The organism is Saprospiraceae bacterium, from assembly GCA_016713025.1.
Classification (GTDB): domain Bacteria; phylum Bacteroidota; class Bacteroidia; order Chitinophagales; family Saprospiraceae; genus OLB9.
Window position 1 is genome coordinate 3,635,001 of sequence record JADJPZ010000004.1, and the last position, 57,671, is coordinate 3,692,671.

At 38.5% G+C, this 57,671-nt stretch carries 34 protein-coding genes, 1 tRNA gene, 1 rRNA gene and 3 pseudogenes (1 of these 39 only partly in view); 19 read left to right on the forward strand and 20 right to left on the reverse strand.

Annotation, left to right across the window (positions count from 1 at the left end; all coding sequences use genetic code 11):
• The 10 genes from IPK35_21850 to IPK35_21895 form a co-directional block, all read right to left on the reverse strand.
• Nucleotides 1-690: ribosomal RNA gene (locus IPK35_21850) — 16S ribosomal RNA — on the reverse strand; it reaches 825 nt to the left of the window's first position.
• A 582-nt stretch (nucleotides 691-1,272) separates the two neighbouring features.
• Nucleotides 1,273-2,109 (reverse strand): phytoene/squalene synthase family protein, encoded by an 837-nt coding sequence (locus tag IPK35_21855; protein ID MBK8055840.1) that lies wholly within the window; start codon nucleotides 2,107-2,109, stop codon nucleotides 1,273-1,275.
• A 4-nt stretch (nucleotides 2,110-2,113) separates the two neighbouring features.
• Nucleotides 2,114-3,586: a phytoene desaturase gene (gene crtI / locus IPK35_21860; protein MBK8055841.1), complete on the reverse strand. Its 1,473-nt coding sequence runs from the start codon at nucleotides 3,584-3,586 to the stop codon at nucleotides 2,114-2,116.
• Nucleotides 3,587-3,756: 170 nt separating this feature from the next.
• Nucleotides 3,757-5,625, reverse strand: coding sequence for a molecular chaperone HtpG (gene htpG / locus IPK35_21865; protein MBK8055842.1), 1,869 nt, complete (start codon nucleotides 5,623-5,625; stop codon nucleotides 3,757-3,759).
• 354 nt (nucleotides 5,626-5,979) lie between these two features.
• Nucleotides 5,980-6,927, reverse strand: coding sequence for a D-2-hydroxyacid dehydrogenase (locus IPK35_21870; GenBank protein ID MBK8055843.1), 948 nt, complete (start codon nucleotides 6,925-6,927; stop codon nucleotides 5,980-5,982).
• A 659-nt stretch (nucleotides 6,928-7,586) separates the two neighbouring features.
• A complete protein-coding gene (locus IPK35_21875) occupies nucleotides 7,587-8,072 on the reverse strand; it encodes a hypothetical protein (protein ID MBK8055844.1) in 486 nt (161 codons plus the stop codon).
• 704 nt (nucleotides 8,073-8,776) lie between these two features.
• The gene (locus IPK35_21880; protein MBK8055845.1) at nucleotides 8,777-9,373 is read right to left on the reverse strand and encodes a hypothetical protein; all 597 of its coding nucleotides are present in this window, start codon (nucleotides 9,371-9,373) and stop codon (nucleotides 8,777-8,779) included.
• 467 nt (nucleotides 9,374-9,840) lie between these two features.
• Entirely contained in the window at nucleotides 9,841-10,293 is a 453-nt protein-coding gene (locus IPK35_21885) for a GNAT family N-acetyltransferase (protein MBK8055846.1), read from the reverse strand.
• 12 nt (nucleotides 10,294-10,305) lie between these two features.
• Nucleotides 10,306-11,235, reverse strand: coding sequence for an endonuclease/exonuclease/phosphatase family protein (locus tag IPK35_21890; protein ID MBK8055847.1), 930 nt, complete (start codon nucleotides 11,233-11,235; stop codon nucleotides 10,306-10,308).
• A 15-nt stretch (nucleotides 11,236-11,250) separates the two neighbouring features.
• Nucleotides 11,251-13,077, reverse strand: coding sequence for a lamin tail domain-containing protein (locus IPK35_21895; protein MBK8055848.1), 1,827 nt, complete (start codon nucleotides 13,075-13,077; stop codon nucleotides 11,251-11,253).
• 172 nt (nucleotides 13,078-13,249) lie between these two features.
• On the opposite strand from IPK35_21895, the gene IPK35_21900 reads away from it, so the two are divergent.
• The 4 genes and pseudogenes from IPK35_21900 to IPK35_21915 all read left to right on the forward strand — a co-directional run bounded on the left by IPK35_21900 (nucleotide 13,250) and on the right by IPK35_21915 (nucleotide 18,062).
• A complete protein-coding gene (locus IPK35_21900) occupies nucleotides 13,250-14,248 on the forward strand; it encodes an aspartate-semialdehyde dehydrogenase (protein ID MBK8055849.1) in 999 nt (332 codons plus the stop codon).
• 135 nt (nucleotides 14,249-14,383) lie between these two features.
• Nucleotides 14,384-15,904, forward strand: a complete 1,521-nt coding sequence (locus tag IPK35_21905) for a hypothetical protein (GenBank protein ID MBK8055850.1) — start codon at nucleotides 14,384-14,386, stop codon at nucleotides 15,902-15,904.
• 351 nt (nucleotides 15,905-16,255) lie between these two features.
• Nucleotides 16,256-17,626 (forward strand): annotated as a pseudogene (gene radA / locus IPK35_21910) (DNA repair protein RadA).
• 16 nt (nucleotides 17,627-17,642) lie between these two features.
• Nucleotides 17,643-18,062, forward strand: a complete 420-nt coding sequence (locus IPK35_21915) for a DUF393 domain-containing protein (GenBank protein ID MBK8055851.1) — start codon at nucleotides 17,643-17,645, stop codon at nucleotides 18,060-18,062.
• Nucleotides 18,063-18,476: 414 nt separating this feature from the next.
• Here the strand turns inward: IPK35_21915 and carB are convergent.
• A pseudogene (gene carB / locus IPK35_21920) lies at nucleotides 18,477-21,295 on the reverse strand (carbamoyl-phosphate synthase large subunit).
• A 245-nt stretch (nucleotides 21,296-21,540) separates the two neighbouring features.
• Here carB and IPK35_21925 point away from each other — a divergent pair.
• On the forward strand, nucleotides 21,541-21,921 hold the full coding sequence (locus IPK35_21925) for a hypothetical protein (GenBank protein ID MBK8055852.1): 381 nt from the start codon (nucleotides 21,541-21,543) through the stop codon (nucleotides 21,919-21,921).
• A gap of 444 nt (nucleotides 21,922-22,365) precedes the next feature.
• Here IPK35_21925 and IPK35_21930 read toward each other — a convergent pair whose 3' ends face one another.
• Complete coding sequence (locus IPK35_21930; protein MBK8055853.1) at nucleotides 22,366-23,310, reverse strand: hypothetical protein; 945 nt, start codon at nucleotides 23,308-23,310, stop codon at nucleotides 22,366-22,368.
• Nucleotides 23,298-24,437 (reverse strand): metallophosphoesterase, encoded by a 1,140-nt coding sequence (locus IPK35_21935; GenBank protein MBK8055854.1) that lies wholly within the window; start codon nucleotides 24,435-24,437, stop codon nucleotides 23,298-23,300. Before IPK35_21935 ends, IPK35_21930 begins: the two co-directional genes overlap by 13 nt.
• A gap of 377 nt (nucleotides 24,438-24,814) precedes the next feature.
• On the opposite strand from IPK35_21935, the gene IPK35_21940 reads away from it, so the two are divergent.
• On the forward strand, nucleotides 24,815-25,666 hold the full coding sequence (locus tag IPK35_21940) for a neutral zinc metallopeptidase (GenBank protein MBK8055855.1): 852 nt from the start codon (nucleotides 24,815-24,817) through the stop codon (nucleotides 25,664-25,666).
• 162 nt (nucleotides 25,667-25,828) lie between these two features.
• Here the strand turns inward: IPK35_21940 and IPK35_21945 are convergent, their stop codons facing one another.
• From IPK35_21945 to IPK35_21955, 3 genes are all read right to left on the reverse strand, one after another.
• Nucleotides 25,829-27,652, reverse strand: a complete 1,824-nt coding sequence (locus IPK35_21945; GenBank protein ID MBK8055856.1) for a glycoside hydrolase family 9 protein — start codon at nucleotides 27,650-27,652, stop codon at nucleotides 25,829-25,831.
• Nucleotides 27,653-27,781: 129 nt separating this feature from the next.
• Nucleotides 27,782-28,525: a GLPGLI family protein gene (locus tag IPK35_21950; GenBank protein ID MBK8055857.1), complete on the reverse strand. Its 744-nt coding sequence runs from the start codon at nucleotides 28,523-28,525 to the stop codon at nucleotides 27,782-27,784.
• A 55-nt stretch (nucleotides 28,526-28,580) separates the two neighbouring features.
• Complete coding sequence (locus IPK35_21955; GenBank protein ID MBK8055858.1) at nucleotides 28,581-31,406, reverse strand: outer membrane beta-barrel protein; 2,826 nt, start codon at nucleotides 31,404-31,406, stop codon at nucleotides 28,581-28,583.
• 193 nt (nucleotides 31,407-31,599) lie between these two features.
• Here IPK35_21955 and IPK35_21960 point away from each other — a divergent pair.
• Nucleotides 31,600-31,673: transfer RNA gene (locus IPK35_21960), tRNA-Met, on the forward strand.
• A gap of 148 nt (nucleotides 31,674-31,821) precedes the next feature.
• Nucleotides 31,822-37,341, forward strand: a complete 5,520-nt coding sequence (locus IPK35_21965) for a hypothetical protein (protein MBK8055859.1) — start codon at nucleotides 31,822-31,824, stop codon at nucleotides 37,339-37,341.
• A 77-nt stretch (nucleotides 37,342-37,418) separates the two neighbouring features.
• On the opposite strand, the gene IPK35_21970 is transcribed toward IPK35_21965, so the two are convergent.
• Both IPK35_21970 and IPK35_21975 read right to left on the reverse strand, forming a co-directional pair.
• Nucleotides 37,419-38,279 (reverse strand): thioredoxin family protein, encoded by an 861-nt coding sequence (locus IPK35_21970; GenBank protein ID MBK8055860.1) that lies wholly within the window; start codon nucleotides 38,277-38,279, stop codon nucleotides 37,419-37,421.
• A gap of 41 nt (nucleotides 38,280-38,320) precedes the next feature.
• Nucleotides 38,321-38,713 (reverse strand): DUF1573 domain-containing protein, encoded by a 393-nt coding sequence (locus IPK35_21975; GenBank protein MBK8055861.1) that lies wholly within the window; start codon nucleotides 38,711-38,713, stop codon nucleotides 38,321-38,323.
• Between the two features lie 273 nt (nucleotides 38,714-38,986).
• Between IPK35_21975 and IPK35_21980 the strand changes: the two genes are divergently transcribed.
• The 5 genes from IPK35_21980 to IPK35_22000 all read left to right on the forward strand — a co-directional run bounded on the left by IPK35_21980 (nucleotide 38,987) and on the right by IPK35_22000 (nucleotide 44,348).
• Entirely contained in the window at nucleotides 38,987-40,252 is a 1,266-nt protein-coding gene (locus tag IPK35_21980) for a HAMP domain-containing histidine kinase (protein ID MBK8055862.1), read from the forward strand.
• 13 nt (nucleotides 40,253-40,265) lie between these two features.
• Nucleotides 40,266-40,955: a response regulator transcription factor gene (locus IPK35_21985; protein ID MBK8055863.1), complete on the forward strand. Its 690-nt coding sequence runs from the start codon at nucleotides 40,266-40,268 to the stop codon at nucleotides 40,953-40,955.
• A 573-nt stretch (nucleotides 40,956-41,528) separates the two neighbouring features.
• Nucleotides 41,529-42,659, forward strand: a complete 1,131-nt coding sequence (locus IPK35_21990) for a Re/Si-specific NAD(P)(+) transhydrogenase subunit alpha (protein ID MBK8055864.1) — start codon at nucleotides 41,529-41,531, stop codon at nucleotides 42,657-42,659.
• 10 nt (nucleotides 42,660-42,669) lie between these two features.
• On the forward strand, nucleotides 42,670-42,954 hold the full coding sequence (locus IPK35_21995; GenBank protein MBK8055865.1) for an NAD(P) transhydrogenase subunit alpha: 285 nt from the start codon (nucleotides 42,670-42,672) through the stop codon (nucleotides 42,952-42,954).
• A 2-nt stretch (nucleotides 42,955-42,956) separates the two neighbouring features.
• On the forward strand, nucleotides 42,957-44,348 hold the full coding sequence (locus tag IPK35_22000; protein MBK8055866.1) for an NAD(P)(+) transhydrogenase (Re/Si-specific) subunit beta: 1,392 nt from the start codon (nucleotides 42,957-42,959) through the stop codon (nucleotides 44,346-44,348).
• Between the two features lie 83 nt (nucleotides 44,349-44,431).
• Here IPK35_22000 and IPK35_22005 read toward each other — a convergent pair whose 3' ends face one another.
• Nucleotides 44,432-45,352, reverse strand: a complete 921-nt coding sequence (locus tag IPK35_22005) for an endonuclease/exonuclease/phosphatase family protein (protein MBK8055867.1) — start codon at nucleotides 45,350-45,352, stop codon at nucleotides 44,432-44,434.
• 138 nt (nucleotides 45,353-45,490) lie between these two features.
• Between IPK35_22005 and IPK35_22010 the strand changes: the two genes are divergently transcribed.
• The 6 genes from IPK35_22010 (at nucleotide 45,491) to IPK35_22035 (ending at nucleotide 56,657) form a co-directional block, all read left to right on the forward strand.
• Nucleotides 45,491-45,703, forward strand: coding sequence for a hypothetical protein (locus tag IPK35_22010; protein MBK8055868.1), 213 nt, complete (start codon nucleotides 45,491-45,493; stop codon nucleotides 45,701-45,703).
• 2,945 nt (nucleotides 45,704-48,648) lie between these two features.
• A complete protein-coding gene (locus IPK35_22015; GenBank protein ID MBK8055869.1) occupies nucleotides 48,649-54,228 on the forward strand; it encodes a hypothetical protein in 5,580 nt (1,859 codons plus the stop codon).
• 3 nt (nucleotides 54,229-54,231) lie between these two features.
• A complete protein-coding gene (locus tag IPK35_22020) occupies nucleotides 54,232-54,975 on the forward strand; it encodes a hypothetical protein (GenBank protein ID MBK8055870.1) in 744 nt (247 codons plus the stop codon).
• A gap of 307 nt (nucleotides 54,976-55,282) precedes the next feature.
• Nucleotides 55,283-55,825: a hypothetical protein gene (locus IPK35_22025; protein ID MBK8055871.1), complete on the forward strand. Its 543-nt coding sequence runs from the start codon at nucleotides 55,283-55,285 to the stop codon at nucleotides 55,823-55,825.
• Nucleotides 55,826-55,842: 17 nt separating this feature from the next.
• Nucleotides 55,843-56,037 (forward strand): hypothetical protein, encoded by a 195-nt coding sequence (locus IPK35_22030; GenBank protein MBK8055872.1) that lies wholly within the window; start codon nucleotides 55,843-55,845, stop codon nucleotides 56,035-56,037.
• Nucleotides 56,038-56,090: 53 nt separating this feature from the next.
• Nucleotides 56,091-56,657 carry a PhnA domain-containing protein gene (locus IPK35_22035; protein MBK8055873.1) on the forward strand — a complete coding sequence of 189 codons (567 nt, stop codon included), beginning with the start codon at nucleotides 56,091-56,093 and terminating at the stop codon, nucleotides 56,655-56,657.
• A 20-nt stretch (nucleotides 56,658-56,677) separates the two neighbouring features.
• Here IPK35_22035 and IPK35_22040 read toward each other — a convergent pair.
• A pseudogene (locus IPK35_22040) lies at nucleotides 56,678-57,637 on the reverse strand (acyl-ACP desaturase).
• Between the last annotated feature and the right edge of the window lie 34 nt (nucleotides 57,638-57,671).

Here is a 57,671-nt window from a genome sequence, read left to right on the forward strand (position 1 = left end):
ATCTATGCATTTCACCGCTACATGTCACATTCCGCTAACCTCAACCCAATTCAAGAAAATCAGTATCAATGGCAGTTCTATCGTTAAGCGACAGGATTTCACCACTGACTTAATTCTCCGCCTACGCACCCTTTAAACCCAGTGATTCCGGATAACGCTTGCACCTCCGTATTACCGCGGCTGCTGGCACGGAGTTAGCCGGTGCTTATTCCGCAGATACCGTCACTCCACCATAAATGATGGGTCTTCGTCTCTGCTAAAAGCAGTTTACAATCCATAGGACCTTCATCCTGCACGCGGGATGGCTGGTTCAGACTTCCGTCCATTGACCAATATTCCTTACTGCTGCCTCCCGTAGGAGTCGGGTCCGTGTCTCAGTACCCGTGTGGGGGGCCACGCTCTCACGCCCCCTATTGATCGTAGCCTTGGTAGGCCGTTACCCTACCAACTAGCTAATCAAACGCACACCCATCTCTAAGCGCCTCAGCTTTAATAATAAATCTCTATATCTATTATCACATCCGGTATTAATCCCAGTTTCCCAGGGCTATCCCAAACTTAAAGGTAGGTCATGTACGCGTTACTCACCCGTGCGCCGCTCTCAAGCCCCGAAGGACTCTACCGCTCGACTTGCATGTATTAGGCCTCCCGCTAGCGTTCATCCTGAGCCAGGATCAAACTCTCCATAGTATGATCTTTAGCGGCTCTATCTCTTCTTAAAGAAATCGCTACTTTTTTCTAATATTTTCTTAAAGTCCGTCTTAATATCTTCTTTTCAAGGGATTCCAAATCCTCCTTACCTATATTCTCTTATTAAGTACTACTATCCAATCGTGTCAATGAACTTTTTCTTTCTATATCTATCACCTCAATCCCTTCGGATCAGGCATCTTTATATACTTACTCTATCTCCCCAAAATCCACATCCCTATTCTCTCTCTTCATCTCTTTGGGGCCGCAAAGATATTACTTATTTCCTCTATCAGCAAAATATTATCCACTTTATTTTTAAATCTTTTTCGAAATATTCAGCAGACCCCTTCAATTCTCTCTCCTCCCACTCTCATTCATCTATCATCATACCCCTTCCTTAACTCATATAATACTCCTTCTAATACTTTCCCCGCTTTTGGGAGCGCAAAGGTAAGGGGAAAAAAGAAATTTCCAAGAAAAAAAGTAAAAAAATAAAATTTAATTTTTACTGCTTGCTAATTTTGTCTATAAAACAAAATATAATTTTGTATATTAATGAATATTAGAGTAAAATCAAAACTATAACATGCCGAAATGATTTTGAAATGCCGATGTTGTCAGTAAATACAATTTTCTTTTGTCACTGACTCTGATCCGTCGCTCTGTAACTACCGCTGCAGGTAGGCCTTTTATCTTATAAAAAAGATTGATATAATATTTGTATGCACAATACACTCCTAATCTGGATGAATTCGGTAGTTGTTTAATGCCACAGAATGCTTCAGAAAATTCTTTTTGAATATCATCTTCAATAGCTTTTTTATCATTTTCAGTAAAATGTTTAAAATTTATGCCCGGAAAATATACCCTTCCTCTTTCTTGATAGTCTGATTTCATATCACGCAGAAAGTTGATTTTCTGAAAAGCTGAACCTAGAGCACAAGCAAATGGCTTTAATTTCTCGTATTCTTCATTATTGTCACCTAAAAAAACTTTTAGACACATCAATCCCACAACTTCTGCCGACCCAAAAATATATTTTTTGTATTCTGATTCATCAAAGTAGGTGGTTTTATCCAGATCCATCTCCATGCTGTCTAAAAATGCGTGTATCAATTCCGGGTCAATTGAATAAGCATTGACAACTCGCTGAAATGAATGTAATACAGGATTCAAGCTTATTTGGTTATCTATAGCTTTGAAAGTTTCCTTTCGAAATTCGGAAAGTAAACCTGCCTTATCTTTATCATGGAAAGTATCGACTATCTCATCTGCAAACCGCACAAAACCATATATAGCATAAATGGGTTCTCTCAGCTCCTTGGAAAACATTCTGATCCCCAAAGAAAATGACGTGCTGTATCTTTGGGTAATTAATTTGCTGCATTCAAATGATACTTGTGAAAACAAATCCATAGGCTTATGATTTAATTCTTTTTAAAATTTCGCTTGCCACAACCTGACCTGATATAATCGATGGAGGCACTCCGGGACCAGGTGTTGTTAATTGACCAGTATAATAAAAATTTTCGAGCTTTTTATTTTTTAACTTTGGCTTTAGAAATGCTGTTTGACTCAATGTATTTGCCAAGCCATAAGCATTTCCCCTGAAAGCATTATAATCATTTTTGAAGTCTTCAACACAATAGGAACGCTTAAATAATAAGTGCTTTCTGATATCTGTTCCGATGATCAAATTGATTCTGTCACACATTACATTGAAATACTGTTCTCTCAACGTGTCATTATCTTCAATATCCGGTGCAAGCGGCATTAGCAAAAATATATTTTCTTTGTCCGGAGGTGCTACTGAAGGATCTGTGACTGAAGGGGTACACATATAGAAAAGGGGTTCGTCTGGCCATGCGGGTTTTTTATAAATATCATGTGCGTGTTTTTTAAAATCTTTATCAAAAAACAATGTATGATGATGCAATACCGTTATTTTAGTATCCAAACCTAAATAAAATAAAAGCGAACTAGGCGCCATCACCCTATTGTCCCAATACTTTTTAGTGTAATTTTTATCTTTCGCACCTAATAAAATCTGGTCTGTATGGTGATAATCAGCGCCTGAAACAATGTAATCAACCGAAAAAGCCTCCGTATCAGTAATCAGCATTTCAGCTTTATTTCCGCTTGAACCTATAGATGTTATTGCAGCATTTGTCCTAAAGACAACCCCGTATTTTTTACATATTGTAATAAATGCATCTATGACTTCATACATGCCTCCTGATGGATACCAAGTACCCAATTTAAGGTCAGCATAGTTCATAAGGCTGTAAAGAGCCGGAGTGTCTTCTGGTGTTGCCCCAAGAAACAATACCGGAAACTTCAGGATATTGCGCAATTTCTCGTTTTTGAACAATGCATCGATCTGTTTCGAGATAGAAGAAAGCATCTGCAATTTGAAAAGGCTTTGCACAACCCTGATATCAGCAAACTCCATTATAGAATGCCCGGGTTTCCATACAAATTCACTCATACCGACTTTATACTTATATTCGGCATCTTCCAAAAACTTGTCAAGCAGCACGGCGCTACCCGATTCTATGTTTTCGAATACCTGTCTCAATGCTTCATAAGATGCAGGTAATGTTAGTCTGTCGTTCTGTCCAAACACCACTTCATAGGATGGATCCAATCTGATAAGTTTGTAAAAATCAGATGTGGTATGACCAAAATGGTTGTAAAATTGCTCAAATACTTCCGGCATCCAATACCATGAAGGACCCATATCAAATGTAAATCCCGATGCTTCAAATTTCCTTGCTCTTCCTCCAAGTTCAGCGTTTTTTTCAAAAACAGTCACCCTGAGACCTTCTTTGGCCAAACAAGCCGCAGCTGCTAAGCTGGAAAACCCAGACCCTATGATTCCTACACTTTTCAAGCCAAATATTTTTAAGAGAGATGACCAAACACGTGATGTTGAAAAATGTTTTCTATCTATAAAAAAAACCACTTCTGCAAAAGCAGAAGTGGTTTTTTAAATTTTAACTCAAAAGATACTTAATTGATATTCTATCGATAATCAAATAGGTGGTAGCTCATTGTCTGTATCTATTTTATAAATTCCAGGCTTCTACTTATAAATGATGAAAGATGTTCGCCACTGAGCATGTTTTGATTGAGTAAAGCGAGATCATGAAGGTAATTGGCAAAGTCCGCTTTTTTATCATCGCTCTTCATTTTCAATAATTTTTCGGCCACCAGCGGATGATTTGAGTTGATCACCACATTGTGACTATCCGGAAACATATTCATATCCATACCCTGGAGTGCCTGCATTTCTTTCATCCTGCGCATAAACTCAGGTTTGGTAATAGTCACAGGATGGTCTGTTGGCGATAAGGGTTTTAACTCGATATGTCCGCCACCCAGATTTTTTATGGCATTGGTAAATATATCTTTTACCTTATCCTGTTCTGCCTGACTCAACACAGACTCTTTGGTTTCTTCCTTTTGCACCAACTGGTCAGGTGTGTCTGAATCCACTCTTACAAAGGTCACTTCATTGCCTTTGTACTCAATGTGCTGCATGAAATGATTGTCGATTATGGTGTCCATTTCCAGTATATCATATCCGTAATCTTTGGCTGCTTTGATATAACTATGCTGAGCCTTGGTATCGTTTGAATAAAGGTAAATAATCTTGTTGTGTTTATCAGTCTGATTACTTTTGACTTTTTCTTTGTACTCTTCCAGCGTAAAGTATTCATTCTCCAAATTTTTCAAAAGGGCAAATGATATGGCCTTTTCGTTGAATTTTTCATCAGAGATCATACCATACTTAACGAAAGTGCTGGTTTCTTTCCATTTCTCTTCAAATGATTTTCTGTCAGCGTTAAAGAGTGATTGAAGTTTTTCAGCCACTTTCTTTGAAATATATGTATTTATTTTTTTGACATTGGCGTCTGACTGAAGGTATGACCGCGATACATTGAGCGGAATATCAGGTGAATCGATAATGCCATGTAACAGCATAAGAAATTCAGGAACGATTTCTTTCACATCGTCGGTAATAAATACCTGATTGCTGTACAATTGGATTTTATTTTTTTGTACTTCAAAATTATTTGTAAGTTTAGGAAAGTATAAAATCCCTGTCAGATTGAATGGATAATCTATATTCAGATGAATCCAGAATAAAGGCGGCTGGCTGAAAGGATGTAGCTCTCTGTAGAAATTTTTATAATCATCATCCGTCAGATCGGCAGGTTTCTTTTTCCAGATAGGATGTGGATTGTTGACGATATCGTCTACTTCTGATTTAATCTCTTGCTTTGCGTCTCCTTCTCCTTCATAAGTTGTTTCTGTCTTTGTGCCAAACTTGATTTCTACAGGCAGGAACTTACAGTACTTATTGAGCAATTCACGTATTCTGCTATCCTCAAGATATTCCACATTTTCTTCATTGATGTGAAGAATAATTTCTGTGCCTCTTTCTGTTCGGTTATGTGGCTCAATGGTATATTCAGGATTTCCGTCACATTCCCATCTGACAGCCCCGGCATCATCCCGAAAGGACTTAGTGATGACTTCTACCTTATCAGCCACCATAAAAGAAGAATAAAAGCCGAGTCCAAAATGGCCAATAATAGAGGCATCATCCTTGTATTTTTCAAGAAATTCTTCCGCAGAAGAAAAAGCCACCTGATTAAGGTATTTGTTCACCTCATCTTCGGTCATCCCTATACCCTGGTCAAGTATATGGAGTGTTTTGGCTTCTTTATTGACTTGTATTTCGATTTTGGTATCACCCAACTCACCTTTCACTTCTCCTTTTAAGGCCAGTGTTTTGATTTTGGTGGTGGCATCCACTGCATTTGACACCAACTCCCTGAGAAAAATCTCATGATCGGAGTATAGAAATTTTTTAATGATGGGAAAAATATTTTCCGCTTGTACTGATATATTACCTTTTGACATATTTAAATTGATTTTTAATTTTTACGTTACATGTCAAAGTCTGTGCCACTACAGTAAATATGACATTTTGACAGAGTAATACCATTTCAACCTAATGAAAGTTGGCAAAAATTCAGTTTTAGAGGTGTGTATAACTCATTGCACAAATTAGTAAAAGCTCTTCAATACCCTCAATCCCTAAAGGGACGACCCACCCACTCCTTCAAATCAACGCACTGCACTACCATTTAGGCTAGCTTGCCTGTCATGTAGATACAAGCAAATCTCCTCCATATGTCTATTCAAATTAGCACTTGTAAATAAATACATTTATTATTAAGTGCAATTTGTTATGCAAACATTTAAGTGTATATTTCAGAATGGCTTTAGGGCTGCTATCAATCTTTGAGCCAGCTCTTCACCAATTTTATTTTGAGCCTCTTCAGTTGATGCTCCGATATGCGGTGTCAATGATATTCTCGGATGTGAAAGAATATCTCTGCGAGGCGTTGGCTCATTGTCAAAAACGTCCAATCCGGCTGCTGATACGTTTCCGGAATCCAAAGCCTGAAGTAAAGCGTCCTCATCAATGGTACCTCCACGGCTTGCATTGACAATAAACACCCCTTGTTTCATTTTAGTAAATTCTTTTGAGCCCAAAATAGGATCTCCTACAGACGGGATATGGAGTGATATGTAGTCTGAAGTTCCAAGCAAGGTATCCATATCAGTTGTTTTGATATCAGTAAAGAAACCCAAAGTGTCCGGCCCAACTTTAACATTTGCTTCGCTGACGTATGGATCTACCGCTACAATGTTCATACCCAGACCAAGCCCCACTCTTGCCATTTCCTGTCCTATGCGCCCAAAACCAATAATACCCAAAGTCTTGCCTTCCAGCTCTGATCCTTTAGCATATGCTTTTTTGAGATCATTGAATGCTGTGTCACCTGTTGCAGGCATATTTCTGTTGGATTGATATAAAAATCGGGAAAGGCTAAGCATGTGCGCCATGGCCAGCTCGGCAACGGATCTGGATGATGCCGCAGGAGTATTGATTACTGCTATGCCTTTGGATCTGGCATAGTCAACATCTATATTGTCAAGTCCTACCCCACCTCTTCCGATCGCTTTAAGATTAGGGCAGGCATCTATCAATTCCTTGCGGACTTTGGTTGCACTTCTTACACATATTGCGTCATATGCATTGAGTTTTTGGGGCAAATCAGCCTGTTCTATTTTATTTGTATCTACTTCAAAACCAGCTTCATTCAGTAGTTTTTTTCCAATGGGCTCGATACCATCATTTACAAGGATTCTCATGACTTATAGATTTTATTAATAATGAGACAAAGGTAGAATAATTAAAAAAGTTAAAGCATCCCCAGGAGAAGCATTAGATAATTATTAACGTAGGTAAAAATAATAAAAAAATATAATCTATTGAATGTCTGCATAATATAATGGACAAAAATAAATATGTGTAAAATCTGCCGATCTCAGGCAACGAAAAGAGTTGTTTATGAATCTTAAGTATATGAGGCTCAAGGTCTCAGATTGATATTCTTTTCAAAATTCAATTTGAAAAAATTCTTTAGCGAAGTAAAAAAGGCATTCTGAAAGCAGATAGCCTTTTTTATTTTAGGGATAAACAGGTTTATAATATTATATACCATGTCGTTTAGTTAAGGCCATATTTTGAAGTCCTTCCCTTCTAAGGGAAGGATTTAGGATTTGTAAAAACAAGTAAAAATACTTTAACTAAACGACATTGATATTTTATACAACAAAAGTCCATGATCGCTCAGAGGCTTTTATATTGTTTTGATTAGAACTTGATCATTTCACAAAAGCCACATAACTCTTGATTTGTTATGTGGCTTTTTGTTTTTGTTCATTCGTGCTTGTAATTATGGTTCATGGCACAGCAATGGCAACGCACGGACGTAGTTGCAAACTACGCCCAGCAAGGGTGAATGCTTCTAGAATATTTCAATATCTATATAATTTACTTCCATTGATTTTTGATCCAAATAAACTACGCACTTAATTTTTTCTTCATTATTTGATACCAAAAGAACGACCAATTGGTTGTTTTCTTCTAAAATAGAAATTATATCGAAAGAGCATGGATCTTTAAGATGCTCAAAAAAGTACCATTTGGATATTATGATATTGTATTGGTTGTTTAACAAATCTTGCTTTTCTCTATACTCTTTTAATGAAGGAATCTTACTATCGTTTAAATAATATATTTTGGAACAAATTTCATTTTTTAGTCGTTTTTCCTTAAATGGATTGACAATGCAAAACGGAAAATGTATTTTGTCACCTCCCGTAAAAACGATTCCTGTAATAAAGGGAATTGAAAACAAGCAATATGATATAAACGATCTTATAACAAAGATTAAAATTAATATAGCAAAAATACTATTCTTAATGTTTAGATAACTTATTAATTTAGCCATGACAAATAATATGTATAAATTTACTAATTTGTTTTTCTTCCACGATAATAACTATTCATGGGAATAGCTTTGGTCAAACTTCCTGGGTAAAACCACATTGCCTCTGCTGGCGCAAGTTTGCAACTTGTGCCTTTAACACAAATTATTTACATAAGATACATCCAAAAAAAATTTAACTACCTTTACTACAACTGCAAAAGTAAACAAAATAGATTCTAACCTTACATTTAAATTTGTACCTTGATCTTCTATTTTTATTTTAATCTCGTTTTGAACTTAAACAACTTTGCAAAGGTAGAAGGGCACGAGTTACCAACTCGCGCCAGAAGGGCTCGTATGGCTATTGATGGATACATACCAATCTGGAACTCGACAGTAAAATGATACAACGTATTCAGGAAGTGACTAAAATGGACTCTAAAGCAAAGGAGCATGTCTTCGCCATGCTCGACGCTTTTATCAGGCAGACTAAAATGGAAGGTATACTACAGTAATACAAAAGCCACACAACTTTATCTGTTGTATGGCTTCTGTTTTTGCACATTCCTGCTTATATTCATGGCAAAGCCATGGCTTCACTCAGACGTAGGTGCAATCTACGCCGAGCGGGGGAAAAAAATATCCTCCTAAAACTCATCGAGACTTTTGTCTCCAAAAAACGTTTCAAAGATTATCTTCAGAAAAATATAGCTGCGCTGTAAAATTTAATGTTCATGCGATATCATTTTTGGAATTTCTCCAATAGCTTTACTTTTGCAAGAATCTTTCAAGCCTAATGAGTTAAATACTTTGTTTAATTCATTTACACTTCCCGAATCTATCCCTTCAAATAAAAATTTCAAATGCTTTTTGAAAATATTACATTCAATCTCATTATACAACTCTGTAATTAACTCCTTGTTCTTTTTTATATATCTTTGCAAGTTGCTTTGTACATGGCTGGGTCCGTCAGCGTCATACTTAATTGTAGCACTTAATTTTATTAGCTTTATTAAGTTCTCACTTTTGTAACATTCATTTAAACATTTAAAATATAGTTGAATGTCGTCATAAGCTTGTTCTTGTCTCGTTCCATTTGGGTAACCAAACAACTTTTCAAATGAAAATGAGTCTACAGGTATTGACTTGTTTATTATATCACATTCTTTACAAGGGTCAACACCTGAAGAATTTGAACTAATATTCGTTGGCTTTGATATTTCATTTTCAGAAGTCACACTAATAGTCTGCTTTTTCTGTTCTGCACACGATTGAAAGTTTAGTGCAATTATAATCAAAATCAATCTTTTAAATGCTATCACCTGATTTTACTTTTTAATATTTGTATTTATTATAAGAATAATATTACTCTGCTGGCGCAAGTTTGCAACTTGTGCCTTTAACACAAATTATTAACCTAAGATACATCCAAAAAAAATTTAACTACCTTTACTACAACTGCAAAAGTAAACAAAATATATTCCAACCTTATAAAGAATTTTGTCTCTTGAAATCCTAATTTTACTTGTAATCTCGTTTTGAACTTAATCAACAATGTAAAGATAGTAGTGCACGAGTTACTAACTCGCACCAGCAGGGGCATGCCGGAAAGGCAGGGACGATTGGAAAATATCGCCATTCTTTAAATACTTCAAAACCACACACCTTTTAATTTGTTATGTGCCTGTTGCCATTTGCGAATTACAAATTCTTAAAGTATTGGATCGAAGTTACAAACTTCGACCATCTGGTATTGGATCGAAGTTACAAACTTCGACCATCTGGTTTATCAGACTTCCATCACCATAATAATATGCGGAATACCATCCTCCAGATATGGTTGGTTCATATCCTGAAATCCCAGATTTTCGTAAAATCTTTTTAAGTAGGTTTGAGCTCCGATTTTAATAGGTTTGCCCGGATATAGCTTTTTTATCGTTTCTATAGAATAGTTCATAAGGTTTTTACCTTCTCCTGTACCCCTTACAGAAGCACCATTGGCCACTCTGCCGATAGAAATATAGCCTTCATATGAAACACCTTCAGGCAATAACCGTGTACAACATACCACAGCATTCTTTTCGTTTTTGCCCATGACATGATATCCATACAGATCCTTATCGTCAGCGTCAAGATAAGGGCAGTTCTGTTCTACTACAAATACTTCCTGCCTGAGTTTCATAATTTTATAGAGCTCAACCAGAGAGAGGTCATCGAATTTTTTACAACTATACCGGATCATGGTGAAAGGAATTTATTGAAGTCTGGTTATTTTACTTTTTTTGATCTGGAATGAAGCAATGCAGCCGATATGGTTTCGTTCGGTATCACTCAATTCATCAAAGTGAAAACACTCCATGTCTGCCGAGTAAAAGATATGATCGTATGGCATTTTAAATTCAGAAGGATTGACATTTCTCCTGCTGTTGAGCAATCCTGTCTTGTTTCTAAATGTCAAAATATCTCCGGACCAGTACACCTGATTAAATTCTCCGAGCACGATGATTTTTTGAGGTTTGTGGCTCAATTCTTTTTCTAAAACCTCAAACTGTGCTTTTGCTTTCTGTCGGGATGCATTGTCCAATGCCGGAATCATATATGTCGAGATCAGCCTGTATTTTTTGTTATTCTTTTCTATTTCTACATCCAGATTCGGAACGTCGTCATACAATATGTTTTCATTTTTGATCATAGGGTATTTTGATACTATCATTTTGCCGTACAAATCCATCCTTACGTTTTGAAAACTGTATCTAAAAGCAGTATCAAGGATTTCAGGCATCACTTCTGCCCAATCCGGGGTATACTCCTGAAATGAAATAGCATCAACGTGTTTACCTATCAAAGATGTTTGAATTTGTTTAGGGTCAGTAATACTAAGATTGACATGCGCTACTATAAATTTATCACCGTCATTGATTTCCGGATTTTTAAGTTCAGTATTGGAAGCACTCTTTAAGAACAATGCCAGGGTAGCTGCGCAGCCAAAACTGGTATATAAAAGCAAGTTGCTATTAATGATCAAACCAATAATCCCAGAGACAAGTAATATAAAAAGTATATGAACCAAATGGTCCTGCATGGTTTCCGCTATGGTAAATGAAGGTAAAAATACAGAAATAGAAGTCATCACTATAAAAAAACCTGCTACTACTACACTTCCTATACCACCTAATTTTTTCATACTCCCTTAGTAATTTTAAAAATTGTCTGCAGCTACTACTACAGATTTAAACATTTTTACATCCCCATCCGGATGAAAAAGCTTAGACTGGATGATATACATTCCTAATCTGGCAATTTTACCTTCACCTTCTACACCATCCCATTTTATAGAACCTTCGGAACCAAGCAAAAAGTTATTGGCCAGATCAGCAACAGGAAATCCTTCAGCGTCAAATATCCTGATGGTCGCGAGATAGCCGGGTTTATCAGTTTTATAATCCAGCAATATAAAATCATCTACGCCATCGCCATTGGGAGTAAATACTTTTTTATCGGGCAAAATACCTATACTTTCAATAGATGTGTTGTTCTTGTCCAAATAATTTGAGTTTTTATAACCCGGAGTGGCAAATTTTGAAAGTGTGGACGCAGAGTGCCAATTATTGGGGTCGTTGGTGGGGGCTGAATTGCTGATCCGTTCGAGGCTGACTCCTTTGGTTGCATCTATGAGTAAAAAATGCATTTTCTGATTGTAGTCAAAAGAATCAAGAGTGATAAGTGTACCTGAAGGAAGTTGAGCTATAATGCTGATATTTCCAGACTCGATATTCAAAGATGGTATGGCTGCACTAATCAGAGATGCTGAATCAGGTGGAGTATAGGAGGACCTTAAAAACGGAATATTTGCACTGACTGCTACGTATTTTGAAGGTAATAGTACAAAATCTGTCTTTAAAGTCCGACTTTCACTTTTTTGGGCATTGCGCAGAATAATGCTATCCAGTTTTAAAAATTTTGTGGATTTATTGAAAATCTCTACAAAATCTTCTCCACCGGTATATGGGTCAGCAAGCAACTCAGTAATGACAATATCACCTGGTCCGGGTTTTACAGCATAAAAAAAAGTGGATGTCAATACCTTTGTATTATTGCTTCTGTCTTTTACTCCCTGTACATTCAATGTATAAAAAATGCCGCTTACTATCTTTTTTGAGTCAAATCTTAAAGTAACCTGATTGGGTATCGATCTGACAAAAATGATTTGATCCGGATTGTTCAGACCATTACTTGCACTATAGTTGGTGCGTTGAACTGCACTCACTTCATCCAATGGTTCAGAGAAAGTTAGTATTACACTGTTGTCATTAATCACGTCCACTTTACTTAATTCGGGTGCTGTGATATCTTTTTCGATGGTTTTTATCTGGATGTCATCATAAAAAAACTTGTCTGCCCTTGAAGCTGTATATTTGCAGAATACTCCAAAAAACATAGAATCCGGCAAAGCAAAGGCAGGATCAAAAATTTCAAGGTCTTCTTCAAAGATGTTAGCCCCTTCATAGTTTGAATCCATCATCCATCGGCCATTTCTGTATATTTTTATCCTGATTCTGGCATCAGCCGGATCTCCGCTCACAGCGCCCATTCTTCCTGCACCCAACAGACTACTATTGCCGTTGACCAATTTCCACAACTGGATGGCATCGTTATTACCATTTTCACCTATTCTGAGAAAGTACCCGTTGGCTGCTGTTTCGGTAGTTTTATCTATGAAAAGATATATTTTACCAAAATTGTCATTTGATGGTGCAAACTGCAATTTGAAATACAAATCAATCTGGATGCTATCCGGCGGAATCTTATATTTGGTAAAGATAGTTGATTCGCCAGCAGTCACAGCATTTAATTGCAACTGGCCTTCAGCGTTTATTTTGAATTGAGATACGTTTCCTTCCCACTTTACAGAGCCGGGAAATGGTGTTTCAAAATCGAGTTTCAGTTGACTAAAAAGCCCATTATTCAAAAATAATATTACAAAAACAAAAAAATATCTCACATTTAAAAATCCTTTTGTATTCATGGATAGTGTATCTTTGCAATTCTTTTTGAAAAGGGACATATTATATAATACAATGCGAATGCTCATAGTCTTACCAGATGTCATTGCGTTATGAAGTCAACTAAAAAAAGCAAAAATAAGAATAAAGAATATTATTAACGTAATTAATGGGAAATAAGAATTATTTGAAATTATGAAAGTAGCAGTAGTAGGGGTTACAGGCCTTGTTGGCAGAGTGATGAATGAAGTTCTGGAAGAATTTGATTTAAAAATAAACGAATACATCCCGGTTGCATCGGCAAGATCAGTAGGGAAAAAAGTAAAGTACAAAAACAAAGAGTATACTGTAGTGAGTATGGAAGAAGCCGTAAATATGGTACCGGATATTGCCATTTTTTCGGCAGGAGGCAGTACTTCATTGGAGTGGGCACCAAAATTTGCAGAAAAAGGTACAGTTGTGATTGACAATTCAAGTGCATGGAGGATGGATCCATCCAAAAAATTAGTTGTCCCCGAAATCAATGCATCATCTCTGACAAAAGAAGATAAAATCATTGCAAATCCTAACTGTTCGACGATACAGATGGTAGTAGCATTGGCGCCATTGCATAAAAAGTATGGTATCAAGAGGTTGGTAATTTCAACATATCAATCATTTACCGGTACTGGTGCTAAAGCTGTGGCTCAGTATGAATCAGAAAAGGCCGGTAACGCACCTGAAAAATCAGAAATGGCCTACCATTATCAGATTTTTGAGAATGCCATACCGCAGTGCGATGTTTTCCTCGATAATAAATATACCAAAGAAGAAATGAAGCTGGTGCATGAAACCAAAAAGATACTTGGTGATGACAAGATGAGGATAACAGCAACTGCTGTTCGTATACCGGTTAATGGTGGCCATTCTGAGTCCGTAAATGTAGAGCTTAAACATTCGTTTGAACTTGCCGAAGTAGTGGAATTATTAAAAAATTCTGATGGCGTAACCGTACTGGACGATATAGATAGCTTTCAATATCCGATGCCCTTGTTTGCAAAAGACAAAAATGACGTGTTTGTAGGAAGAATCCGTCGTGATGAGTCAGTTGACAACGGATTGAATCTTTGGATTGTGGCAGACAATCTGCGAAAAGGTGCAGCTACAAATGCTGTTCAGATTGCAGAATATCTGGTAGACCATAAATTAGTTTAACCTAAAAATCGATTTTGATTGTTTTACAAAGGTTCAAAATACTGTAGTACATCAAATTAGAATTTTAGGCAATGTATTAGATGAATTTATTTACACGTAGTTTTTTAGATTATTAAATTTACCAATTTTAGTTGTATGAGACGTAAAGTAGTACTTTGGGGTTCAAATGAAAAAGATGAAAAAATCCTTGTTGCATTAGAACTCCTCGAAAAAGAGAATGTAGTTGACATTTACACATTTCCGGAATCAGTAGCCACAGAAGCATTTTACAAAGCAATGTCAGAAAAATGGAAGGATGATGTTGAAATTGAATTTCCTTCAGGCTTTACAAAAGTTGAAAGGAAGTTGTCGGTTTCGGATAGCATCTTACCGGATGAAATAAGAGTGGACAGACCCGACCTCATCACCAGAGCTCAAACAGAATGGCACTTTGTAGTATTATCATCCAAGCTGTACGGCATGTATAAGTCTGAGATTGAAGAGCTGAAAGAAAAAATCGATAACCTGACAGAATACGACAACGTATTGTGGGATGATTTGAGAAGCTTTTGGAATAAAGTCCAGGGTCAGGTATCAGAAAAGAACCTTTTCAGAGAGCATGGTGCCTCACTGAGAGAAAAGGCCAATCATCTCTTTGATAAACTTAAAGAGTATAAAAAATCTGTAGAGGACGAATTTGAAACACAATCAAAAAAACATTTTGATACTTTCAGAGACGAACTTACCAATATTGAAGACAAGATAGAGAAGGGTCTGGGGATCAACCCGCTATTTGAGGATCTGAAAAAGATACAGCTCAAAATAAAGGATATAAGATTTACCAAAGATGACAGAAATGAACTTTGGAAAAAAATTGATGATGCTTTCAAAAAACTCAAAGAAAAAAGAGGGTCTCATTCTGAACAAAATAGCAGTAATAATCTGGCAAGATTGAAGGCTCGATACGAAGGTCTTCTTGGTGCTATTAAAAAAATGCAGAATTCTATAGATTTTGATCAAAGGGATCTCGATTTTCAAGTTAAGAAAGTTGCTGATAGTGATGGTCAGTTGGAATCTCAGCTCAGACAAGCTAAAATCCGGATGATCGAAGAGCGCCTAAAGTCCAAAAATGAAAAAATGGATGATATGCTAAAAACAAAAGCAGAAGTGGAATCCAAACTTGAAAAAGAGAAAAAAAGGTCTGAAAAAGCTGAAAAAATGGAGGAAGCAAAGCAGGTTGTCAAACAAAAAATAGCAGACAATATTTCAGAAAACTCCAAAGAGTTTGAAAAAATCTCTGAAAAGCTTGAGAAAGCAGCGTCAGAAATGCCTAAACAGTCAAAGAAAGAATCCAACTTCATGGACAAAATATCTGAGTCCATGGAGCAATTGGTCGAGGATGTGGTGGATACAGCAAAAGCTATTGCGGAGGTCGCCGGTGAAAAACTTGAAACATTGATGGACGAAGCTGAAAAAGTCGCTGAAAAAGTAGAAGACAAAGTAGAAGATGCCATGGACAAAGCAGAGGATGTCATGGAAGACATAACTGATAAGGTCGAAGAAAAAATCAAAGAGATCAAAGGAGATTCAAAGGAAGATAGTGTTGATGAATTAGATAATGACAAGGATGAGGACAAGGATGCCAATGAGGATAAGAAAGACGAGCCTGCAGCTTAATACTTTGCTAGAGTAAAGAAATGAAAAAGGTATATATCACTGTGGTATATGCCTTTTTTGTTTTTTGGAAAAAAAATAGCGGAGCCAGACATAACATCTTAACTCCGCATAACCCCAAAAAACCAATTGAAAACAATTTACTTTTATGTTCCACTTTTGGAACTTTATTTCAAATTTTTTATTTTCTATTTTAAGACGATTTGATTTTGACATGTCACATATTTTTATCAAAAAAATGCAACTCTTTTACAAATACGTAAATATTTTAAAAACTCTGTTTTTGTGATTTGAAAACACTTACCTTACAGTTTACAAAGGAATAGGAATTATTAATTGAAAAATTAGAATAATTTGAAAGTAAAAACGACATTTTTCTGCACCAATTGTGGCGCTGAATCTCCAAAATGGATCGGAAAATGTCCATCATGTGGGTAATGGAATACCTACACAGAAGAGGTGGTAGAAAAAAAACCTACAACACAAGAAAAAGAAAAAATCTGGAAATCTGCCAAAAGTGAAAAAATCATTCCCAAAAAACTGGACGAAGTCGGTACCCTAAACACAAGCAGGATCAATACCCGGGATAATGAACTCAACAGAGTGCTTGGCGGTGGATTAGTACACGGTTCCATCATTCTGGTAGGCGGCCAACCGGGTATAGGAAAATCTACCTTATTGCTCCAGATGGCACTACAAATTAATATCAGAGTCCTTTATGTATCCGGAGAAGAGAGTGAAGAACAGATCAAAATGCGCGCTGACAGGATAGGCCATCAAAACAAAGAGTGTTTTGTGTATACTGACATCAATGTCCACAACATTCTGAAGGAAGCTGTAAAACTGGAACCAAATGTCATCATCATAGATTCTATACAAACCCTTGTCAGCCCATATATCGACAGTGCTCCCGGCAGCATTTCACAGGTGAAAGAGTGTACAGGCGATCTGCAGAGATTTGCCAAGGAAACTAATATCCCGATATTTATCATAGGCCACATCAATAAGGAAGGCGGAATCGCAGGACCAAAGTTGCTGGAACACATAGTGGACGTAGTGCTGCAGTTTGAAGGAGATCAACACTACGCCTACAGAATACTCAGAACGCTGAAAAACAGGTTTGGAAGCACCGATGAAATAGGGATTTATGCTATGGACGTACATGGGCTCAAAGAAATCTCCAATCCGTCAGAACTGCTGATATCTCCTGATGATGATCAGCTATCAGGATCTGCTATTGCGGCATCTGTAGAGGGGCTCCGGCCTTTACTTATAGAAACCCAGGCACTTGTAAGCCCGTCGATATATGGCACACCTCAAAGGTCAGCCACGGGCTTTGATCTCAGAAGATTATCCATGTTGTTGGCCGTGCTCGAAAAAAGGTGTGGGTTGCCTTTTGGTCAAAATGACGTCTTCCTCAATATTGCCGGTGGCATCAAGGTTACAGATCCATCCATTGATCTTGCGGTCGTAGCGGCCCTTATATCATCGTTACATGACATACACATCAGCAAAAAAGTCTGTTTTGCAGGAGAAGTAGGCCTCTCGGGCGAAATCAGGCCAGTCAGCAGGGTCGAACAAAGGATACAGGAGGCAGCAAGGCTAGGGTTTGAACTGATTTTCATTTCAGGATATAAATCCGAAATCCTTTCGCAGAAAAAATTTAATATCGAAGTAAAAATGTTATCCAGAATAGACGATCTGTTAAGAGATGTCTTTGCCTGATAAACCATGATACTATATGCAAAAGGAGCACATCACCGAGCTGTCATATGAACACCCTATCATATTTTTTGATGGAGTATGTCATCTCTGTGACGGAACTGTCCAAAAGCTGCTCAAATGGGATAAAAAAGAAATTTTCAGATTTGCTTCCATACAATCTGTAACAGAAAAACAACTCTTTGAACCCAGTATGGATAGTGTCATATTATTTTATAATGGACAAATATTTCAAAAAAGCAGCGCAGTCATACAAATTCTCATACTTCTGGGTGGAAAATACCGTTTTTTTGCTCAGTTTTTAAAACTATTTCCTGTGAGTATTATGGATTATGGATATAGTATTATAGCTATGCATCGATACCGTTGGTTTGGAAAATATGATATATGCGTGATACCGGATAAGGGTCATAAAGCAAGATTTATATTTCTCAATTGATTGACCAATCTAACACCCCAATTTACAATAATGATTAACTCACTTTGCTTGTGAACTAAACGGATTAGCCAAGATTATAGGGGATATTTTATCTTTTGATTTTCGGTTTGTGTACTACAGATTTTAGAGTTATCTATACCGACGAGAATTTATTTTTCAAATAATTCTATCGCCATTATACTCAAAATGAATACAATAGTAGATGAATTTTTTGCAAAACAATTTATTTTGAGTATAAATGGTATTCAACAATATGAACCAATAGCAAATATGTTAAGCACTACCCGATTGGACAGAAACTGCATTACACGATAAGGTGGAATCCTCCGGATATAGGAGAGCAAAATGACGCAATATTGTAAGCTTTGGAAATCAAGATTGACGCCTGACTGAATGACAAGCACAACCACTCTTCTACCTGCTCAAAAACATAGACCTGTTTCTGTCCAGCTCTCTGAAGAACGGGTCATAAATATCTTTGATGTAGTATATCATTTCACCAGTGGATTTCATCTCCGGTCCCAGGTTTTTATCCACACCAGGAAACTTATTGAAAGAGAATACTGGCACTTTTATGGCATAACCTGTAAGCTGTTTATCGATGACAAAATCACTTATTTTCTTTGTGCCCAACATGACATGAGTTGCCATTTTCAAGAAGGGTACCTGATATGCTTTAGCGATGAATGGTGTTGTACGCGAAGCTCTTGGATTGGCTTCGATCACATATACTTTATCTTTCCTTATGGCAAATTGGATATTGATAAGGCCTTTGATATTTAAGGCAAAGGCCAGTCTTTTGGCGTATTCTACCATTTGGAATACCACATCAGGACTCAATGAATAAGTGGGCAACACCGCTGAGCTGTCACCTGAGTGAATACCCGCAGGTTCGATATGTTCCATGATACCCATGATATGCACATCTTCCCCATCACATATGGCGTCAATCTCAGCTTCTTTGGCCCTTTCGAGAAACTGATCTATCAATACTTTATTGTCAGGCATGTGCTTGAAGATACTCAATACGTGGTGTTCGAGTTCCTGATCGTTGATGACTATACGCATTCTTTGACCACCAAGTACGTACGAAGGTCTCACCAATACGGGATAAGAGACCCGTTTGGCCACTTCGATGGCTTCGTCCACGTCGTGAGCTACACCATACTCAGGATAAGGAATTTCCAGTTCTTTGAGCATATCAGAAAACCGACCACGATCTTCGGCTATATCCATGTTGTTGAAGTCGGTGCCGATGATGTTGTATCCTTTTTTGATGCAATTTTTCAGCCAATTTGAGTGCTGTCTGTCCTCCCAATTGTACGATCACACCTTCGGGTTGTTCGAGTTCCAGAATTTCTTCAAGATGCTCCCAAAAAACCGGTTCAAAATATAGTTTGTCGGCAATATCAAAATCTGTGGACACCGTCTCAGGATTACAATTGACCATGATGGCTTCATAACCAGCTTCTTTAATAGCAAGTAGCCCGTGCACACAGCAGTAATCAAACTCTATTCCCTGACCTATCCTGTTGGGCCCTGATCCAAGCACAACAATTTTTTTTCTTCTCTGAAGGTATACTTTCGTTTTCGGTATCAAATGTAGAGTAGAAGTAAGGTGTCTTGGCTTCAAATTCAGCGGCACAGGTATCCACCATTTTGTACACGCGTCTTATACCTAGTTTTTTTCGATGTTTGGTGACCTCCTCTTCTTTAATTCTGAGTACCCAGGCAATCTGTGCGTCGGAATACCCTACTTGTTTCAACTCTCTTAGGAAATCGGTTGGAATATCTTCAGCAACGGTATATTTCATCAACTTTTCCTCGTACTTAACAAGTCTTTTGATTTGTTTGATGTACCAGGGGTCTATTTTGGTAAGTTTATGTACTGTTTTTTCCGGAACACCGAGTCTAAGGGCGTCTTTTACCCTGAAGATCCGGTCATCACTTACTTTTTCTAATCTTGCCAGAATATCTTCCGTCTGGATCCATTCTTTCATATCGGCACCCAATCCAGCCCGATTGTTTTCCTGGCTTTGACAGGCTTTCTGCATGGCTTCGAGGAAGTTTCTGCCTATAGCCATCACCTCACCTACCGACTTCATTTGCAGACCGAGAGTAGTATCTGCGCCATAAAATTTCTCAAAATTCCATCTCGGCATTTTCACTATGACATAGTCAAGCGCAGGTTCAAAATATGCAGAAGTGGTCTTGGTAATCTGATTTTTGAGTTCATCGAGTGTATATCCGATAGCAAGCTTTGCAGCAATTTTTGCGATAGGATATCCTGTAGCCTTGCTGGCAAGTGCTGATGATCTGGATACTCTGGGGTTGATTTCTACAGCAATCAATTCTTCATTTTCCGGATTAAGGGCAAACTGTACATTGCAGCCACCAGCAAAATTACCCATTGATCTCATCATCAGGATGGCATCGTCTCTCATTTGTTGAAAAGCAGTATCAGAGAGCGTCATTGCTGGTGCCACTGTAATGCTATCTCCTGTATGGATTCCCATGGGGTCCAGGTTTTCCACTGTACAGATGATGACTACATTATCATTATTATCTCTGAGGAGCTCCAATTCATATTCTTTCCACCCCAACACAGCTTTTTCTACCAATACTTCATGTGTCGGAGATGCTTCCAGACCTCTTCTTAGTGCCTCGTCAAATTCATCTTCTTTCATCACAAATCCTCCGCCTGTACCTCCAAGAGTGTATGATGGCCTTATCACTAACGGGAATCCGATCTGTTGGGCCGCTTCTTTTCCTTCCAGAAATGAGTTAGCAATGGCAGAATCTGCCACCTTCATACCTATACTTATTACGTGTTGTTTGAAAGCTTCCCGATTTTCAGCAAGTTCTATGGCTTCCACATCTACACCTATCATTTTTACTCCAAAACGGTCCCAAACGCCCATATTTTGGGCTTCTATTGCAAGGTTGAGTGCTGTCTGACCGCCCATGGTAGGAAGTACAGCATCAATTTTGTGCAGTTCGAGTATTTTGATGATACTTTCTACAGTCAGAGGCCACATGTAGACATTGTCCGCTGTGACATTGTCAGTCATAATGGTGGCAGGATTGGAATTGATGAGTGTGACTTCTATCCCTTCCTCTCTCAGAGACCTGGAGGCTTGTGTTCCGGAATAGTCAAATTCACATGCTTGTCCGATGATGATGGGTCCGCTTCCTATGATAAGGACGGATTTGATGGAGGTGTCTTTAGGCATTTCCGATTTCTTTTATAATCGGGGCACAAAGGTATTTTAAAAATCATTTTTTTAATAATAAACCAATAAAATAAAAATCAAGTAATCTTGAAAACTTTAATATATTGCTTTTCCTTCCCGTTCTTTGCCATTTTGTAGCATGAATAAGTATGTAAAGTCTATTTTATAGTACATTTTAAGACGTTTTGCAATTGATTTATTTAGATTTTATTACATTTACCAATCGATACACTAAAATTATAAATATGGAATCTAATGAAGATTTTGAAGAGAAAGACATCAAAAATGTAGATGATACATATTCAGGTAACATAAAAGGAAATATCCTCAGCCTTATCAGGACTACTCAAAGAAACTACATAGACCTGACGACCATTGCAGACAACAAAGCGCACATTCTTATCAGCATTAATTCTCTGATGCTGACAATTTTACTCCCCATAATACTTTCTAATTTTCAAATTATTGTTGAAAAGGCACTGTACATACCTGTGGCATTACTTGCTCTTGCATGTTTGTTAACCATTATATTTTCTGCCAAGGTGCTTGTCCCTTTCAGTGATATTAAACATTTTGAGGAGACTCAAGAAAGAAAAGGTAAAAGGAGCCCGTTTTTTTTTTACTAATTATGCTGATCTTTCCCTTGAAGAATACAGATCTCTTTTTCAGGAAACTATTTCAGACAAAGAAACAATCAATCAGGTAATTGTAAGTGATTTGTATTATTTTGGGATCAATCTATCTACAAAGTATAAATTGGTTCACATGGCTTATAAAATATTTAATATCGGTATTATAGTAAGCTTTTTAGTATTTGGTCTCATCTTCTTACTTTAGAGTATGTTTAAAATTTTTCTTAGTTGTAAATCAAGAGATTATGGTTCTGGCGATAAAATAATCAACGCATTTAGTGAACTAAATAGGGCGATTATTTTGAAGCCAGGTTCATAATACATTGATTTTAAAGCAATAAAAATTTAAACATACTCTTAATTTAAGGCAACTATTTAAGAGTATTTTAAACTTTTATCATTTGGATCCAAGTGACAAATTTAAACATACTCTAAAAACTATTCTTTGGTTTTTATATTTTTTATCAGTCTGTCAGGCCTGTCCAATTCTTCATAAAACTTAAGAATATGCTGTTTATTAGCTTCAATTGTAGATGGTTTTAAGTATGAAGCATTATCACATTTTGCCAAAACAGTTTGTTTTAAGCTTTGGTAATATTTGACAGCGAAATCAAATTCTTCCGAAGAGATGACATAAGGCATAAAATGTTTCTCATGAACACTTGTAATCGGTAAGTTTGGAGCTGGAACAGCATAACTTTGGCCAACAAATCCCGAATAATCAAAATCATAAGGCAATGCTATCACTCTTTGGTATTGAGGTAACTTTGCAATAAGGACATTGTGTTTATTGCCGACAGACCAATCTGTGTTGGAAATCATATACTGGAAAAAATACATCAACAAAAAAGGTTCTCTTTCCAAAGATGTCGAATTTAAAACTGACTTGCTTTCCACAACTCTTGCATTTGTCCTTAATGCATAAGCATCTTCGTCTTCCACTACTATTGCTGTAAACTGCTCATCGACTTCTTTTTTATCATTGATGATCTGAACATCCACTAACTTTGCTCGTATCGAATTGGAGTCAATAATTTGATATATTGTGTAGAGAAAGTATTCCTTGAGTAATTTTTCCTGAGCAGATTCTCCGCTTCTGCATGGGAAAACCATTTTCAATTTATCAGCTGATTTTAAGGAATATTTTGAAAGATCTTTTTTTGCAAAATTAAATTTTACAGGTGGAAAATAACAAACTTGCTTGCGCATATTGCCCCGTGCCCTTACTGTAGATACCAAAGAAAATAGTGAAGAGTCTTTGGAGTTGATAAGCTCGAATGTAGATTCCTGTTCTAACTCTTTCAGTTTGATTTTTATCAGGTTTTTAAGATTGGTGGTTATTTTTAGCTTTGGATTTTTATTACCATCAGTCATGGTATACATAAAATCAAATAAGCTTCTTTTTCTTTTTTAGAAGGTTTGTTCAACGCAGACTTTTTACCATTTGCTTTGCCTCTATAAAAGCGGTCATCATTCCATATCAGTACTTCACCTGATTTTCCCGTAATCAAACCACAATCTATTAAAAATATTTTTCCATCAAATCTTGATGTTATTTCAGGCATTATGGTGTGACCTACAATCACGGAATTTACATTATAAAAATGGAGAATTTTCTGAATGGAGTCCTCGTGAAAGGCCAAAGTATCTGCGTACGCCCGATACCAGAGTGGGCCATCATCACCTATTAACAATTCGATCTTTTCGTTTTCCACCAACGGTATAACATCATTTTTCATGATGGAATCTCTGAACAGACTGTTGATCTTCTGTGCAGAAAGATTTGCGTCAACCACTTTTTGAGATAATCCGGCATGAACAATTAACTGATCATTGATAGTTATGATCACATTCTTTTTTCTTAACCAACTACCAAGAACACTCTTGCTGGTAAAAAAATTATGATAAGGTGTTTGTAATACACCAGACGTGTATACATATTTGACATTTAGATACCTAAGATCATTATTTAAAGTCATCCAGTCGTGATTGCCCAACATGATATGTACTTTTCCTCCTGCAGCCAGGGCTTGTTTTTCCAACTTAAATAGAAACCATAAAATCTCCATCACTTTATCTCCACGACTGAAATGATCTCCAGCTACAACAAGATGATGATCTTTGAAAATCCAGTTGCCGACAGAGTCAATAATTTTATGCACCTTTAGTAATGACATCGCTGTATCAAATTGCCCGTGCAAATCACTGATAACTATAAATTTATTGATATTGTCATACTCCCATGTTTCATCATCAATGATATCAAGACTTGTCAAATCTACCTCAGGTAAATTGTCGACTTTGAACGGGAATGCGTTTATTTTATGGACAGATGTATCCCGAGGCAAGCCTTTATCAACCCACTTGATTTTTATGGAATCGCCAGCAATATCTATATAGGGGCCATCATTGTACTTTTTCGGTTGACCGAATATACTAAGTGATATCAATATCCATGTTAACGAAAAAATAATTTTTAAGTAAAAATGTTGATAATTAGCTTGTGCCATTGTAATTGTTGAACTGATTATGTAAGTAAAGATAATGGTATTATTTGAAATGTATATATTTTGAGTCCAAAGGTGTGAATAACTAATTGCACTTTTCCAGTATTCTTCTTAAGAGACGGTAAAAACCAGGATGAATTAATTCAGAACTTACATATTATATAATATTGTGCAATTTTGTGATACACCCAATTGGATTTATGCATTATCTGATCGATAATTGCAAAAATCTTCCTAAGTTTGTTACTTTTATTATAAATTTATGTCAGAAATTGCAATATCAGCATTTAAGTTTAGAGTATGTTTAAATTTTTATTGTCTTAAACTAAAAAAATTTTTAAACATACTCTTATTTTCACACAATAAAATTCTGTATATATATGAAATGGGAAGGACGCAGACAAAGTGAAAATGTCGAAGATCGACGGGGTATGAGCACGACTGGAAAAGTGGTGGCTGGTGGTGGTGCTTTAGGTATCATCTTTTTGATTGTACAACTTTTTCTTGGTGGTGACAATCAACAGATACTGAGCCAATTGGAAAACCAAATGAATCAGGGAAGTACTACTCAATCAACAGAACTCACTCAGGAAGAGAAAGTTGTTGGTCAGTTTGTTTCGACTGTTTTTGCAGATACCGAAGATGTTTGGACTAAGTTATTCAGAGAAAGGGGCATGACATATCGTATGCCCAAGATGGTACTATTTAAAGAGGTGACTCGTTCCGCCTGTGGTGGAGCCAGTGGCAGCACAGGACCTTTCTATTGTCCCGGAGATGAAACGGTGTATATGGATATGTCTTTTTTTAATACTCTCAGACAAAGATTTGGCGCAAAAGGCGGCGATTTTGCCATCGCATATGTTATAGCTCATGAGGTGGGTCACCACGTACAACATCAATTGGGCATCCTTAATGAAACTCAAAACCTACGGCGTAGAATGCGTGAAGCACAAGGCAATCAGGTTCAGGTAGCTACAGAACTTCAGGCAGATTTTTTTGCAGGTGTGTGGGCCAATCAAATTAAAAAATACCTTGAGCCCGGAGATGCTGAAGAAGCGATCAATGCGGCTGCAGCTGTCGGCGATGATAATATCCAGAAAAATACCATGGGATATACGCAGCCCGAAACATATACCCACGGCACATCAAAACAGCGTATGACCTGGTTTGCAAAAGGATACGACACAGGGGACCTAGATCAAGGAGATACTTTTAAGGAAATACTAAATTAGTTAGAGTATGTTTATACTTATAATATTTGGCTACCGGTGGCAAATCTTTTAAACCTGCGAGCATTGCCAACAGGCAGATCAGCGTTATACTTTTTTCATTTGTCAAAGTCATATCTGTCTTTGACTGAACCATTCAGGCATCTTGTCCAAAATTAAATTTTCTCACTTTCGCTCCAACATAAATTTGTGATCAGCCAGTACCGATAAATAATAGGTAAGACTCGCCGTGCCATCCATCGTTGGTTCATTGGTGGAGTAGTCACCGTAGTCATCGTGATACACACATAGATCTGATTGAAAAGGTGCATATTCATCTTCATCAATAAGCGTCAGGCCTATGAGGCTTTTGAATATGTGTGTGTATACAGGACCATCTACCAGTCCTCCGTCAATAGGAAATCGGTTTTTTACAGTAAATGATGAGTGTGGATCTACCGGAGTATCGGTGCCTATGGGAAAACCCACTATCATAGACGTACCCCATGGATTACAACCGAACAACCAATCCCTGAGCGATGCTTCCATTTCGCAATATTTTGTATCACCAGTGAGCTGGTGGTAAAGCCGCATTTGCGTCATGGCAGCTACATTGAGATTGTTGGAGCACCATATAAACGGAACTCCCATTTTAAAACCATTTTTTTCACCCCGCTCATAAATGGCGTCCAGTCCTTTTTTCATATGACTGATAAATCTTGTTTTGATGATAGAATCCCGGGAAGCTGCAGCAATATGATAGTGTCCCAGATTCAAAAATGGATACCACTGATAGTGTCTGGCATGGTTAAAGATCATCCATGGTGTTGCCGGCTCAAGGTCGCCCCAATAAATGGCATCCTTTAAATAGGCATCTTCATTCGTAAGTTCGTAAAGTTGGACAGCGGCGAGTTCCAGATCGTCCACATAGTTATCCTCTTCATAAAAGTAAGGTGCCTTGATAGAGACAGTCTGACTGACACCTAAGTCTGATTTTGCGAATTGATAGGCATCTCCCGCTTTTTTGGATAGTTTTTGGCAAAAATCAGGATAGTAAGTTTTCAAAGTCGAGGCACCCAGTGCAAATGTGGAAGCAAATTTTGCAGCTGAAGAAGAAACTCCGGTGCTTCTGTTTTTATGCTTGCTAAAACTTTGCTGTTTGCCTGTGATAAAGTACACAGGCCTTTGTTTTCCACGACCGTAATCCACTTTGTCATCTGTAGGAAGCCTGAAGCCGGCGTGGTCCCTGTCGTCAGCGATCTGATTGAACATCACTCCATAAGAAGGATTCATTCTATCTAGCCAGTCAAGGCCCCATTTAGCTTCATCGAGTATGTCGGGAATTCCATTTTGCCCTTCCATTCCATTTGCGTCATGTTTATCTGAAAAAGCTTTTGGGTTTTGCTGATACGCAAAAAGCATCTGATATGTGGCATTAGCTGAAGTGGTCACATACTGCAGATAATCAGATGCATCATGCCATCCACCTGTTACATTGATATATGTCGAATCCAGCGAAGGATGCCCTACTATAAACCCATCATGTGTATGGCACGAATCTTTGAGGAAAGGGTTATAACCACATCGCTGCTGCCGCATATATTTAATAACAAAATCTGCCGCCCCATTATAGACATCATCAGAGATCCTGAATTTGGGTGACTTTATGTTTTCTGATTGGAGATAGTATTCGCCGGGCACATTAAACTCTGAAAAATTCAACCTGTAAACTGCTTTAAATGCGGAATATGACCCGCTGGTTGTTATAAGTTTACTTTTATGGACTACTTTTTTTGAAAGTACTTCCACTATTTCAAAGCTTTTTGGTCTTTCCTTGCTCATGGATACAATGACTGCTACTTTGATACTTTTTTCAGTATAACCCAATTGGTTTACTCTGATCCAGGAAGAAGCATCTGAAGTTAAAACTGGTGTTTGTGTTTGTAGGCTTGCCCAGGTCTTATCAAGACTTAAGATTATAAAAATTGAAAAAAATATATATCTTTCCATGGCCGGTTAACTCATACTAAAATTTCCAAATGATAATCTATTACAAAGATATCATTAATTGATGATGTTTAGTATGGAAGCCTTGAGACATAAGAAAATTATACTTTCTTTCAAATCGATCATTTGCGGTTAATACCTCACATCCCAGTAAGGATTTCTACGACCCTGAACACTCAGATTGATGTGCTTCTTTTTGCGTGAGTAAAACTCTGCATATAATATTGATTTGCCTTTTATTTTTTGCGGTATGGGTAGTACCACTGGCTTTTGTGGGGCCATATCGACTTTTGTAGCTACAATATTGACATCATCATCATTAAAGTCCAGGGCAAGTATCATGCCTGGCAACCCTGAAAATCCTTCCGGGCCACTCATCACTGGTATCTTATCAGTAAACCAAGCGTGGATGACGACATTATTGACTGTGTCCTTCGTTTCGGCTTTCATACACACGTATCCTTCGATGTCTTTCAGCTCATTGAGTATCTTCCACTTCATTTTTGGGATTTCATCTTCTATGATATATTTTTTGCCTAGCAGGATCCTGATGTCTTTTGTTTTTTTGCCGATATGATCTCTTATAAATATATCTTCTTCTTCATCCCAGGAATAGCCATAATTTTCGGTCTTTTCTTTGCGAATGTAGGTGCTTCCTTCCTTATTGAATGTCAAAATAAAATCTTCACCTTTATTTTCACTTTCATTTCCCCAGGACAGTTTTATTCTGTCCTTTTCTTCCTGAGAAAGGAAAGGCATTTTGGTCACTATATTTACCCAGTGATATTTTCTATTGAAAGTGATGGTACCCTCCTGTCCTGAAAGCAGGGCATTCGTCAGGAAAAATAATAAACAAAAGTTTATAATCCGTAACATTTGAAGTATTTTTTATTTTGATTAAATAATTTTATTCAATTTCCGTTTACCGGAATCACCAGAATTCATTTCTTGTCACAGTGGATTTCATACCTTTGATATTGTAGGAGAATGACAACATCAGATACCTTGCCAATGACGGTGTCCTGGAATCAAACACCCGCGAAACCGAAGTAGATTGGGAAATCTGTATATTTTTGTTTAATGCATCATACAGTGAAAGGCGCAACTCTCCCTTGTTGCCTTTCAAAAACTGGCGATATACTGACAAATTGATAATAGGAATGTTTTGCTCAATTCCGAATCTTTCATTTTTAAAGATGGAGTGTCTTAATGTAGAGTTCCAAAACCACCCTTTTGCAAAATTGGTGTTGATGTCAAGGCTGTAGTTCTGATTTACAATATTCTGATTTTGAGTGGTATTGATATCATACTCTGTAGCACTGAATGATAGATCGGCCCTTAGGTAGATAGCTGTTTTTTGGGTAGGAGTGAAGTCGATGTTAGCTCCGGGTGCCCACCTTACTGTATTTGTATTGTTAAGGATATTGTTTACAAAGGCAAAGCTTTGTCCACCTGATCTCCCAAGACGCGTTCCCATTTTGATTTTGTTTCTGATGATGGGAAAATTTAAATTAATATTACTCCATATTTGATCGCCGCCAGTGTAATTGACGGGCTTTGATCTCGTAATGAGATTTTGATCCACAGATTGCTGCTGTATGATCTGATCTTCAAAGTAAGTATAAGAGACATTAAAACTTATTCTTATGGCATTGGCTGGCCATGAGTGATTGAACCACACCCCAGTTCTGTGATTGAGTGTGGGTACAAGGTTTGGATTACCTTCAGTAATAAACAGTGGATTGGAAAAATCTACTACCGGAAGTAGGTTTTCTATGCTGGGTTCAGATGCATTGATGCCATAATCGAGATTGAGCCAGGTGTTGCGTGTAAGACTTCCTGAAAATTCGGCATAAGGCAACCATTGATAAAAACTATTGTCCACTTTTCCTTTAAAAAGAGTCGCTTCCGGAGATTGGTAACTACCATCAAGGTCAAAAGTCTGATAAGCCAGACCTCCGGTAAAATTGAACCCCTTGTGAGAAAAAGTCATTGATGTTCCAGTCCTTTGATTCAGTATGGAGTTTTCATAAATACGACTCAGAAGATTATTTTGTATGAGTCTGAGATCTGTCTGATTCTGATCATTGACAGTCCTGAATCCGTTTTCATGGCGTGAACTGAGATTATAGAAAATTTTCCAGAAGAGTTTTTTGCTTAAAGGCTCACTAAAGATGGCATTGGCCTTGATCACGTATTTGTCAAGTTGATCATCATTAAATTGCCTTAGATTTCGTGTACTATCCTGTGCACCGATGTTGCTAAAAAATATATTGTCAGAAAATCTCTTTTGGTCTTCTGTTATGTCTGTTTTAAGGTAAGAACCATTGATTCCAAAAGTTCTGCCTGCTTTTCTGAACTTTTTTCTGAGTAGTAAAGAAGTATTGAGCAATCTTCCCGAAAGGTCTGACGTATTATCATAACTACTGCGGCTGGTGGTCAGTTCGCCATCTCTTTTTAAAGATGTATTACCTGATTGGGCTGTTTCAGTATTTACTACCGCAATGTCAGCGGTGACGATTGCTGTTAGGAAACTGTCTATGTCATACTGATATTTTGTTTCGGCCCTGTGGTTGATGCTGTTCTTATCCTGGTTATCTATACGGGCATTATCAAGAAAAAATCCGGACAGAAAAGATCTGGAGTCAGAAAAAGTGGTACGTTCATTTCCTGTATTTTGAAAAAAATATCTTCCGGCAAATTTGTTTTTTTTATGGTCATAGTTATAGTTGACACCACCCATTATGTTGGTAGGAAAACCACCACTATTGCCGGAAAAAAAAGCTTCGCTTACTTTGTTTTCCAAACCTGAGCTACCTCCACCATAAAAGTAACGGACAAAACCACCACCAAAACCGTAGTCATATTCACCATTGTCATCCCAGGAGTTGGAGCCCATAAAATCCTGATAATCATCCCATGAGAGTCCGTTTCTGCCAGTATTGTTGGCTACACCGACAAACGAAAACTGATTTTTTTTATCAAATTTATTATAATTGCCTTTAAGTTCGCCACGACTGTCAGAACCACCTCCTGCAGTTACTTTTCCGAATCCTCCATTCTTAAATTCTTCTTTGAGCTCGATATTCATAGTTTTTTCCTGTGATGCGGTTGATTTTCCTGTGAGTACCGCTTCTTCATTCTTTTTATCAAATACCTGCACCTTTGAGACACCCTCAGCAGGAAGATTCTTAATTGCAAACTTTGGGTCTTCACTAAAAAATGTTTTACCATCTACAGTAAGTTTGCTTATATCCTTTCCATCGGCTTGCAAAGCACCATCCTGATTCACTTCTATACCAGGTAATCTTTTGAGCAAATCTTCCAATGTGGAACCTTGTGGTACTTTAAACTGGCTGGCATCGTACTCCACGGTATCGCCCCGCAATTTAAGCGGTGCTTTGGCTTCTTTGATGACAATCTCCATCAGCTCCTTTGCTATTTCATACATCATGATAGTGCCCAGATCTATTTTGTTTTTGCCTTCATAGGATACATTGATAGTCAGTGGAAAATATCCCAGATATGATGTCTTTATGATACAGGATTTTTCTGTTATGGATTTGAACTCAAAATGCCCGTTCAGGTCAGTTTGTGTGTATTCAATCAGGATAGAATCTGTGTCCATGAGCATGACAGTAGCGGCCACAAGGGGACCATTGATAGTATCTTTGATAGTGCCTTTCACTTCATACTTCTGAGCCCACGAAATCTGTAAAAAAGACATGGTGATGAGTACAGCAGTAATTATCTTCATCTGGTGGGAATTTAGATTGTTGAATTATTGATTGTAAAGGTATATGTATATTTTTTGTACAAATATGTTGCATATGTTTTTAACATAATTTTAATCTTATCCTGAATTTGTTAAATAATTTTTTGTTGAAATTTTAACTAACGATAGCAATAATATTCTTAAAACTGCTTATCTTTGCGGCCGTTTTAATCATGGCGTGGTAGCTCAGCTGGTTAGAGCGCGCGATTCATAATCGCGAGGTCGGCGGATCATGCCCGCCTCACGCTACAAAAAGAGCCTTCAAAAATGAAGGCTCTTTTCTTTTAGAGTCAGTATTTTTAACATTTACCCCAGCCAGAAAATCATAAAAATAATTCCCCACTAAACTACACTAATTTGATGGTAAAATGAGTTATCTTTGGACAAATATTTACCAATGAAAAACCTCACTTGCCTTACTGTTTTATTATTGCTTTTGGTGGTCTCCTGCAAGTCAAAAAAGTCTTCCGACGACCTTCTCAATGTTGCTAAAGATCAGGAACTGCTTGATCAGTACTTTATGGCAGCTACTGCCGGTATGATATCATCTTCGGATGACCTGAAGTATGTGTTGAAAGAACCTCTGACAGATGCTGTACAGGAAAGTGATCTCCAGGATGTCATATCTTTGTCTCCTGCGGTATCAGGAAAAGTTACATTGTCCAATCATACAGTTCTGACTTTCACACCTGCTGCTCCTCTCAAATCAGGCGAAACATATACCGTCTCCCTGAATTTGAAATCTCTTGACAGCAAAAAATACGAAAACATACAGTATCAGATCAAAACATTTGCTCAGGATATCAAGGTGGACAGAGAAGGATTTGAAATCAATGATGATGGTACTATCTCATTGTTTGCAGGAATCAAAACTGCAGATAAAGTTACTGCTGAACAAATAAAAACCTGCTTCGTCACACCAGAAGTTACAGCAGAGGTCACAGAGAGATCGCCAACAGATTTTCTGGCAGCTTTCAGGTTGCCAAAATCAGCAGGAAGGGAGACAAAAATCCTCTGGAACGGACAATCCATAGGTGCTGAAATCAAAGGTGAAATACCGTTTTTTGACTATGATGCCAAAAGCCTTAGTGTGGTACATACCCACCATCAGGCTGTCGAAAAGACATTCAATATATATTTCTCGCAACGGCTCAATAAACAACAAGACCTTACAGGCTTGCTGAAAGTGAAAGATGACAATGTATCCTACAAAATAAATAATCACATTCTAACCATTTTTTTGAGTGATGTACGAGATGCTGATAAAATAAACATCAGTCTTAACAAAAATATCAAGTCTGTCGAAGGTAAATCGCTATCACAAGATCAAACCTTTGAGATCAGTACTTTTACTGACAAACCCGATGCTCAGTTTGTAAGTGACGGCAATTATTTTCCTTCTGAAGGTGATTTTAAAATTCCTATAAAAACCCGTGCTATCAATGCACTCAGAATCGTTGTGATAGAAATCAAACAGGAAAATGTCTTGCATTATCTGGCATGGCAATCACTCTCCTACTCTGATTACTACAATATCAGAATGTATGGAAAGCCTGTATATGATCAGATAGTACCCCTTAATGATGGTCTCAGAGACAATGAAGGATGGACGGTGCACGGTATCGATCTTACAGCAAAAATCAAAAAAAATCCGGGAAGTATTTATCATATTTCCATGGATTTTGGTCCTGAAAATACCACCATCGGATGTAAAAACAGTCTGACAAAATATAAAGTCAACTCCAAAATTCCAAATAATGAGTTTTTTGAATTAAGAGACAATTACTACGAGGATTCTCATTACTATTATGAAGATTACAACTGGGAGGAAAATGCCGACCCATGTAAGCTGGCTTATTATATGTATCGAGATCCGGTGCAAAGGATGTTTATTTGTTCAGATTATGCTGTGATTGCCAAAAAAGCAGGAAATACCTATCATATCGCACTCAGCAAACTGCTTGACCTGAGCCAGGTTTCAGATGCTGAGGTCACATTGTATAGTCTTCAAGCCGAAAAAATAGCCTCAGCAAAGACCAACAGCAATGGTTTTGTAGATTTTAAAAATATCAAAGGCGAAGCAGCGGTATTGAAGATTGTGAAGGGAACTCAACAGACCTATCTTGCGCTAGACCCCAATCAAAGCAATTCGCTCACGGAGTTTGACATTGCAGGCGAACGGTCAGAGATCGAAACCGAGTTTTTTGCTTATACTGACAGAGACGTATGGCGACCCGGTGACAGTATCTATGTTGACCTGATGATCAACAAAGCTCAAACTACCCTACCCGCCGGAATGCCTGTTGTTATGACTTTTTTTGATACAGAAAACATGGTCGTGGACGAGCAGATTCGCCAGATAAATACAGACAAAAACCTGATTCATAGTTTTACACTACATACTTCTGTGTCCGCAAAAACAGGATTGTACCGATGTGTTTTCCAGATCGGACCCAAAAAAGTCAGAAAAAATATCAGAATTGAGACCATCAAACCCAATACTGCCGAAGTGTTATATACTTTTACCGGCATCTCAGATAATACGATCTATACTGATAAAATTTCAGGATCTATACAAGTAAAATATCTCACAGGGTTTGAAGTGGGCAATGCCAAAGTTACTGCCAATGCCAGAGTCAGAAAGATATCACAGCCATTCGGAGATTACCGCGACTACAATTTTGATGTACTCGATAATGAAATAACTGACAACAATATCTCTATACTGAATACTCAAACCAATGATAATGGTACGGCTACATTTGCCGGAAGTCAGGATATGAAAAATTACAATTGCCCACTCAATGTATCCATAGAAACAGAAACCGCACTCCCTGGTGGCGGCACCAATAAAGAAGGGAAATCCATCAAAGTATATCCTTTCGCCACTTACATTGGTGCGAAAAGAAAAGATGGCACAGGATGGGCAGGCAATCATACTTTTACTGAAAACATAGAAGTATCTTTGGTTAATGTCAATAATCGTGGAAAACTGCACAATCAAAGTAATAACATCTCTTATCAGATTCAGAAGCATGTAGAATCCTGGTGGGTTGACAAATACAGACTGAGATCAGCAGGAAATTTTGTCAATGCCGAATACTGGCAGGACGTGGATGATGGCTCTGTATCTATCACAGGAAAAGGTAAAATCACCTTACCTAAAGGATCACTGGATAAAGGAGCCTACAAGATGACCATCACAGACGAAAGCTCCGGTCACCGCACTCAGACTTATTTTACTGTCTATGATGGAGTAGAGTCTATACCAGGGGCTCAACCCTACATTACTGAATTCGAATCTGACAAAGATGCCTATAAAACAGGAGAAACGATCAAATTAAAAATGCCCGAAATAGAAGATGCCAAAGTGCTGGTAAGTATCGAACGCGGTAACAGAGTGATAGAACAAACCTGGCACACCATAACAAAAGGCAATAATATCATACAGCTGAAATCCAATGATGACTGGTCACCAAATATCTACATACACGCCACCATCATGCAGAAATACAAACAGGAAGCCAATGATCTGCCATTGCGCATGTACGGCATTCGTCACGTAAAAATGGATGCTGCCATCACAGCTCTGAAACCGGTAGCAACGCTACCTGACAAACTTGAATCCAACAAAACCTATAACTTTACAGTATCAGAAAGTGAAGGCAGACCGATGGAATATACCATAGCCCTGGTCGACGAAGGTTTGCTCAATCTGACAGGATTTCAGACGCCAGATCCTTACAAACATTTTAATGGTAAGTTTCCTTTATTAGTAAAAACCTGGGATGTGTATCAATACCTGATCAACTACTTCAAAGGAAAATTTGCCGGCATCATATCTATAGGAGGTGACGATGCTTATCATCCTGATGCCATTGCGGAAATCAACAGATTTAAACCAGTGGCCATTCATATGGGTCCATTTAAGGCAGGTAAAGGTGGAAAAATGAACCACACTATCCATATCCCGAACTATATAGGCAGAGTAAGGCTGATGATAGTAGCATGCAATGATAAGAACTTCGGAAAATTGGACAAAGCCATACCTGTCAAAAATCCATTGATGATACAGACTCAGTTTCCAAGATCACTCAATGTCAGCGATAAACTTTTGTTGCCCGTGACTATCCTCAAGGATGAACCTGGTATTCAATCTGCTACTTTGACAGCAAAAGTTGATCCTACCATGATCAAAGGACTTACTGCCAGTAAAAGTATTGCTTTTGGTGGCAAAAATCAGGTATTGCAGTCTTACAATATTGAAGTGCTCAACAAGACCGGCAAACTCGATGTGGAGATGGGCATAAGTAGTGGCAATAAAAAGATGACCGAAACGACATCCATACCTGTGCATTATCCCAATTCATACGAATCCACTGTCAATAAACAAATTATAGAATCAGGATCCAAAGCAACGATTACGGCCAAACCTAAAGGATATGCCGATGTATTCAGCTCATCAGTGCTTATCAGTGGTCTTAAAGTACCGGATTTTACCCGATATGCAGGAGACCTTGTAGAGTATCCGTATGGTTGTCTCGAGCAGTCCACTTCTGTAGGTTTCAGCCAGCTATACCTCGACAAGATCATAGAACTTGATCCTGCAGAAAACAAAAAAAGAATGGAAAATCTACAGGCTTCGATGCACAAGATATCAAGAATGCAACAATCCAACGGCAAGTTCAACTATTGGGAAGGAAGCTACTATCATGCATGGTCAGACATCTATGCCGGCAATTTCCTGACTGAAATGAAGCGACTTGGATATCTCAATCACAATTCAGATATGCTCAGCAGATGGCTCGATGCACATGTTGCCACGGCCAATAACTGGGCACTGGCGGAAAGCAGTTCTTCATACGTCTATGAATCAGAATCATTGGCTCAGGCATTCAGGATGTTTGTGCTCGCCAAAGGTGGCAAACCGGCAAAATCAGCCATGAACCGATTTGTGACTTCCAATAAATCTGTCAACGCATTGACATGGTGGCTGGTCGCAGGAAGTTTTCAGCTCAGCGGATATGATTCAAAAGCAAAGGAATATGTTTCCAAGGCTGAAAATCTTCAGAAAAATCAGCAAAACTATTCCAGCTACGAATCCTTCGGTGATCCGGGTCGCGACAAGGCCATGATTGTTGAAATTTTGAGTTACATTGATTCTGAAAAGAAAAAGCTGGAATCCTATTACGATCAGATGGTAGAATCTCTCAATGCCATGTCCTGGACCAGTACACAAACAAAAGGTTATGCATTCATCGCTGCATTTAAGTATTTCGGAAAGGCACTGAATATTACAGGCAAAATTGATTACACCGTCTCAGGATTGAATGGTGGTGCCAAAAGTTATAATCATTCGTCATTTGAGCCAAAACTCATAAAAATCGATAAATCAGCTTTTGGCAAGCCTGTCACTATACAAAACAAAGGAAAAGGAAGAATTTATATATATCAGATGTCGAGATTTATTGACAATACACTCATCAAAGAAGGTACATCTTCCAATCTTAATATCACCACCGATTATTACAATGCCACAACAAAACAATCCGGCAACTCAGGTGCAAAGCAAGGAGATGATATCATCATCACTATCAGGGTCAATAATCCTGCTGCCACAGCACTCAATGATCTGGCACTAAATCTCAAAATGCCGGCCGGATGGGAACTTATCAATCCAAGGCTGTATGAAACCGAAATCGCCAAAAATAAAGGTAATTTTACTTACCAGGATTTTAAAGATGATCGGGTATATACTTTTTTTGGACTTAGACCCGGTGGAACAGAAGTCTTTAATTTCAAAGCCAAAGCGGCTTTTTCGGGCGACTTCTTTATGCCGGCAGTGAGTTGCGAGCATATGTACAATGGAGATATTTATGCCAGGATGGGTACGGGAAGGGTGAGTGTAATAAGGTAAACAGAAAAGAATCAACCTGAAATTCAGTTATTGAATGAATTCCTGATTGATTCTTTTCAAAATTTGAAATCTTTCAACTATTTTAACATTACCACTTTCTCATGTAAATCAAGAAATTCTTTTACCAATTCAGATGATTTATTGACTCTTAGTCCCTGATCTATACACCAGAGAGCTTGAGATTTTTGTACCATTTTGTAGTGTGATTCAGCAAGACTGTGCCATACCTCGCTTTTTTCAGGAAATAATACAGTATTGGTTTGAAATACTTTTTGTGCTTCTGTATACATCTTATCTGCCAACAGCACATAACCACATGCGTTGAGCTCACCATAGTAAGATACTGAACCCCGTAGTTGTGATGCAAGATTGTAGCCGCTTACATTTTTGGATGATAGGGTGCCATCATTGAGCCACTCAATGATTTTTGAGTATGCTGCATATTGAGGAGTATATGTTTCGCCGGAAATGATTTTTAGCAAATCGACTTCCATCGAATATTTTGGAAACTCCACTATACGATTGATTTCAGCACCATTCTTTTCAATGATGAATGTTCCTACACGAAATATATTGAGGCCTTTTTCTTCCCGTTGCTTACATTGTTTATAAATGGAGTCTGCTGAAGATACAGCATAAAATGATATTTTTTCAAATGGAAACGATATCTCATTCAATACCTTCATCAATATAGGAAGCTCTCTTTTTGTATCTCCACACCATGTACCAAAAAAGACTTTGATACTGTATTCATCTAATTTTTGCTTTTTCAGCTTCATGATTACCTCTTTATCGGAAGTATATTTTTCAGCATTTTTTTGGTACCAATCAAATTTCATCAAACTGTCCAAAGGGACTTTCCCAAACAGATGACTCTGGCTTTGCAATCTGTAAGAATTGGTAAACAATAAAAATAAAATGATAATTCTGATTGTCATGACATTGTTTTGATTTGTGATAGGATATATTTGAAAGAGAATCAAAGTGCGGCCTTCACTTCGCCTTTGATGGTAAGCGTTACAGGATCACCGGCATTGGATGTGACGGTGATGTGTTTTGTAAAAACTCCTGTTCTCTTAGTGTCATACTTTACTTTGATAGATGCGGACTGACCGGGAGCGATAGCATCGTGAGGATAATCAGGTACCGTGCAGCCACAGCTACCCTTGGCATCAGTAATCAAAAGTGGCGCATCACCGGTATTGGTAAAGTGAAAAATTCTTTCAGGATCGGTATTGTTTGCTACCGTGCCATAGTCGATGGAAGTAGTTTTAAATACCAGTTTTGGTCCCTTACCAATGTTTCCTGATTGACCTGTCATGTTACTTAACGTAAGCAACAACCCAAAAACGATTAAATTTAAAGTTTTCATAATAATAAAAATTAAAGATTAAATAAATAATATACCTGACAGAAAATTGATAGCTAAAATTTATAATCATAATTATTTATTTTACAATACATTATGATATAAATTTTTCACAGAATATTTTCTGTACACAATAAGTTCGGTACAAAAGTATAGGCATATCCGTGCGGTAACTGTTAAACAAATGCTCCACTTCTGTTATTCACATGTTAAGCAGTATCTTAATTATTAATAAACAGTAAAACTTCCTATTTTTGACTTAAAATCAAAACATCATTGAAAGAAAATCACATCAGATTTCTGACAATATTCGGCATAACAGCGATCATTGCCATCTTTGTCATCCAGATATACTGGGTCAAACAGGCATTTAATATCACTGAAAGCCAGTTTGAGCACAACGTGACTGTGGCACTGAGACAGGTTGCTGAAAAAATCGCCATCAAAAACAAAACCAACTTCAGCTTTAAAAATCCGGTCATAAAAATAAACCCCAGACATTATGTAGTCGAAGTGCGGAGTGAAATCGACGCCGCATTGCTGGATCACTACCTGAAGACCACTTTTGATTACTTCAATATCAATCAGGATGTAGAATATGGCATCTACGGATGTGAAACCAATGAAATGGTCTACTGTAATTATATTCAGAAAAATAAGCCGCAAAAAGCAGTCACACTCATTGAACTACCAAAATTTGAAGGCCTGGATTACTACTTTACAGTTACATTTCCGCACTTTGCGATAGTCTCACTCAATAATATGCCGATGTGGATCGTGACCTCCATCGTATTGGTCATAGTGGTATTGTTTATATTGTATGCCCTTTTTATAGTATTTACTCAGAAATCCATCACCAGGGTACAAAAGGATTTTATCAATAATATGACCCACGAATTTAAAACCCCCATCTCAACCATTTCGGTCATTCAGCAGGTGATATCCGATCCGGAAATTGTCAAGAGTCCGCAAAGACTCAATACCTACACAAAAATCATCGGTGACGAAATAGGAAGGCTCAATGAGCAGGTAGAAAAAATACTGAATATCACTCGTCTTGAAAAAAGGCAAATAGATATGCATCTTGAAGAAATCCATGCCAATGATATCATAGAGAAAGTCATTCAAAATCTTTCTCATATCGAATTTGAGAAGGAAGTTACTATAAGTTCTGCACTCAATGCACAAAATGACATCATTCTGGCAGATAAAACCCACTTTACCAATGTCATATGCAATATCATAGAAAACGGGATAAAATACTCTCCGTCGGTAGCAGAGATATCTGTCATTACAAAAAATGAAAGCGACAAGCTGACAATCAGCATTTCTGACAAAGGGGAGGGAATAGACAAGAAGGAATTCAAAAAAATATTTGATAAATTTTACAGAATTCCTAAAGGAGATACTCACAATGTCAAGGGATTTGGACTTGGTCTATTTTATGTAAAGCAAATCGCTCAGGCCCACCAATGGAATATGAAGGTAGAGTCTGAACTTGGCGTTGGGACAACATTTTATATCACAATAGATCAAAAGTAAATTTTTAAAGCTTATGGCAAAAGTGTTTTATGTAGAGGACGACGCTAATCTCAGTTTTGTAGTGAAAGACTGTCTCCAGATTGCCGGGCATGAAGTACATCATTTCAGTAAAGGTGATGAGGCGTTAAAGGCCTTCAATAAGTTTGAGTATGATATATGTATCCTGGATGTCATGCTGCCCAATCTTGATGGTTTTTCGCTTACTAAGGCCATCAGACAAAAAAATCCCCATATTCCTGTCATTTTTATTTCTGCCAGAGTACAGATCCACGACAAACTGGAAGGCCTTCAAACCGGCGGTGACGATTATATATTCAAACCATTCAGTATCGAAGAGTTGCTTTTGAAAGTTAATATTTTCATGAAAAGGAAAGTGGCAACCCCCATAACGACACCTGCGGAAGAAATAAAATTTGACATTGGTTCTTTCCATTTTGACTACAATCATATGGAGTTAAAAACACCAACCGGAATGGTAAGGCTTACTGGAAGAGAGGCGGATCTGCTCATTTTTTTCAATAAAAACAGGAATAAAATCATCAAAAGGAAAGATATTCTGATTGCACTATGGGGTAAAGATGATTATTTTCTGGGTAGAAGTCTGGATGTATTTATTTCCAGGCTGCGCAAATTTTTATCCGGTGATCCATCAGTAAGTATTGAAAATATACCGCGAGTTGGGTTTAAATTCAGGGTGGATTGAAGTTGTATAATGTTATGTTAAGACAGAATATTCTCACTATAGACAAGAATCGGGTAAAATGCTTTACTCGATAATGCGTTGGACTGAGCGCAGCCGAAGAACTACACTGAGCTAAGTCGAAGTGTGAAGGAACTGCGGTAGCCGCCCATCCAATCAAAGGTTTGATTGGTTCCTTTCATTAAGTCGTGATTTCTATCACGATTTTGCTTTTCATCATTCAGTCAGGCTCACAGCAAATACAGATAGATCCGGTCACGACTATTTTTTAAAAAAATGTCTTGATCAGGAAAGAAACATCCACAAAGATCAGCATAACCATGATCGGTACGGCAAAAAAATATTACGTCTACTTTGCTGACTGCAAATAAGGCAGGCTAAAATTAAATTTGCCACTTGGAGCCAAATGGTAAAAGTTTTAATATACTCTTAATTGTTTAATTATATTTTTATTTTAGGTTGAATAAAATGTTTATCTTCGCCACAATTATAAAATGATTATTTATCTTTTAGATTAAAGAGTATGTTTAAACTCTGAAGAAGATAATAATTGGCGAATGATATAGATTTTTAAAAATGAAGATAGTTGTAATTAAAGAAATCCGTGAAGGAGAAAAAAGAGTTGCACTCACGCCTGACGGGGTCAAATCACTGACCAAAGCTGGATATGAATGCCACATAGAGTCAGGTGCCGGAGAAGGGTCATTTATCAGTGACGAACAGTACCGCAATGCTGGTGCTCATATTTCGACAAGTAAGGACGAATTATTATCAGGAGGTGACATACTCATTAAGGTCAACCCACCTGTCGCTGACGAAATTGCAAAGATGAAAGAAGGCAGTGTTCTGATTTCCTTCATGTACGCCTTTTCAAATGCTGAGCTGGTACAAACCCTTATGAAAAGAAAAGTATCTGCATTTTCAATGGATGCGGTACCCAGGACCACTAAAGCACAAAGAATGGACGCTCTCAGTTCCCAGGCAAGTCTCGGAGGATACAAGGCCGTCATGATGGGAGCTAATGCACTAGGTAAAATATTTCCACTGATGATGACAGCTGCCGGTACTATTACGCCTTCAAGAGTATTGATATTCGGAGCAGGTGTGGCAGGTTTACAAGCATTGGCAACAGCAAAAAGACTGGGTGCTGTAGTAGAAGTTACTGATATCAGACCAGGAACAAAAGAAGAGGTGGAGTCGCTCGGTGGACGCTTTCTTCAAGTAGAAGGTGACGACAGTGTCAAGGTGGAAGGAGGATATGTCAAAGAAGTCTCTGAAGAATACCTCAGAAAACAAAAAGAGATGATCAATAAACACGTTGCTGATGCGGATCTGGTCATCACCACGGCTGCAGTACAAGGTAAAAAATCGCCAGTATTGGTCACAAAGGAAATGGTAGAAACCATGAAGACGGGCTCGGTCATCGTAGATCTTGCTGCAGAGTCAGGAGGAAACTGTGCACTCACGGAGGCCGGAAAAACGATACATCATCATGGAGTCACCATCATAGGTGAAAGAAACCTTCCGGGTTTGTTGTCACAGAATGCCAGTGAAATGTACTCCCGCAACACCACAGCACTCCTCACTTACCTGGCTACAAAAGACGGTTTTAAGTGGGAGATGGATGAAGAAATTACCAAAGGAAGCCTTATCACCCATCAGGGACAAGTCGTCCACGAAACAACTAAAAATATTCTAAACCTATAATAATGTAAATATGACCGTCGAATACTTAATCATATTGATATACATACTTGTGCTTGCAAGTTATTGCGGGTTTGAGTTGATAGCTAAAGTACCGCCTACATTGCATACTCCGCTCATGTCGGGTTCAAATGCCATATCAGGGGTAACTATAGTTGGAGCCATTTTATGCAGCAATGAATTGGGATATACCACAGTAAGCAAGATACTCGGAATGCTGGCCATCATACTGGCTATGATCAATGTAGTGGGTGGTTATGCCGTGACAGACAGAATGTTAAAGATGTTTAAAAAATAATTATGGATATTATAGTTAAATTAGCGTATCTCCTCGCTTCTATCTTATTTATCATCGGCATCAAGATGCTGAATAAACCCACTACAGCGCGTAAAGGTAATCAACTCTCCGCTCTTGGAATGCTTATTGCCATCATTGCGACAATGTTTCAACTTGATATCCTTACATTGCCGGAAGTACTGATTTGCATTGTCATTGGCTCTGCCATCGGATATTATATTTCGCAAAAGGTGCAAATGACTGAAATGCCTGAAATGGTAGCTGTATTTAATGGGTTTGGAGGGCTTGCTTCTCTATTTGTGGGACTTTCAGATTTTTGGTTAGAGTCTGTTGAAAAAGGGGAGATAGTAGATAATATTACGCTTGTAAGTATCCTGGTCTCTATACTGATAGGAGGTATCACTTTTACAGGATCAATGGTAGCATATGGTAAGCTCAGCGGAAAAGTAAGCGGAAATGCGATCGTGTTTACAGGTCAGCATTTCGTTAATTTATTGCTTCTCGTTGTGGCTTTTGTAGGAGGCGGATTAGTTTTGTGGCAGCAGGATATGATGATTGGTCTTTGGGCTTTGGTAGCCATATCGCTGCTTCTTGGTATTCTTGTAGTCATCCCTATCGGTGGAGCAGATATGCCTGTAGTGATTTCTTTGCTCAACTCATATTCCGGTATGGCTGCTTGTGCTACTGGCTTCGTCTTAAATAATTATATGTTGATTGTTGCCGGAGCATTGGTGGGATCGTCAGGTATCATACTGACAAATATCATGTGCAAAGGTATGAACCGTTCACTGCTCAATGTCGTGATGGGTGGATTTGGACAGACTTCCGGATCGGCTCCTTCGGTAGGTGGAAAATCTGACATGGTAGTAAAAGAAGTTGGTGTAGAAGAAGCAGCCGTCTTGTTTGACAGTGCTTCATCAGTAGTCATTGTACCGGGTTATGGTATGGCGGTAGCTCAGGCGCAGCATATCATCAAAGAGCTTATGGATGTTCTATTAAAAAAGAATATCAATGTACGTTTTGCCATACATCCGGTGGCGGGCAGGATGCCCGGGCACATGAACGTATTACTTGCTGAGTCCAACGTACCTTACGACCGACTTCTCGAGCCGGAAGAAATTGACGACGACCTTGCCAATACGGACATAGTCTATGTGGTTGGGGCTAATGATGTCGTGAATCCTGCAGCAAGACATGATAAAAATTCACCTATTTTTGGTATGCCGATCATCAATGCTGACAAAGCCAAAACTGTCATAGTGAGTAAAAGAAGTATGGCATCCGGGTATGCGGGCATCGAAAACGAGCTATTTGGTTACCCGAATTGTCTCATGCTGTTCGGAGATGCTAAAGCTACTCTGACAAAAGTAGTCAATGAGATTAAGGAAATGTAATTCTGTGGGCCAATTAGTTCGGTAGGTTCCCGATAAGTATGGCCTGCTGAATGCTTACTAAATTATTGATTATCAATTTAACATCATTGTTTGATTTCAAAAGTGGTCAACACTATGCCGTGGTCAGATGGATACAAAATATTTTCACCATTTATAGTAAATATTTCGTTTAAAAAAGTTTTGTAGGTCTCAGATTTGAGTGGCTTTAATATCGGGCTTTTGTAAAATATATAGTCAATACGATGAGCATCACTAGCGCCTTTGGTATGCCAGGTGATGCCAGGATATGTGACAGGATCAGGGTGAATTGTTCTGTACGTATCCACCAAACCGATATCTTCCAGTACTTTAGTGACATACCATGGAACTACCAGGTCGTTGTGTAATGCCCTTGTTTCGATGCCCCAATCCAAATGAGACGGAGTATTAAAATCTCCGCCTATTATCAAAGGAATAGAATCCGCTTCATCGGCATATTGTTTTATATACGGCAATACTTGTTGTATCATTTCATACTTCTTTCCGGATTTTTCCCACTCCAACAGTTCTTGCACTGATTTTCCCATTTTTTCAGGTTCATCTTCCCATGGCAGATAATGACACCAATTGCTAAAAAATCTGATCCTTTTACCGTTTATGATAATCTCTCTTCCACCAAGATAAAAAGGAAAAGGAGTATCGATTCTATTGCCAAAAGGAAATCTGGATAATATAGATAAATTGATCTCCTTTTGGTCTGAAGGAGTACCTTCCGGAGCAATCAAATGAAAATGATAACCTAATGCATCAGCAATGGTTTTGCCCGAACCATAGGTTTCTACCATCAATATGACGTCCGGATTTAATGCCCTGATGATCCGGACAGCGTTATTTTTTCCGTCTTTGATATCATTGGCTCCGTGCAGGATGTTCCACGTCATCACTTTAATGGTGGTGGAAGGTCTCTGTGCCTGACAACCGGAATAAAATACCAGCAAAATAAAAATAAATAAGGCTCTGTACATGGTTTTCTCTTTGCTTGGACAAAGCTACCAATTTTTAAGAAAAGCATTTATTTTCCAAAAAATCGATCATCCAAACATTCAAAACCTGTTTTCCAACTGTCCGCCCTTCAGGATGAACAATGATGAAAACTGATTGCTATGGTATTGAATGAGCCGAATGGTATTTTTATCCTTTTTGAAAGACAAGCCATTATACAGGATAAAAAAGTCTCCAACTCAGTATTTTTTTGCCTTCTTCCTGACTTTATACCCCGACCCGTCTTTTTCTATCTGGAAGCTGGCATTGAGAGGCCGTTTCATCACATCAGGAACTTTCATATCGGCTCAAAACCAAACACATCATTGACATGATTAATATCATGCCTGACAATGATCTACATCATTGCAAATGTGGTCAAAATCCTTAATAATTTGCATGTGATTTAGCCCATATGTAGTAGTAATCACAAGATATAAATGTCACTACCTACCATTCAAAGCTATTGGTGGCACATCTTTCTATACTTTATTGTGATACTTTTTTATTAAAATATAAAACAAAATCACATGAAATCGACATAAAAAATAATAAGGGTTTATTTTACCTGCCCGCCGGTAGGCGGGTACAAACCAGAATGATTATTTTTTATCAAAGATTCCATCTGGCTTTTAAAAAAAATAAAAAATAAACAGATGAAAAAACTCATATTTTTAAATGGTTTAAAAGCGCTTCTACTCTGCAGGCTGTGGTCTATTACCATTCTATTGGGAGTATTATTCGCCAACACTACTATTTCAGCACAAACTCCGGAAGATCTCGAAAAAATGGGCAGAGAGGCTAAACCCTTTCAATTCAAATTAAAATTTAAGATACCTGGTGAAGTTAGCCATGACGATACCAAATATGCAAAAATAACAGCGTTGTTGAATGACTACAAATCGCAGGTACCCGGAGATATTCAATTGCCTTTCAAAGTGCAGGGTCCGGAAGCCGGGCAAAAACCTGTATTGACTCCGGATCAGCAAACAGCCCTTAAAGATCAATCTACGAGATTCTTCAGAGAAATGGCAGCATTAAAATTATCTGTAGAAGATCTTCAAAGTTACAAGGCAGATAAGAAAATCTCCTGGCAAGGTGAGTTTGAAGGAATTGAACGGACCCTGATGGGAGGCCGGACATTGATGGTCATGGATATCTGGAAACAAACTTTGATCGAATACTTCACCAAACACCCCGAATCGGTGGGGGTGGTGTATGGACAGATGGATATTGGTTCCTGGGTAAAAATGGATGTAAAAGGATTGGGCTTTGATGCTGATATAGATTTTAGTACGATCGCAACAGATGATAACGCCAACAAGTTATTGAACGATTATTTTAAGAAGAACCTGGAAAATTCAAGTGGCCTTGGCATGCTTGCTATCGACGTATTACACACTCCTCATGGACTTGCAGGAGCAGAGGTCTTTATAGGTGAATGGGGAAAAGCATTTGCGGAAGTAGATATGCTCCGCCGTGGCAAATGGAAATTATTGGAGATGGAAAGGAATCAGAACGGGCAAATCATTGATATAAAAACGGTAGAAAAAGAAGGCAAACAATTGTTCATGGAAAAAGGAATGGAGCAGGAACTTAAAGCCCAGCAAAAAGACCCTGCCAATTCTTTTGATCCGAAAGAAAAATACCCTGAGCTGCGCATAGATATGGAGCCTATGCTAAGCCTTGAAATGCTCCGCCATGCCATTCATGATATTGAACATGGCCCTTTTCAAGGCGGACAGAAGATCATTAAAATGATCAAATACACAGAGAGAAGCTTTTTCATGATCAAAGAAGCACTTAAAAATGTATCCGTACAAGACCAGATGCTTTATTTCAACCTCACTCTTGAAGAACAAAAGTTGATGACCCTTTGCGAGGAAGTGATCAAAAACAAAGGAGATGCTAAAAGAATTGCCACCCTCCTGGAAGAGTTTACCGGTAAAAAACTGGACAACAATGAACAGGTAAACCTGATCGTGGATGACATTGTACAAAAGTGTAAAAAAGGCATGCTGAAAAACGCTAACCAGGCTTTCGGATACCGGGTAAAAACTATTGCAGCCATCGAAAATGATGATCAGCGCTTTGAGGAAGCAGACAAGTTTCTCAAACAAATGGAAGAGGAATTTAAAAAAGGATATGAAAAAGGTGGCACTGAAATACCAAAATCCATGTTGCGGGCACATACCATCCTGGTTGACCTGCGGGCAGGAAAAATTCCACCTGACTTGATGAATGCAAGACTGGAAGAACTCAATAAGATAATGGAAAATGAGTATAATATCGATAAATCATTTGTAGAAAGATTGATTGGTGACCCTTGGGGACGTTTTAAAAATTATTTAGTTGAAAAGGGATATGGGCCTGAAGCCGTGCAGAAAATTCTAAACAAGTTCAAATCTGCCTTTGCTGAAAATTGGCGGCAATATGCACCTGAGTATGCACAAAAAACTACAATGTCAGCATATGAATTTTCAAGTCATGTAACCAATAAGCTTAATAATTTCAATGAACATCTTGCTAAAACCAAAACCGGGAAAGTTTTATCCGGCGAACTTTTAAACCAGGCGGATAATGCTATCGCATTGTATGATGCATGGTTCAGTGGTAAGGATCTCAAACAATCAGCGTGGAATGTGAGTTGGACTGCCGGCACCATCAGGGCACAGGGCAAATGGCCTTTTATGGCCATTCCATTGGGTATATATAATTCAATAGAATCCGAAAGCCCTGCACCTTTTGCAATGGCTGTTACATTTTACCTGTTCCCTTTTGCCGGACAAGCTTATATGGTTACCAATATCGTTGACAGGCTGGTAGTAAGCCAGGTAACGGATTACAATTTCCGAAATCACCTGGACAGGCTGGCTGTAATGGCTATCACAGATGGGCAAGGTCATGTGGTAAGATTTAAAATACCAAGAGTAGTAGGATCGGCAGATTCACTGGAAACAGAACCTGATATTTCCCCGCAAGAACCCGCAAGAACCGCAGGCATCAAAAAAATTTTTTATGACCCGGCCTTCATGTATTGCCCGGATATAAAATATTTTGAAAGCCTGATTCCCAAGTCAACAGACCACTGGGGTTTGTACAATGGCAAAATAGATAAACTGATCAAACTTTTCGAATTTGATAATGAATTTGCAGGCTATCTGTATGGCATTTCAAAAATGAAGAAAGAGAGACTCGACGGTATCTGGCCTATCGATGATTTTGCCTCTGACCGTAACCGTCTACTCGACAGTCTTGAGTCAAGAATTGAAGCTCATTTATGGTCTGCTGTTTTCACGGCTATCGAATCCACCAAACTCGCAGAGAAAAAAGGAGTCATTCAGGAACTGGAAGCCACCATCATCCGGATTCAGGACTCATTGTCTATGGATATAAGGGAAATGAAAAAATTGACAGTCTCAGCCTTTTATTGAAGATCAGAAAGCAGATTCAAAACGATCCATTATATATACATGCACTAAAAGATAACTTCTCCGCTGGTACAGCTTATGAAAGAGTGGCTATCCCGACTTTCGAACGTTATATCCAGATTTACAGGCAGATACTGGTCATACAATACAAAATATTTGATATATGGTGGATACCATTTGGTGTAGATGGTTTCAAAATGACGAAGGACCCGATGAGGCAGTTGCTGATGGGCGGACTTTACGGTGCTCCAATGCTGACCACGGATCCCGGGAAAGATATGCAGGTTGCCATACAATGCTTCGAAGCTCATAAGAAAAGAGCTTCTGATATACGATATGACCTCGCCACTGCCCTGGGAAGGTCCATAAAAGAATCTGAAAAAGAAGATAAAGAACACCTGAGAATATTAGGTGAATATGGTTTTGGAATAGAACGCCTAACCGATGCAGATAATGAAGGTAGGAGCCCGCTTTTCAAAGACGATGACGGATTAATAGATCAGAGAAGTGGAGAATTAAGTAGAAATTATAGAGAATACCTGGAAAAAATAAAACAAGGACCAGCCATAAATGTCACACTTAAAGTGAATGGTGAAACCGAGACAACAGAGACTAACCCGGTAACGGCTGAGGTGATCATTCTGAATGAAAAACAACAAACCATTCCATTACCACCAGGAACCACCATCGAATGGTACCGGTATGATCTGGCCACTGTAAAAGACATTAAAGTCGGTGACGGAAACAAATATACCCATGATGCCAAAGAACAGGGAACATACACTTATACAGCAAAATTGAGCCGCACTATCAATAATAAAAAAACGGAACTGACAAAAGGAAATTGGAACATTACTGTAAAAGTGTATGATGTGAATGATCCATCAAAAGGTATTAAGCTGAAATTGCCAGCATTGATCAAACAATATGAAATCTTTGATGTATCTGCTGATATTCCGGCGCTGCTGAAAAGCCGTATCAACGATTGCAGCTGGGGTTGGGAAACTATCGGTGACAATAAAAATTGTTCAGGTTCTAAAATACAGGTAAATCATACCTATGAAATCACTGACAATAGTGGTAAAAAATTTCTGCAGGACAGTATTACCATTGGTATTTCATTCAACATTCTTCAACCCGGTAATACAAGGCCATATTCGCAATATGTAAATAAGAAAGTAAAATACCAGCATATGAGCCTGGCGGTGAAAGCCACCGATATCTGGGATGGAGGTTCCGGTACTAACTGGTTCCGGCTGGAGAGAAAACCAATGAATAGTGCACCAAGGGTTCCTGGCTGGTCAAATGATAAAAAAGCGATCAGTACTGCCAGTGCATGGGCTACTGTCGGGTTGAAGGATAAATATCCGAAGGAAACCATCAATAATCCTGAAGAACTTCAGATGTATATGGAAAAAGAAGCACAAGAACAGGCTTCCCTACAACTGGAAGTGAAACCATTCACTGTAGGAGATTTCAAGGGTTATGGATTGTACAGTACTCCAAAATATGGCCGGGGTAGCTGGAGCAATGACGCAGGTAACACACCTGCTGATGCAGGATCAAGTTTTAGTGGTTATGTGATGAAGGGGAAAAAAATATTTGAAGTGTACTGGAGCGCAGGAGCCAAAGGAGCATTTGACAATAGTGACCAAGCATGGATGATGAATATGATAAAACAGCTTTCCGCAGAAGCTGCCAGTATATTAACATCAGCTTCATTCCAACCAGACGGAAGGCTCACAAAATCACCCTATACAGGACCTAAATTAGATGGTAGCGATTATCCAATGGTTACAATTGAACCCAAAATTGATACAATACTTCCAGGCAGCAAAGTATTGGTAAAAGCCGTTATCAAAAATGATAAACCTGATTACGGTCCTTATACCTACTTATGGACTGGCCATGTAGAAGGCAATAGCACTAACAGTTCTGCTCAACTGGTGACGGACAGGCCGGGGAAAAAATCTATTTCAGTAGCTGTGGACGGCACCACTCCTCCCGGAAGTGCAACTATTGAATATGTGGTTGCCCCGTTGAAAGTAAAACTAGTTAAGGTCTCCCCTTCCACGAACAAAATCATTGTGGGTATGCCCGTTGACCTCAGGGCTGATTTCATTAGTGCGGTTCCTGCCGGAAAAAAACTGCAATACCTGTGGCAACCACATCCGGAAGAAAAATTTGAACCTTTTGAGGGAAGAGGCAATTCCACTAAACTCGTCTTCTCCAAACCCGGCCTTAAAAAAATATGGGTCCAGGTGCTTGAAAAAACAACAGCAGAAACAATCACCTTGGGAGAATCTGATCAGTTAGAATTTGATGTAGACAAACCGGCATTTAACATTACATTCACCCCGGCAAAAGCTAAGGTTGGAGAATTGGTTACTGCAAAGATCAACAGCATACCTGACAAACTGGAAGATGTGAGTTATCGGTGGATGCCCGTTCCCGCCAATGCCAATCTTATTAAAGAATCACAGGATGGTTCCGAAATTACTTTCTATGCAAAGGATGCTATGCAGATTGTCCTTGAAGTATTGGCTGTTGTCAAAGGAAGCGGCGAAGAACTGGGTAATACAAAAGCTTACTTCAATGCAGAACGTTATACAGTAAAAACCGAAGGACCAAAAGTACATGGACCGAAACCAATGATCTGGCAACCAGGTGTGGGTCTGGTAGAAGTGGATAAGGAAATTGCCGTCCACCAGATAGTTGAATTTAATACAATTGTTACACCGCAACCGTCCGGAAATCTTACTTATCACTGGCAGGTTACGGAAGGAAATGCTTCCATCAGTAATCCTGCGTCAAGGGATGCAAGAGTCACCGCATTGGAAACAGGAAGTATTCAACTGAAAGTGACTGTTAAGGATAATAATGGACTGGAACTGGGGAATGCAATAGCCGTATTCAGTGCAACGATCAGTAATGAAATGATCACAAACGGGACCAACCAGAAAAAAGCATTTGATGATAAAATGCAACAGGCCCGACAACTGATCAAGGATGGTAAACTGGATGAAGCAATTAAACTCGGAGAAGAACTGAAAGGAATGAATACAAAAGAGGCTGCACCCCTGCTTACCGAACTGGCTGAAGCCTGTAAAAAAGCGGGTAAAGACGCCACTTATGAACGGGACTTTGCCCTTGCTATCAAACGGTATCAACAAGCGCTGCAGATCAATCCCAATGATGCAACTGCAAAAACTCAGCTCGAACAAAATAAAAAATGGCAGAAAGAGTGGGCTGTAATTGAAGCAAAGGGCTATGAACTGGATGAAAATGTAACCCGGAAAAATCTGCCCGGTACCCAGAAGTGTATCAACGATCTGAATAGACTTCAATTAAATATGCCCGGTCAGATGGGTAATAAATGGTCGCAGGAAAAAAGCAGAAAGTTCTCGGACCTGCTTATACGCTGCGATTCAGCTTATAACCTGACCCGGAAGAACTGGACCAATGATTTCATAGCACAGGATTTTGAAAATGCACTGCCCCGACTGGAAGCATTTAAAGCCGAATGGACCGCCATGCCGGAGAGCATGAAAGAAATAGAAAGCTCCATCCTTTTATGCAAAATGCAGATTGCCGAAAAGAAAAAAATTTATGAAGATTTTCTTGTTATTAAGTCAAAATTTGAACAAGGACTGGCCATTGACCCCAAACAAAATGCTACTACGATCGAATATACTGCAAACAGTCGCTTCAATAATAAAGATCCCAGGCAAAAAGATATGATTGAATTCGCCAGGGGAATGGATAAACGGATGAAGGAGATGGCCGCAAACAGGGACAGGGCTGCCCAATTGAAAAAAGAAGGACAACAGGCCGAAACTGCGGGACAAAAAGAAACCGCGCTTGATAAATACAAAGAAAGTGTTTCGTTGATACCCGATTCCGACCTAGAAGACCGCATCAGGATCCTTGAAATCGAGGTGGCCACCATTAAAGCTAAAAAGAATACAGCAGATGAATTATGGAATGAAGGTGAAAAACTGGCCGGTAAGAAAAAAACAAAAAAAGACGGACTTAGCAAAATGAAAGAGAGCCTTGAATGGTGGAATAGTGAAGAACGTATCAATAAAGTAAGAGAATTTGAAAGAGAAGTTAACGGATCATACAGTAAAATTGATATCAGCGGCATTTGGAAACATGGGAACACAGAAACATTCACTTTTATTTCCTCAGGTAATGGACAGTATATGGCAGTGGAGAAAGGATTTGATAATGCAACGGGTTTACTGACAATGATTGGTGAAACCGGCTTCATGAACTATACTATAAAAAATGGCATAACAGGTCAATATATTCTGAAAATTGCTGCGGATGGAAATACAGCCACCGGTAAATGGACTGATAGCCGGAATACCAATGGCACAAGAAATTTTGTCCGGATCAGTAGACCGGATACGCCACAACCGGATGTAACGAAGACTGATCAAAAAAAGAAAAAGAAAAGTTTCAATGATTTCCTTGACGACATCAATAAAGGATTAGACAAGATAGATAATGCCATTACCATCATTACGGGTACAAAACCAGAAACTAAAACTACTCCATCCCCAGTTCCTGAACAAGGCGCAGATAAAGGTGTAAACCCTGCTGATGCAAAAACTGAAGAGAAAGTGTTTGATAATGGCAATATTGGTGGTGTATCCAATGGTCCTACCAATCCAACTCAATTTACTTTTACCGATGCTACCATCATTACGAGAATTGAAAATTATCATTATTTCAATGGTGGCAAAAAACCAGGTACAATTGGTTTACGGAATAGTTCCGGAAAAAACTATGGTCCCTGGCAGGCATACGGATTAATCGGTCAGGGAGGTGTACAAAATGCTTATTGGGCTGTACTCCCCAACATTGAAGTTCAGGCAGGAACCTATACTGTTATAGACAGTGACCCATCAACATGGTCGTACAACAGCCAGTCAAAAGGTTGCGGATTTACTACGATCTGGACATCAAAAACCAATAAACCGTTTACAAATCCGAATGATCCGGGTCGTACTATTGAAAAAGAGACTGGCACTACTTCCCCTCCTTCAACCGGCACTAATTCCCCTCCTTCAACCACAGGACAGGGAAATGAAAAAGGGTCTGTGATCAAAACCGGCATTTTGTATGGAACGGTTTTTACAACCCGAGAAGAAGCAGGAATAAAAAATCCCTTTGAACTGGTAGGTGTGCCATTACCAAATACAGCCGTAACGATTACCTATACATATAGCGGTAAAACAATTACAAAAACTGTTAATAGTGCCAGTAATGGAGAATTTGAGTTTGCAGAATTACCATTGAATGTTTCAATCAGGATCAGCAGCAAGGGAACCAATCAGAATAAAACACTGACTACCTCAAGTATAAAACAATATGTGCAGTTTGGATGGAATGGTGAAATAGAAATAAAACAAAATAAATAAACGATGAATACACCAATCAGCACGGGTCATATTGTTAATAAACCCAGAAAGGTCACCCGGAATGCTCTGATTATTTCAGTGCTGATGATAGCCGGTGCCTTCATTACCGGCTATGGCGGGATAGATGGCATAAAGGGAGGCTATGCACTGATTTTAATTTTTGGATTCCTGGCGATGTCATCTTTTGTTACAGCCATGGTTTATATACCAAGAGCCCGGGAATTTGATAAACTGGTCAGTGAGTTAAAACCCCTGGCTCACTGGACCTATACCGAAACAGAATGGAACAGCTTTATCAGGGAAGACCATAAAGAAACCATGGCGGTTAATAAAGCCACGTTGCGGCTGGTGATTATCATTTCCCTGGTGGTACTTGCAGGGTTGTTACTTGTATACAGGGATAATCTGTTTATCCTGATCATTGCTTGTATTATCGGAATGCTTACGTTGGTGGCATTTGCTGCCCCACATATCCGCAGCCATTTCCTAAAAAAGGGAGAACATGAAGCCCTGGTGGGTGAACGTGCCGCTATTATTGGAGGTACATTTCAGACCTGGACATCCTTGGGCGCTTACCTCATCGGGACAGATGTCTACGAAGAAGCAGAGATCCCGATATTGCATATTATTTTTGAATTCCCCACCCTGCAGGCCACGCAGCAGGAAATCATACGGATTCCTGTACCAAAAGGTAAAATGGAGGATGCCCGTAAAATCGTTGACCTACTAACAAAACAAATTAAATAATTTGAAGGGGAAATTCAGGCAAATTCCAACCATGAAAAAATAGTGTTGTTATATATCAAACCACGTTATCTTTTGAATATATAAAAATCAGGCAGCCGGAACAGAATATCTTCTAAGGCATAACAGCAGGCATTATACCATAGGCAATGGGTTCAAAATGTGATGGTTGATTTTGCCACTGGTAATTCAGATCCTTTTACAACAATGAAAAAGTTGCAGCAGCTAACAGGTACGACTGATATTCCTAAACATACAGGTGAAGTACAAAAACTACTTAACAAACTAGGAGGAGTAACCAATAAGTGAAATGAATTTCAAACTTAAAATATTATTTGCCATCTTTTTTTGCCTCCTGCTTTCTTCATGCAAGACACCAGCCTTACATCAAAAAGCGGAATCAAAAAAAGTGCTTTTTGGACTGGTGGAAGATCTCGATTCCCTGAACCTGAAAACAGCAGATCTACTTATGTTCCAAAGCCTGACCCGTGATGGTATATTTACCCAAATAGGCACTTTATCGCCATATACACACTGTGCCCTGGTGATCAGAAATCCTGAAAGCAGTCTATGGCTGCTGCATGCCACGGACAATAATTTTGCTGTTGAAAGAATGCTGGTACTTTTTGTAGAAAAGAGTAGAAACGGAGTGATTATAACTACCATTCAGAATCCTTTTATCTCAGTGGATAATGGCAAATCCGGATTTTATAAACATATCCGCATACTGCGTTTTGATGAGTCATGGTCAGAAAGACCCTCCAGGGAAGTTATGCTGGAGCTATATGAAAAAACAAAAAACATCCCTTTACTGCATCAAAAGTTCCTTTTATTCTTTCTGCTTTTGATCTAACTATCTTTGATCATGATATGATTTCTATACCTGATGATGATTCCTTTTTCTGTTCTGAGTTTGTACATCATATATTAACGAAGGCAGATTTTCCCATAGACCGTGGTCAGAAAAGCAATGAATACACTCCAAACGATATCCGAAATCTGGAACCATATGAGACCGCTATTCCGATCATATTTAAGTTCAAAAATGGCAGGACAATATTATAAAAAGAAATTGTAGATTAAAATACCTACCTTTACATTACAAAAAATATCATACTATGAGTTTACTATCTACCGAACTTACAACAAGGTGTAAGTCAAAGTGCGAAATCTGTGGTGCTGGTGGCAAGTTATACCCATACGTTGTTCCTCCCAAAACCGGAAATCATCTCGATGAGCAGGTAGCTATATGCAGTATTTGTCAGGAACAGCTGGATAAACCGGAAATGATTGATACCACACACTGGAGATGTATCAATGACTGTATGTGGAGCTCTGTGCCGGCTGTTCAGGTGATTTCTTACCGCATGTTGCAGGCATTAAGTGATCAGGTGTGGGCTCAGGATTTGCTCGGTATGATCTATATGGATGATGAAACACTCGAATGGGCAGATGGCTCTGGTGGCGATGTCAATGTTCACAAAGATAGCAACGGGAACATCTTACAGGCTGGCGATACAGTGGTTATTATTAAGGATCTGGATGTAAAAGGAGCCAATTTTACGGCCAAAAGAGGAACTTCTGTAAGACGGATTTCATTGGTGCAGGACAATCCTGAACTGATCGAAGGCAGAGTCAATGACCAGCTGATCTTTTTACTCACAAAATTTGTGAAAAAAGGTTAAATCCATTTTATTTCGGTGTATCAGTTTCTCACCCCAATCCACTTAAACTCATATTCATGGATCGGATTGGGCATCCTTTCTGATATTTTTAGCAATCTGTCGGGGAGTTTTACCAGATAGTCTCTGGATTTTTCACCCGCTTCATTGAGGTTTCCGAGGTGTTCCAGACCCCAATCAACCACCAAACCTTTTAATATATTGGCGTAGTCAACCGCAGTATAAACACCTATGCGCTATGCAGCGTCTGTAAAATGCCCCCAAAGACCACCGACTTCCATACCTGTCTCCCGTAAAAAGTGTGCCGGCATGACGATCTTTTTGCGCATCATGTCTTCAAAAGCTATCAAAACTTCGTTGGCATCATACTCAAATATTTTTTTGATAAAAGCAGAATAGGCCTTTGCATGTCTCATCTCATCAGCTGCTATGACACCGTTGATTTTTGAAAGAAGCAGATCTCCTTGTTGTTTGGCCAGCGTTGCTACTCGTCTGTGTGATATGTTGGTCGCCAATTCCTGAAAACTGGTATAGATAAAATTTCTGTAAGGATCTTGACCTGTTTCAATATTAAAGCCATCAGCGATAAGAAACTGAGTTGATTTTTCAAACTCCCTCATATTGACACGACCTGAGAGATACAGATATTTGTTGAGCAAATCACCATGCCTGTTTTCCTCAGCTGTCCATGCTCTTACCCATACATTCCAGGGGCTTTCACTATCGGCTTCACGGATACCTTCGATCTTGCTCAACCAAGTTTCATATGTAGGAAGTGCTTCTTCAGTGATAGTGTCTCCGACCAATACCGTCAGCACATCATAGGATAATCCTTGTGCGGCTCCCTGTATATCTTTAACCTTACTAAAAAAGTCATCCTGATTAGCAGCATCCGGCAAAAAATCACTCGGTTGCCAGTTGGTTTCTATAGGTTTCAAGAAAGTTTCAACAGATTCTGCTACAAAATCTGTCATGGCTCTCATTACCTCAGAACGGGAACCAAATGGTACATCAATC

Coding starts and splice junctions, on each gene's coding strand:
- IPK35_21855 (MBK8055840.1), bottom strand. CDS start 2,109: ATGGATTTGTTTTCACAAGTATCATTTGAATGCAGCAAATTAATTACC.
- htpG (MBK8055842.1), bottom strand. CDS start 5,625: ATGTCAAAAGGTAATATATCAGTACAAGCGGAAAATATTTTTCCCATC.
- IPK35_21870 (MBK8055843.1), bottom strand. CDS start 6,927: ATGAGAATCCTTGTAAATGATGGTATCGAGCCCATTGGAAAAAAACTA.
- IPK35_21875 (MBK8055844.1), bottom strand. CDS start 8,072: ATGGCTAAATTAATAAGTTATCTAAACATTAAGAATAGTATTTTTGCT.
- IPK35_21885 (MBK8055846.1), bottom strand. CDS start 10,293: ATGATCCGGTATAGTTGTAAAAAATTCGATGACCTCTCTCTGGTTGAG.
- IPK35_21890 (MBK8055847.1), bottom strand. CDS start 11,235: ATGAAAAAATTAGGTGGTATAGGAAGTGTAGTAGTAGCAGGTTTTTTT.
- IPK35_21895 (MBK8055848.1), bottom strand. CDS start 13,077: ATGAATACAAAAGGATTTTTAAATGTGAGATATTTTTTTGTTTTTGTA.
- IPK35_21900 (MBK8055849.1), top strand. CDS start 13,250: ATGAAAGTAGCAGTAGTAGGGGTTACAGGCCTTGTTGGCAGAGTGATG.
- IPK35_21905 (MBK8055850.1), top strand. CDS start 14,384: ATGAGACGTAAAGTAGTACTTTGGGGTTCAAATGAAAAAGATGAAAAA.
- IPK35_21915 (MBK8055851.1), top strand. CDS start 17,643: ATGCAAAAGGAGCACATCACCGAGCTGTCATATGAACACCCTATCATA.
- IPK35_21925 (MBK8055852.1), top strand. CDS start 21,541: ATGGAATCTAATGAAGATTTTGAAGAGAAAGACATCAAAAATGTAGAT.
- IPK35_21930 (MBK8055853.1), bottom strand. CDS start 23,310: ATGTATACCATGACTGATGGTAATAAAAATCCAAAGCTAAAAATAACC.
- IPK35_21935 (MBK8055854.1), bottom strand. CDS start 24,437: ATGGCACAAGCTAATTATCAACATTTTTACTTAAAAATTATTTTTTCG.
- IPK35_21940 (MBK8055855.1), top strand. CDS start 24,815: ATGAAATGGGAAGGACGCAGACAAAGTGAAAATGTCGAAGATCGACGG.
- IPK35_21945 (MBK8055856.1), bottom strand. CDS start 27,652: ATGGAAAGATATATATTTTTTTCAATTTTTATAATCTTAAGTCTTGAT.
- IPK35_21950 (MBK8055857.1), bottom strand. CDS start 28,525: ATGTTACGGATTATAAACTTTTGTTTATTATTTTTCCTGACGAATGCC.
- IPK35_21955 (MBK8055858.1), bottom strand. CDS start 31,406: ATGAAGATAATTACTGCTGTACTCATCACCATGTCTTTTTTACAGATT.
- IPK35_21965 (MBK8055859.1), top strand. CDS start 31,822: ATGAAAAACCTCACTTGCCTTACTGTTTTATTATTGCTTTTGGTGGTC.
- IPK35_21970 (MBK8055860.1), bottom strand. CDS start 38,279: ATGACAATCAGAATTATCATTTTATTTTTATTGTTTACCAATTCTTAC.
- IPK35_21975 (MBK8055861.1), bottom strand. CDS start 38,713: ATGAAAACTTTAAATTTAATCGTTTTTGGGTTGTTGCTTACGTTAAGT.
- IPK35_21985 (MBK8055863.1), top strand. CDS start 40,266: ATGGCAAAAGTGTTTTATGTAGAGGACGACGCTAATCTCAGTTTTGTA.
- IPK35_21990 (MBK8055864.1), top strand. CDS start 41,529: ATGAAGATAGTTGTAATTAAAGAAATCCGTGAAGGAGAAAAAAGAGTT.
- IPK35_21995 (MBK8055865.1), top strand. CDS start 42,670: ATGACCGTCGAATACTTAATCATATTGATATACATACTTGTGCTTGCA.
- IPK35_22000 (MBK8055866.1), top strand. CDS start 42,957: ATGGATATTATAGTTAAATTAGCGTATCTCCTCGCTTCTATCTTATTT.
- IPK35_22005 (MBK8055867.1), bottom strand. CDS start 45,352: ATGTACAGAGCCTTATTTATTTTTATTTTGCTGGTATTTTATTCCGGT.
- IPK35_22010 (MBK8055868.1), top strand. CDS start 45,491: ATGGTATTGAATGAGCCGAATGGTATTTTTATCCTTTTTGAAAGACAA.
- IPK35_22015 (MBK8055869.1), top strand. CDS start 48,649: ATGGTCTGCTGTTTTCACGGCTATCGAATCCACCAAACTCGCAGAGAA.
- IPK35_22020 (MBK8055870.1), top strand. CDS start 54,232: ATGAATACACCAATCAGCACGGGTCATATTGTTAATAAACCCAGAAAG.
- IPK35_22025 (MBK8055871.1), top strand. CDS start 55,283: ATGAATTTCAAACTTAAAATATTATTTGCCATCTTTTTTTGCCTCCTG.
- IPK35_22030 (MBK8055872.1), top strand. CDS start 55,843: ATGATTTCTATACCTGATGATGATTCCTTTTTCTGTTCTGAGTTTGTA.
- IPK35_22035 (MBK8055873.1), top strand. CDS start 56,091: ATGAGTTTACTATCTACCGAACTTACAACAAGGTGTAAGTCAAAGTGC.